This window comes from Puniceibacterium confluentis (assembly GCF_007923445.1).
Classification (GTDB): Bacteria; Pseudomonadota; Alphaproteobacteria; order Rhodobacterales; family Rhodobacteraceae; genus Puniceibacterium; species Puniceibacterium confluentis.
In genome coordinates, this window is sequence record NZ_VOJI01000016.1 from 1 (window position 1) to 57671 (window position 57671).

The window sequence follows — 57671 nt, forward strand, 5'->3', positions numbered from 1 at the left end:
GACGGCCGCCGCGCCGTCGCGGCCCGCACCGACCGCCCGGCCGGGGGACGATTTGCGCGACGCCCTGCTGCGCGGCATGGGGCTGGACCCGGCCAGCGTGCCCCGCGCCGAGGATCCGGCAGCCGAAATGGCGCATCTGGGCCGCTGCATGCACGATCTGGTCGAAGGCGTCATGCTGCTGCTGCGCACCCGGGCGCAGGAAAAACAGAAGGTGCGTGTGGCCCAGACCATCATCGCCAGCGCCGATGTGAACCCGCTGAAGTTTCTGGCCACCCCCGAGGATGCGCTGACGGCGCTGATCCATCCGCGCGGACGCGGGTATCTGGCCCCGGACGCGGCGGTTCCGGCCGCGTTCCGCGATCTTGCCGACCATCAGGTCCGCACCTGGAGCGCGCTGCAGATCGCGCTGCGCCGCATGGTGGACAAATTCGACCCCGCCGAAATCGAGAAGGAGATGGCCGACGTCGGAGTGCTCGAGGCGCTTGCGGCGGGGGGGCGCAAGGCCAAGCTGTGGCAGATCTACGAAGACCGCTACCGCGACATCGCCCGGTCGGCGGAACAGCAGTTTCTGGGCGATGTCGGGGGCGATTTCAGAGACGCCTATGAAAACAAGGGGAGTTGAAGCGATGTTCATACCACGCCGTACTTTTTTGCTGACCAGCGCCGCAGGTGCCGGGCTGATCCTGACGGGCTGTGTCGAAGAGACCCCGCCCTCGGTACTGAGCGTGCGCGCCCAGGCCGGGGCGCGCATGAACCCCGGCCCGGACGGCAGCGACCGGCCGGTCACGCTGAGCATCCTGCAGCTTTCGGGCTCGGGCGCGTTTGATTCCGCCGATTATTTTGCACTGCAGGATCCGGCCTCGGCGCTGGGTGGCGACCTGATCAAGGCAGACCAGCTGGTGCTGGCGCCCGGCGGGTCCGCCACGGTCGCGATTCCGGTCCAGGCCGGTACCAGCGTCATCGGCGTGGTCGGCGGGTTCATCAACCCGACCGGACGCACCGTGCGCAGCAAGATTCCCGCCCCCGGCGCCAGCCAGGGCCTCATCATCTCGGTCGGTGCGGGCGGTCTGTCGCTTGCCACCGCCTGAGCCATTGTCAGAAGGACAGGTATGACCGACAGGAACAAGGTGGTCTGGTCCGAGGGGCTTTTCCTTCGGACCCAGCATCTGCAACAGCAGGACCGGCACACCGACTGGCTGATGCGTCAATTGCTTGGCGCGCTGCCACGGCACAGCTTTGGCTTTACCGCGCTGAAGCTGGACACCACCGCGCTGGACGAGGGGCAGGTGGCGCTGGCGCTGGCCGAAGGGGTGCTGCCGGACGGGACGTTCTTTTCGGTGCCGGGGGACACGGCGGCGGTCGCTTCGGTGCCGGTAACGGCGAAATCCGGCGCCGGGCTGGTCCATCTGGCGCTGCCGACCGCCGCGGCCGGTGCGGCGCAGATCGACCCGGCCCATGCCAAGGCCTCGGGCACCCGCTATCGCGGCACGGTGATCGAGGTGCGCGACGCCATCCGTGGCGGCGCCGAGCCGACCGAGATCGAAGTCGCGGCCCTGGCGCCGAAACTGCTGCTGCCCGGGGATGAGCTGGCGGGTTACACCACCCTGCCGATCGCGCGGATCGAAGGTCTGAGCGCCGAAGGAGCCGTGGCGCTGGATCCGGGGTTCCTGGCCCCGGCGCTGAACATCGGTGCGGTCGACTGGTACGGGCAGCTGCTCAAGGAGCTGGTGACCGGAATCGACCGGATCGCGGACGCGCATGGCGCGATGGTGCTGGGCGGGACCGGGGCGTCGATGGAAAACCTGCTGATCCTGGAACTGGCCAACGCCGCGCGCCCGCGTCTGGCGCACATGGCGGCGCAGAGCAATGACCACCCCTCGGCCCTGTATCAGGAACTCGCCGGGCTGGCGGGACGGATGGCGACCTTTGGCGCTTCGGCGCGGCGGTTGGGGGATCTGCCCGACTATGACCATGCCGATCCGCAGCTGAGCTTTCAGACGCTGGCCGACACGCTGCGCTCGCTGGTGCTGTCGCTGCGCCATGTCGAACCCAAGAGCCGGGCGCTGCGGGTGTCGCGCCACGCGGAAAACATCTGGACCGTGCGCATCGACAACCCCGAGATCATCGCCAGCAGCCGCATTGTGCTGCGCATCGGCGGTGACATGTCGGAAAAGCTGTTGCGCAAGATCTTTGTCGATCAGGCCACCGTGGGGGCGGCAGATGCCTTTGACGCGCTGTGGAAGTCGCGGCTGACCGGCATTCCGTTGAAACCGCTGAACAGCCAGCCGCGCGAAATTCCCTATGACGGTGACCGCCTGTGCCTGGAGCTGGACCGCACCTCGGAACACTGGGCGGCGCTGGCGGATGCCCCCGGGTTTGTTCTGGGGGTGGCGGGTAAACTGGAACGGGAACCGCAGATCGACTGCTACGCAGTGAGCCGGTGAGAGCATGAACGGAGACGATCCCTTTGGCCTGGAAAACGACGCCGGACGCACCCGCATCCGGCCGGTGCGCCGCGCGGCGCAGGCCCCCCGGCAGCAGCCCGGCGCGGCCACAACGGCCCCTGTGCGCACCACCCGGGCCAGCGACAACCCGCTGCTCAACGCCTATGCGGCGCTGCTGGGCATGGCGCCGGAACTGGAACGCGCCACCGCGCCGGAAAATCCCGATGTGCTGCGCACCCGGCTGCTGGATTCCCTGACACACGCGCGGGATTCGGCGGTCTCGGCCGGCGTGCCGCTCAGCCGTGCCGATCAGGGGGCGTGGTTTGTCGCGGCCTTGCTGGACGACATTGCCCTGAACACCCCCTGGGGCGGACATTCGGGCTGGCCGCGGATGCCGCTTGTGGTGTCGATGTACGGCAATGTCGACGCGGGCGAGCGGTTCTTTGACCTGGCCGAGGATCTGATCCGCTTTCCCGAGCGCGACCCGCAACTGCTTCAACTGGTGTTCCTGTGCCTGTCACTGGGATTTCGCGGCAAATACCGGCTGGACCCCGGTGCCGGAGAAGCCGCGATCGCCCAGTTGCGGGTGCAGATGAACCGGCTGCTGCGGGACCGCGACGCTGCCGACGCCGCGCTGGCGCCAAACTGGAAGGGCGTCGAGGCGGCGGATGACAAACGCGGCTTTGTCGTGCCGCTGTGGTCGATCGGGCTGATGGCGCTGGCGCTGATCGGGGCGGTCTATGTGGCGCTGTCGATCCAGCTGTCGAACCGGGGGGAACAGTTGTTCACCCTAGCCGGGGTGCTGCCGCCGCCGGAACGCGCCGATATATTCCGCCCGGTCATCGATTCCGTGCAAAAGCCGCTTCTGAGTGCCGATCCGCTGGTGTTCGAACTGCTGCCGCTGTTCGGCGAGGCCGCCCCGAAGGCGACCGCCAAGGCGCTGACCGGGCGCGAAGATGTGTCGATTGCCGTTGTGGTGGTGCAGGCCACCGACCCCGAGGTGTTCCGCTCGTCCAAGGCGGATCTGAACGGCGGCTATGACACGCTGATCACCAGCATCGCCACGGTCATCCGCGACAATGCCGAATTCATCGGCTCGGTCCGGGTGGTCGGCCATACCGACAGCATCCCGGTGCAGACGTCGAACCCGTTCCGCTCGAACCAGGGGCTGAGCGAGGCGCGGGCCAAACGCATCGCCGAGGCCCTGGTCGCGGCCGGGGTGCCGCCCGGGCTCGTCACTTCGGAAGGCAAGGCCGCAAGCGAACCGATTGCCGACAACGGCACCAAATCCGGGCGCGCCCGCAACCGGCGGGTTGAAATCATCCTGCAGAAAAAGGTCTAGGCGATGTCGGTGCTGAAAAAGATCCTCGGGTTTCTGTTTTCCCGGTTCCTGTGGACCCTGATCGGCATCACCATCCTGTGCGTGCTGATCTGGTTCTATGGTCCGCTGATCAGCTTTGGTGATGCGCAGCCGCTGGCCGGCGATCTGACCCGGATCGTGGTGATCGGGGTGATCATCATCCTGTGGCTGCTGTCGATGCTGATCCGCGCCCTGCGCTCGGCCCGCGCCAACCGCGCCTTTGTCGCCGAACTGGCGGCTCCCGCGCCCGAGATGCTGGCCCAGCCGGGGGACGAGAACCTGGCCGAGGTACAGGGCAAGTTCCAGGGCGTGATGGAGCAGATGAAGCGCTCGAAACTCGGCGGGCGCAAGTTTCTGCGCGACATGCCGTGGTATGTGATCATCGGCCCGCCGGGCACCGGCAAGACCACGGCGCTGCGCCAGTCGGGGCTGCACTTTCCGATTGACCTGTCGGATGATCTCAAGGGGATTGGCGGCACCCGCAACTGCGACTGGTTCTTTACCGAAGACGCGGTGCTGATCGACACCGCCGGGCGCTATGTGCAGCAGCAAAGCGACCCCGAGGTGGATGCCGCCGAATGGAAAGGGTTCATCAACCTGCTGGTGCGCCATCGCGGGCGCCGTGCGCTGAACGGCGTGATCCTGACCTTGTCGGTGCAGGAACTGGCCGGCGACGACATTTCGATCCGCGAACATGGCCGCGAGATCCGCAAGCGGCTGGCCGAACTGCGCGAAGAGACCGGGCTGAAGCTGCCGGTCTACCTGATGATCACCAAGGCCGATCTGGTGCCGGGATTCGAAGCGTTCTTCGGCGACCTGAACGCGCGCGACCGCGAACAGGTCTGGGGGGCGACACTGGGCACCGCCGACCGGGTCGACGGGGTGACGGTGGAACGTGAAATGCGGGTGATGCAAGAGGCGCTCGAGGCGCGGATGACCGCCCGCATTGCCGAGGACGTGCCGCTGTCGCAGCGCGCCGAAATCTTTCGGTTCCCCGCTCAGCTGGACCAGCTGACCGCGCCGCTCAAGGTGCTGATCGAGGCGGTCTTCGGCGAAAGCCGTTACGAGGACAGTCCCTGGATGCGCGGTGTCTATTTCACCTCGGCGACGCAGGAGGGCTCGCCCATCGACCGGATGGTGAGCGGGATCGCCGCGTCGCTCGGGCTGCGCGCGCCGATGCCGGAACGCCGGGCGCACGGCAACACCCGCAGCTTTTTTCTGCGCAACCTGCTGAGCGAGCTGATCTTTCCCGAGGCCGGTCTCGGGCGTTTCGACCCCCGCGCCGAAGAGCGCCGCCGCTGGATCTGGCGCGGCACCCTGGCCGGGGCGACATTGGCCGTGGCGGTTCTGGCGACGCTGTTCCTGTTTTCCTACATGCGCTACAACGGCGCGCTCGGAGAGCAGGAGCGGCAGTTGACCAACCTGTCGGCGCGGCTGGCCAATGTCGCGGCACGCCAGGCACCGACCGACCCGCTGGACCTGAACCTGGCGCTGGATGCGGCGAACGAGACGGTGAACGCGGCGAGCTTTGTCGACGGCGGCGCGCTGACCCTGCTGGGCCCGACAGCCCAGCCCGAACTGGCGCAGGTGAACCGCATTGCCTATGACCACACCCTGCGCAACATCCTGGAACCGCGGATGGTGGCGCTGCTCGAGGCAACGATGTGGCGGCATTCGCGGGACCCGGAATTCCTGTTGGGCGCGCTCAAGGCTTATCAGATGCTGACCGGGCAGGCGCCTTACGATGCCGCCTTTCTGGGTGTCTGGTGGCAGACGGTGCTGCCGGAATTTGCACCCATCGACCCGTTTCCGACCGACGAATCCGTCGACCACCAGCTGGCGGCGCTGATCCGCATGGCGGGCGAAGAGGACAAGATCGGCCCCGACCCGGCGCTGGTGTCGACCGCTCTGGAAAGCATCTGCACCATTCCGCTTGCGGTGCGCGCCTACCGCACCCTGCGGTCCGATCCTGCGGTGACACGGCTGCCCGACTGGATTCCGGCGGAAAAAACCGGTCCGAACGGCGCGCGTGTGCTGACCCGGCTGTCGGAAAAGACCCTGCGCATCGGCTTGCCGGGGGCCTTTACCTATGACGGATTCCACGGCGCCGTATTGCCGCTGGTGCCCGAAGTGGCGGCGCAGGCGACGCTGGACCGCGCGGTGTTCGCCGGGGGCTGTTCGGAAAGCGCCGAGGCCTCGGTCGACACGCTCGAGACCGATATCCAGAAGCTCTATTACGACGATTTCATTGCCCAGTGGGACGGGTTCCTGCGCGACATCCGGCTGACGCCGATCGGGGATCTGGTGCAGGCGCGGCAGAACCTCAAGGATCTTGCCTCGGCGGACAGCGCGCTGAAACGGCTGCTGGAATCGGTGGTGTTCGAAACCCATTTGGCCCGCATCGACGAAGAGGGCGGCGGCAACCCGGCGGTGGAAAAGGGGGCGCTGAAGGCGGTGTCGAAACTGGGCAAGCTCGGCAAGCTGGTCAAGACCGGCGCCAAGATCGCCAAGGCATCGGATGGCGGACCGCCGCCGCTGCCGCCGGGCACGCCGGTGTCGGATCACTTCGCGCCGATCCGCGGCACGGTGCAGGAGGTGGACGGCACGCCACCGTCGCTGGACGACGCGGTTGCGGCGCTGACCGCGCTTTCCAACGAGTTGCAGACCGTCGCGGCCAGTCCCGACCCGCAGGCGGCGCTGCTGGCGCGCGGTGGCCTGCCTCAGCTGACCGGGGCGATTGCCAACGAGGCTGCCAGCCTGCCCGACCCGATCGACAAATGGATTGCCGGCATCGCCGGTGACACGATCAGCGTCACGCGCGAGGCGGTGATTGCCCAGCTGAACGCCCGCTGGCGCGCCGATGTGCTGCCGTTCTGCATCTCGGCCACCTCGGGCAGATATCCGTTTGACCAGTCCAGCGCCATCGACGTGAACACGCTGGACTTTGCCCGGCTGTTCGGGCGCGGCGGGTTGGTGGACAGCTATATCAACGATCACCTGCAACCCTACATCGACAATACCGTGCGGCCCTGGCGCTGGCGCGCCGATTTTGGTCTGGACGCCAAACTGCTGCAACCGTTCGAGAATGCCCGTGCCATGCGCGATGCCCTGTTCCCCGGCGGCGCGGGGCCGGTGCTGGCGTTTTCTCTCGAACCGACGGATCTGTCGGGCAATGCGTCGCGGGTGACCCTGAACGTCGACGGTCAGGTGCTGAGTTATTTCAACGCCGCGGCCCGGCCCGCGCCGATGACCTGGCCGGGACCGGACGGCACCAACATGATCACCCTCAGCTTTGCGCCGGTAAACGGCACGTCGGAACTGGTCACGTCGGAAACCGGCAGCTGGGCGATCCTGCGGCTGGTCCGCAAGGGGCGGCTGACCAAGACCGCACTGCCGGAAGTGTTTTCGCTCAGCCTGGCCGCCGGCAGCTTTTCCGCCAGCTTCAACCTGCGGGCCAATTCGGTGGAAAACCCGTTCGACCTGACGATGTTCTCGGGCTTCAACTGCCCGCGCGGGTTTTAGGGGCCGTGGGCACGGGGCTGTTTGGCAAGCTGCCCGGAGCCGGGGACTTTGTGGCCCGCGGGCTGGCGGCCGGGTTGCAGCCGGTGCTGGATCGCTGGCTGACGCTGCATTTTTCGGCACTGGTGCGGGACCCTGCGGCCTGGCCCGAGGGCGGCGTGCGCGCGCTGCTGGGCACCGCGCGGGGTGCATTCCTGCTGTTGATCGAACCCAGCGGCGATGCTGTCGGGCGGCCCTATCCGCTGGTCGCCAGCGTCGCCCACGGCGGCGCGGGCCAGGGCGCGGCGGATGCCTGGGCCGATGCCGTCTGGCCGCATCTGATCCGGGCGGTGGAACAGCCGGTCGCGCCGGATGCGCTGTTTGCCGCGGTGTCACAGATCGCCGACCCGGCCCCGGGGGCCGACGCGGTTCCCCTGCCGTCGCTGTGGTGGTCCGGCGTGGCACCCGCGGACCCGGAGGTGCAGCTGCCCCGGCTGGCGCGGATCAGTTCTGGTTGATCTTGCTGCCCTTCATGGTGATGTCGCTGCTGGCCTTGACGTTGATCTTGCCCTTGCCGGTGATCGAGATGTCCTTGCCGGAAATCACGATGGTGCCGTCCTTCTTCATCTGAATGTTGGAATCGCCGCAGGTAAAGGTGATGCTGTCCACGGCCTTGACCACGATATTCTTGCCGGATTCGACGTTCAGGTTTTCACCGATGGTGAACGACATGTTCTTGCCGACCTTGGTGACACTTTCCTCGCCAATCTCAAGACTGTAGTTCCTGGCAATCTTGCTGCCCTGGTCCTGGCCGACCTCGACCGCCTGGCTGGTGCCGATCTTCCAGCTGTCGGACAGGCCGATCTCGTGGCTCTGGGTCGCGCCGACATTGACCGAGCGCAGAGCGCCGATGGTGTTCATCTGCGCCGCCCCGACCGAGCGGGTCTCGGCGGCGCCGACGGTATCGACCCGTGCCACACCCACGGTGACCGTCTGGGTCAGTGCCACGGTCTGGCTGTGGTTCGCGCCGATGGTTTCGTCCGAATTCGCGCCGATGGCGATGGTTTCGTTGACCCCGACGGTGAGCGCGCGGTTGTTGCCGACGGTTTCGGTGTCGTTATTGCCGATTGACACGGTCCGGTTGACCCCAACATCGGTGGTCTTGTGGTTGCCGACGGTTTCGTCGCGGTTGTGCACCACGTCCTGCTTCGCGTCATGACCGACGGTTTCGGCGAAATCATTGTCGACGTTGCGGGTCTCGTTGTTCTTGATCCATTCGTTGTGGTCCTTTTCGGCCTGGAAATAGACCTCTTCCGACCCTTTCAGATCCTCGAACCGCAGCTCGTTCCAGCCACCGCCACCCATGGACGAGTTCGACTTCCAGCCCGACTGGGTCATGTTGGCGGGCAATTCGTAGGGCGGCATCTGTTCGGCGTTGTAGACCCGCCCGGTGATGATCGGACGGTCCGGGTCGCCGTCAAGGAAATCGACGATCACCTCTTGCCCGATCCGCGGGATCTGGATGAAACCCCAGCCCGATCCGGCCCAGACGGAACTGACCCGGATGAAGCAGGTCGAACGCTCGTTCTTCTTGCCCTCGCGGTCCCAGAAAAACTGTACCTTCACGCGGCCATAGGTGTCGGTGTAGATCTCTTCTCCGGCCGGGCCGACGACGATGGCCGTCTGCGGCCCTTTCATCACCGGCCGCGGGGTCAGTTCCGGCGGGCAATAGCCGGCATCCAGCGGCACCATGCGATAGACTGCGGCAAAGCCTTCGGGGCGGGTGGGGTCGGCGCGCGCGGAATACTGGCCATCCCAGATGTCGTATTCCACGGCAAGGATCATGTATGCGATGTTTTCCTGGTCGCGGGGGTAGTCGAACAGCTCGAACTTGTGCCCCGAAGCCGGCATCGGCGCCGTCGACTCGGCCCAGATCTGATGCGCATGGGCCTGATCCTGCTGATTGCGGATCGCGGCCAGGTAATTACCCACGCTCTGTTTCATGTAGCGCCCGGGATAGCTGTAACGCTCCATCCCGTCGTTTTCGTGGCCCTTCAGGTGTTCGTTCCGGGCGACAAGATCCGCCAAAGGTGTTTCAAAGTTGTAGTCGGTCAGGGTATGCAGGCCCGAGACGACACGGTCGGTGCGGCTCAGCTTGACCACGACTCCGGCGCCATCGCGCCCGGGCACCGCGTTCGGCTCGAAGCGCAGCTTTTCGACTCCGGCGGCAGCGTACAGGGTCGTCGGGTCATCCGACAGGATCAGCATGTGTTTTTGCTTTTCGAATTCGAAGAAGTAGTAGATGCCTTCATGCTCCATCAGGCGCTGCAGGAAATCCAGATCGGTTTCCCCGTATTGCACACAGTATTCCCGCTCTTCCGGGCTGCCGCGCAGGCGCAGTTCGTAATCGCTGATGCCGTGCTCATCCAGCAGCTGGGTGATGATGTCTGTGGCCGTCATCTCCTGAAAGATCCGGTTGTCGGTGGTCTTTGACAGCAGCCAGAGCGTCGGGCGCAGCACCAGCCGGTACATGAACCGGTCCTCGTCGTCATTGCCCTCAAAGCGGAACTGGTCGACCATGCCGCTGATGTAGCGGTAAACAGACGGGTTGTCGGGGTCGGCGGCGACGATAACTGTCACCGGCTGTCCCAGCAAATCCATTGCGTCGATGTTGGGATCGAAACTGCGCGCCAGCACCGAGTAGCGAAAACAGCGGCTGACCTGATCGTAACCCTGAAGATGCGCGAACAGCAGGGCATCGTCATCGTCAAACGCGGGAAGCGGTGTGATCAAATAGGCAATACGGTCAAAGTGCATTTCGGCTGCTCCTTCTTTCAGAGCGGTGCTGTAAAAATCAAAAGATTCAATCTTTGCGGAGTATACAGGGATTCCCCTTCGCTGCATGAATTTCCGTTACAAGGTCGGCGGACAGGCAAAGCCCTGCAGCGCCGGACGCACCGAGACCGGGTTCAACGCCGCCTGAAAGGCCATTTCCAGAAAGACCCGGCCCGATTCGGTGCGCAGGTCGAGCAGCACCCGGGCGCCGTCGTCGCGCAGCCGCAGCCGCAGCCCGTCCATCAGCCGCAACAGCCCCCAGGGACCGGGATGCAGGATGCGGGCGCTGTCTGCCGAGTCGCGGAACGACACTTCGACACCGGCGTCCGGCTGTGGCCCCGGCCAGCTGAGCGCGGCGGGGGCGCCGGTGGCGCGCACCGGTTCGGCCCGCCCGCCGATGGCGAACATGGTCTGGCCACGTTCCGCCAGAGCCGCCAGGGTCAGGTCATGGCGCAGGGTGCCGTCCGGGCCGTAGAGCCCCTCGGCCACCTGCACCGACCGTTCCAGAAACGCCGCGCTTTCCGGTGCCAGGCCGGCAAAGCGCGCCTCGGGCTTCCAGCGCCACGGGCTGGATTCGGTGTCCAGAAACGGCAACGCGCTCTGGGTCACGAACAGCCGCAGTGCCCCCTGCGGTCCCAGCAAGGCCGCAAGATCGTCCGGCGCGGCATCCGGACCGTTGGCAAAGGGATAGTGCCCGGCGGTGACATCCCGGCACAGCGGGAACACCTCCTGCTGCCAGCCCCGGGTCAGCGGATTCGACGCCGCGCCCTGCGTCTCGGGCTGGGCCGACTGGGCCAGCACATCCTCTGCGATCTGCACCACGATGCGCGGCGCGCTTTTCAGCGCCGCAATCGACCGCGCCCGGTCCTGCACCGACATAAGCCGCTGACTGCCGCGACTCTGGCTGATGTCCACGGCGCCAAGCGCCACGTTGAGGGTGGAAAACAGCCGTGCGATTTCCGCCATGCGGCCCTGTTCGACGTATTGGATCATCGCCCCGAATTCGCGCCCCAGCAGCAACTGCTGGGCGTGGCTGCGGCCCCGGTCCTCCCCGCCGGCCTGCAACCAGACCTGACGCAGCAGCCGGGTCAGCGGATTTTCCGGCTGCCCCAGCGCCCCCGACACCACAATGGCGGTTTCGCGCTGCGCAAAGGGGCGCACCCGAAGGTCGGCCAGCCAGGCCTTCCAGGCGGCGATGGTTTCCAGGTGCAGCCGGTCCATCAGCAGATCGGGCGAGCCATTCTGCGCGGGCAGCGCCTGCCCGGTGATGCGGGGCGCCAGATCGCGGGCCTGTTGCACCGCCCCGCCCACGGCAAAATCCCGCGCCTCGTTCCAGCCCTGAGCGGTGAACAGCCCCGGCAGGGGCGCGCCGATCGGCAACCCGGAGCGGCGCAGCAGCACCTCGCCGATGCCCGGCACCGCCTGATCCGGCTGCCAGGGCGGCAGGGCGCGCATCCGTGCCGAGCGCAACAGCTCCAACCAGGCGCGGGCCGGTTCCGCCACCTCGGCGGCAAAGGCGCGGGCCTGATCCATCACGGTGCTGTCCGCGGCGGTGATCCCCGGGGCGGGGGCGTCCAGCGGGAAAAGATGCGCCTCGAGCCCCTGCAACCCGACGCGCGGCCCGTTGTCCTCCAGCCAGCCGGTCAGATAGGCGCGGCTCCAGGGCTCGTCGCCGGTCAGCACCGACCAGGCGCGCAGCGCGTCATAAAGGATCAGCCCGTCACCTTCACGCGCCAGCACCTCTTCGATCCCGGCGGCGACGACTGCGGGCACGTGCCGCCGCACCGCACCGTCATAGGCGGCGCGGGCCCGGGTTTCGCCGTCCACCAGCGGCAGGCGGATCAGCCGGCGCAGGGGCGCGCGGCGGGCGGCCAGGGCCACGCGGTCCACCGCCGCACGCATGTCGTCCAGCCGCGGCACAAGACCGATGCCGGTCTGCGGGCGGTCAAGGCCGATGCTCAGCGCCTCTTGCGCGAACACCGCCGTCAGGCGCTGGTGAAACCGGTACTCCAGCCAGGCGGCATACCCGGCCAGCACCAGCGCCAGCACCAGAACATAGGCGCCGATCCGCAAGCCCCAATGGCCGCTCGCCACGGCACGGTGGGCGTGGCGGCCCGCCTCGGCACGGGTCACCAGCGCGTCGAGAAAGCTGTGCAGCTCTGCATAGTCCGCCCCCTGCCGACCCGCCGTGTCGCGAAAGTCGCGGATCCGCGCCAGAGACATGTCGCGCCCGTCGAACAGCTGGCGCTGCGCCAGCACCGACCATGTGCCCAGCGACACCCCGGCCAGCTGCCGGGCCCGCAGGTCCAGCAACACGGCAAGCGCATAGCGCGCCGGTTTGACCGTGTTCGCCGCCGCTCCGCCGCGCACCGCGTCCCGTTCGAACTGTGCCAGCGCGGTTTCGGCGTCGCGCAGCAGGGCCTTTTCTCCGGCGCGGCTGCGGCGCTCGAAATCGTCGAGCAGGTCCAGAACCGGAACGGCGGCGCGGTCCAGCGCGGTGGGATCCGGAGCTTTTGCCATGCGCTACAATTTGCCCTCGGCCTGCCATTTGCGCAGCGTCTCGACGCCGACCTCGAAATGCATCGAATCCTCGCGGCTGTAGGTGGCCCCCCAGTACCAGCCCTCCTCGTTGAACAGCTCCGCCAGCAGCAGCAGCCCGAACTGGGTGCCGCCATCACCAAAGCCGTCGAGCCGCCCCTGCAGCTTGACGTCGATTGCCGTGCCCCAGGAATGGTTGCTGACCGACGACCGCGATCCCCGGATCAGCCGGGCACACAGCGCCCCGGCGGTGCCAAGCGCGTCATGGATATCCGGCTCGCTGGTCCTGAGCCTGGCGACGATCCGCTCGAGCGAGTCGAGCGCCGGCTTGATCATCGTCACCCGGATCGGCCCGATCTGCCGGGTTTCCAGCATCGACTTCAGTTTCGGCTGCGTCACCGACTGGCAATCGGTGGAATAGCTCGATCGCGGATGGCCCAGCACCTCCAGCATCACCTGGTTGCGCGGCTGGCTGATGCCGGTGTTGAACCGGGCCTTGGCCAGCTTCATCACCTCGGTCATCGCCTCGGTGCCCTCGTGATCCTCGCTTTCGTCCTGACCGGTGATGTCGGGCGCCGTGACGGTGATATCCGATGGCTGCGGCAGCAACGGCGCAGGCACGGCCGAGGCACCCAGAGCCACATCCTCGGCCAGCGCCTTCAGTTCGGCCTGGACGTCGCGCAGTTCCGCGCGCAGGGAGTCGATCTGGGCGCGCAATTGCCCGGTTTCCGCCTCGGCACGTTCCAGCCGCAGTTCGGTGCTGCCGTCGGCGGTTTCCAGCAGGGCGCCGACCACGGCCAGGGACATTGCCGCGACCACCAGGCCGATGGCAACGATGATGGGGCCGATCACCGTGCCTTCGCGCATCGCCTAGTCCCCGGTCGCGAAAACGGACACGACCGAGACATTGTCGGGCGCGCCGACGTCCAGAGCCGCCACCACCAAGGCGTTGCACAGCGCCTGCGGGCTGTCGGACTGGCGCATGGTGCCGGCGATCTCCTGGTCGGACAGGCATGCGGTCAACCCGTCACTGCACAGCATCAGCCGGTCGCCCGGCACCAGCGGCACCACCACGGTTTCGATCTCGACATCCGGTTCAAAGCCGATGGCGCGGGTGACCACATGGCTTTCGGGGTGGCGTTCGCGGTCGCCGTCGCGCAGCAGACCCTGTTCGACCATTTCCTGCACCACGGTATGATCGCGCGTCAGCAGCCGCAGCGCCCCGCCGCGCATCAGGTAGGCGCGGCAGTCCCCGGCCCAGGCGATGGTGGCGACGGATTTCTGGATCAGCGCCGCCACCACGGTCGACCCCATCTGGTTCATGCCCGGCTCGCGCACCTTGTCCAGTATCGCGTGGTTCGCTTCGGTCAGCCGCGCGCGCAGGACCTGACCCGCCAGCCCGTCCTCGGCCACCAGCGACAGCCGGTCGATGACTATGTCCGAGGCGACATCGCCGTGTCCGTATCCGCCCATGCCGTCAGCCACCGCCCAGAGCGCGCCCGACGGATCGGTCAGGATCGAATCCTCGTTGCGTTCGCGCACCAGGCCCGCATGGGTCAGTCCCGCGCCATGGAACGACGGGGCGGCAGGCCGGATCGGCGGCACACGGGTTGTCGGGGCTGACATGCCGCGCGACTCAGCCTGTACCGGGCCGGAAGCGGCGGATTGTGAACGGATCGGACATGTATTCACTCTGAAAAGGGCTGTTTTGAAACTGGTTTGATGATAGCCTAGAGGGTGTTCGCAACAAACCCTTTTTTAAATTCAGGTGACCGCCATGCGCCCCACCCTGCCGATTGTCCTAGTGCTCAGCGGCCTCTGTGCCGCCGGTCCCGCCACCGCCCAGCAGGAGCTGTCGGTCGACGAACTCATCCGGCTGTTCGAACGGCAGAAGCAGGTGTTCAACGAGGTTGAAACCAACGGGCTTGGCGCCACCCGCGGGCTGAAGCTGGTCACTGTCGAGGATGTGTCCGCCGAACCTGCAACCGAGACCGTGTCGGTGCGCGCCAGCGGCGAAGCGGTCGCAACCGACCCGAACCAGCCGATCAAGGCGGCGGCGGAACCGGGCAAACCGCTGGTGTTTGGCCAACTCGATCCCGAGATCCAGGTCAATCTGCACATCACCTTCGGCTTCGATTCCGCGGCCCTCGCCGCCGAGGAAAAACCCAAGCTCGACACGATGTGCGCGGTCCTGAAACAAAGCGACATCAACCTGGTCCGCATTGTCGGCCACACCGACACCTCAGGCTCTGACGCCTATAACGAACGGCTGTCGGTGCTGCGTGCCCGTGAAGTCGCCCGCCATCTCACCGAGGAATGCGGCATTGACCCCGCCCGGCTTGAAACCGTCGGCATGGGCGAACGCTTTCCCTACAATACCGACAACCCGCGGGCGGATGAAAACCGCCGGGTCGAGTTTCAGGCCCTGAGCTGAGCGCCGCGATCACAGGCTGCCGTTGATCGCCCGCGCCGCCTCGGTTGCCACCGGCGCTGCCTGACGGACAAACTCTTCGGGGGTCCATTCCGACAGCGACCCGGCCACGTGGATCGCCCCGAGCGGGGCACCGTCGTGCTGGGTGATGGCCACGCCGATGGCCACCTCGCCCTGCACGAATTCATCAATGACGACGGCGTAGCCGTCGGTTCGGGCGGATTCGACAAGCTGCATGATGATGTCGGGGTCGGTTTCGGTCTTTGAGGTATAGCTGTGCAGCGTCGTGCGCAGCACGATGTCGCGCGCCGCCTCTGCGGGCAGGGCCGCCAGCACCGCGCGCCCCCCCGCGGTGCAGAACGTGGGCACGCTGTGCCCGACGAGGGTGGCGTAAAAGGTTTCGCGCTTGCTTTGCATCCGCAGGGCATAGACCAGCCGGGTTTCGTCATAGAGGCTGAAGTCGACGCGTTCGCGGATGGTCTTGCGCAGTTCGAGCAGCACCGGCGTCGCCTTTTGCACCACGGGATCAAGCCGCAGCAAATCCAGCGTATGATCAAGCAGCCGGATGCCGGGAAGGTAGCCGCGATCATCCGCGCTGCGGCGGATATAGCCCAGGGTCGCAAGGGTGTGGATCAGCCGTTGCGCCGCCGAGCGGTCAATCTCGGCCCGGGCCGCGATCTCTGACAGGCTGAGCGGTCCGCTGGCCTGATGAAAGGCGCTGAGCACCTGCATGGCCCGCCCGACGGCGCGCACGAACAGCCGGTCGTCGTCTGCCTGAAAATTACTCTGTCTGGGCGGGTCGGCTCGAAGAATGCTGGACATGTAAATCTCTGGGTTGACGAATCTGAAAATGCATCACTACGCTTGTACTGCACTATAGCTGTATTGCTGTGCGATATGCAACCCCGATCTTCCCCAAGGATCAAAGATCAAAACCCGAAGGATCCCATAGTGCGCGTAGCCCTGGCCGGCTTTCTCCATGAAACGAACACCTTTGCGCCGGTTCCGGCGGATCTGGCGGCGTTCCGCTTTGGCGGCGGGTATGTGCCCATGGTGCGGGGGGCCGCGATGGTGGCCGCCTTCGAGCGGGTGAACCTGGGGATGTCGGGGGCGCTGCGCGTGGCGCAAGAGCTGGGCTGGGACACGGTGCCGCTGCTTTGGGCCGGGGCGATCCCGTCGGCGCAGGTGACCCGCGACGCGTTCGAACAGATCGCCGGCGAAATCGTCCAGGGACTGCGGGCCGCCGGGCCTCTGGACGGCGTCTTTCTGGATCTGCACGGCGCGATGGTGGCCGAACATCTGGATGACGGCGAGGCCGAGCTTGCCCGCCGGGTGCGGGCGGTGGTCGGCCCGGATGTGCCGGTTGCGGCGGCGCTGGACCTGCACGGCAATATCTCGGCAGACTTCGTGTCGCTGGTCGATGTCCTGGTCGGCTTTCGCACCTATCCGCATGTGGACATGGCCGACACCGGCGCGGTTGCGGCGCGGCTGCTGCACAAGATGATGACCACGGGCCGTCGCCCGGCCAAGGCCTTTCGCCGCATGTCCTATCTGGTGCCGATTCCGTTCCAGACGACCGACATGGCTCCGGCGCGGGGGCTCTACGCCGGACTGGACGCGGCCGGTGCACAGTCCACATCGCTGTTCATGGGCTTTCCGGCGGCGGATATTCCCGACTGTGGTCCGTCGGCTGTGGCCTTTGCCGCGACACAGGCGGCGGCGGACCACGCGGCGGACACCATCGCCGCCAGCTACGAAGCGGCGCGGGCAGCTTTTGACAACGCCACCTATTCGGCCCCCGAGGCCGTGGCCAGGGCGGTCGCACTTGCAACCGGGCCGGGCCGGGGGCCGGTGGTCATTGCCGACACCCAGGACAATCCCGGCGCCGGCGGGGTGTCCGCCACCACCGGAATGTTGCGGGCGCTGATCGCCGCCGATGCCCGCAACGCCGCCATCGGACTGATCGTCGATCCGCAATCCGCCAGGCAGGCACATGCTGCGGGGCAGGGCGCCTCCGCCCGGTTCCGCATCGGCGGTCATCCCGGCCTGCCGGGCGACGCCCCGGTCGACGCGGAGGCGGTGGTCGAAACCCTGTCAGAGGGCCGACTGCACGCCACCGGACCCTACTATGGCGGCACCCGCCTTGATCTCGGCCCCTCGGCCTGTCTGCGGATCGGGGGGGTGCGGGTCGTGGTGACCAGCCGCATCGCGCAGATGGCCGACCGCGAGATGTTTCGCTTTGTCGGCGTCCGTCCCGAGGATCAGGCCATTCTCGTGGTCAAGAGCTCGACCCATTTCCGGGCCGATTTCGCGCCGGTGGCGCGCGCCATCCTTGTTGCCCGCGCGCCCGGCCCGATGCCGTTCGATCCGGCCGAACTGCCGTTCACCCGGTTGCGTCCGGGGCTGCGGCTGTCGCCCTGCGGCCCCGTCTTCGCGGCCTTGCGTGCCACCGTGGCGCGCCCCGATCCCGGCGGTCTCGCCGCCGAGGTCCAATATCATCACACCGACAACCAACATGGGAAATCCACATGCTGACTTTGAGATCCGCCTTGAAACAGACCCGTGGCCTGGCCGCGGCGCTGCTGACCGGCACGGCCCTGCTGGCGCCCGGTGCGCTGGCCGCCCAGGACGGCGAAACCACCATCACCGCGGTGATGCACTCGGGCCTGCGGGTTCTGGACCCGGTGATCACCACCGCCCACATCACCCGTGACCACGGCTACATGATCTATGACGTGCTGACGGCGGTGGACGAAAACTTTGCGCCGCAGCCGCAGATGGCCAGCTGGGAGATGTCCGAGGACGGGCTGACCTACACCTTTACCCTGCGCGACGGCCTCAGGTTCCATGATGGCGCACCGGTGACCGGCGCCGATGCCGTCGCTTCGCTGCAGCGCTGGGGCAAGCGCGACTCCGGCGGCCAGCTGATCTTTGACGTCACCACCAGCCTCGAGGCTCCGGACGACAAGACCGTGGTCTGGACCCTGAGCGAACCCTTTGCGCCGCTGCTGGATGTGATTTCCAAACAGTCGGCGGTGCCGCCGTTCATCATGCCTGCCCGGGTCGCCGCGACCTCGTCGGACGAGACGATCACCGAATACGTCGGCTCGGGTCCGTTTGTCTTCAACGAAGCCGAATACGAGCCCGGCGTGAACGTCACCTATGACAAGTTCGACGACTACGTGCCGCGCGACGAGCCGGCCTCGTGGATGGCGGGCGGCAAGGTGGTGAATGTCGACAAGGTGGTCTGGACCACGATGCCGGATGCCCTGACGGCGCTGAACGCGCTGTCGGCGGGCGAAATCGACTATCTGGAACAGGTGCAGATCGACCTGATGCCGATCATCACCGGCAACCCGGATGTCACTGTCGAAAAGCGCGATGCGCTGGGTTATGTGACCATCGGCCGACCGAACCACCTGCACCCTCCGTTTGACAACAAGCTGGTGCGCCAGTCGGCGATGGCGGCGCTGGATCAGGAATCCATGCTGGCCACGATGCAGGGCGATCCGGAATACTATTCGGTCTGCGGCGCGATCTTTGGCTGCGCGACCCCGCTGGGCGACGCCAGCGGATCCGAAGACCTGACCGGCGGTGCCAACATCGAAAAGGCCAAGGCGCTGCTGGCCGAAGCAGGCTACGACGGCACGCCCATCGTGCTCATGGCGCCCACGGATGTGATCAGCCTGATCAACCAGCCGGTTGTCGCGGCGCAGGCGCTGCGCGAAGCGGGCTTCGAGGTCGACATGCAATCCATGGACTGGCAGTCTGTCGTGCAACGCCGCGCCCAGCAAAGCCCGGTCGCCGAAGGCGGCTGGAACATGTTCTTCACCAACTGGATGGTGCCCGAGGTGTCCGACCCGCTGATCAACGTCATGGTCAACGGCCGCGGCGACGACGCCTGGTTCGGCTGGCCCACCGATCCCGAGATCGAAGAGCTGCGCGCGGCCTTTGTGTCGGCAGAAAACCCGGCGTCGCAGAAAGAGATCGCCGTGAAGATCCAGCAACACGTGATGGACAACGTCAATTACATCATGATGGGGGAATACATCATCCCGCAGGCGCGCCGGAACACCATCCAGAACATGATCCCGTCGCCGGTTCCGGTGTTCTGGAACATGACCAAAGCGGCGGAATGAACCGCTCCGGAGGGCGCGCCCGCCGCGCTCTCCACCCCGCGGCTGCGCGCTGATCCGCACCGTTTCAAGCCAAGGAAACCCGAGCATGTTCGTCTACATCCTGAAACGCGTGCTGGCCACGATCCCGGTGATGCTGATCGTCGCGATCTTTGTGTTCCTGCTGCTGCGTCTGACCCCGGGCGATCCGGCGGCGATCCTCGCCGGCGATGCCGCGACGCCGGCCCAGCTGGAACGGATCCGCGACCGGCTGGGTCTGAACGACCCCCTGCTCACGCAGTTCTTCACCTGGATGGGCCAGTTGCTGCGGGGCGATCTCGGCGTGTCGCTGCTGTCCAACACCTCGGTCGCGGGCATGCTGGCGGACCGGCTGGGGCCGACGATCAACATCGCGCTGATGACCATCACCATCTCGGTCGCGCTGGCGGTGCCGATGGGCGTGATCGCCGCCTGGCGTCACCGCACCTGGGTCGATTTCCTGGTGATGTCCTTCTCGGTGCTGGGCTTTTCGGTGCCGGTGTTCGTCATCGGCTATATCCTGATCCAGATCTTCGCGATCGAACTGCGCTGGGTGCCGGTGCAGGGCTACAAGTCGCCCGGCGACGGCTTCGGCGCCTTCTTCAGCCGCGCGATCCTGCCCTCGCTGACACTGGCGACAATCTATATCGCACTGATTGCCCGCATGACCCGCGCCTCGATGCTCGAGGTGCTGGGCGAGGATTACATCCGCACCGCCCGCGCCAAGGGCGTGCGCGAAAACGTCGTGCTGTTCCGCCATGCACTGCGCAATGCCGCGGTGCCGATCCTGACCATCATCGGCACCGGATTCGCCCTGCTGATTTCCGGGGTGGTGGTGACCGAGTCGGTGTTCAACATCCCCGGCATCGGACGGCTCACCGTCGATGCCATCCTGGCGCGCGACTATCCGGTGATCCAGGCGATGATCCTGCTGACCGCAGGCATCTACGTCTTTGTCAACCTGCTGGTCGACGTCTCATATTCCTTCTTCGATCCCAGGATCCGGTACTGACATGACAGAGATCCCCCAATCGCGCCACAGTGCCTTTCAGGTGCTCACCGGTCTGTTTTCACTGCCCGCGGGCGCGCGGATCGGCATCGGGCCGATGATTGCCGCCGTCATTCTCGTGGTCATCGTGCTCGCCTCGGTTCTGGCGCCGCTCTATGTGCCGTATGACCCGCTGTCGATGAACGCCATGGCCCGGCTGAAACCTCCCTCGCCAGAGCATCTGCTGGGCACCGACCCCTATGGCCGCGACACCTTCAGCCGGGTGATGACCGGCGGTCGGGTGTCCCTGCTGATCGGCGTGGGCGCCGCGGTGGTCAGCGTCGCCATCGGTCTGGCCATCGGCCTGGTGGCCGGGTTCTTCCGCCTGGCCGACAGCATCATCATGCGGATCATGGACAGCCTCATGGCGATTCCGGCGATCCTGCTGGCGATTGCGCTGGTGGCGCTGAACGGGCCGAGCCTGATGTCGGTGATCATCGCCATCACTGTCCCCGAGGTGCCACGGGTCGTGCGTCTGGTGCGCTCTGTCGTGCTCTCGGCGCGCGAGGAACCCTATGTCGAGGCCGCCATCGCGCTCGGCTCGTCCATGCCCAGGATCCTGATCCAGCACCTGATGCCCAACACCTTTGCGCCGCTGATCGTGCAGGGCACCTATATCTGCGCGTCGGCCATCCTGATCGAGGCGATCCTGTCCTTTCTCGGGGCCGGGGTATCGACCGAAATCCCGACCTGGGGCAATATCATGGCCGAGGGGCGGACATATTTCCAGATCAAGCCGGGGCTGATCTTCTGGCCGGGACTGTTGTTGTCGCTGTGCATCCTGGCGATCAACCTGCTGGGCGATACCGCGCGCGATCTGCTGGATCCGCGCATGAAAAAGCGCGAGGGCTAGGCCATGGAATTCACCTCAAAGGACCTGGGCAATGCCAGGACGGTGCTGAAAATCCGCGGGCTGAAGGTGGGTCTGGTGGGCCGTCCGGGCGCCGCACCGGTGCTGGACGGCATCGACCTCGATATCCGTGCCGGCGAAACCCATTGCCTTGTCGGTGAAAGCGGTTCGGGCAAATCCGTCACCTCGCTCTGCGCCATGGGGCTGCTGCCCCGGGGCGCCCTCGAGACAACCGGCGGCTCCATCGATCTCGAAGGGATCGAGATCACCACCGCCAGACCGGCGCGGATGCGCGAACTGCGCGCCCGCCGCATCGCGATGATCTTTCAGGAACCGATGACCGCGCTGAACCCGGTGCTGCGGGTCGGCGAACAGATCGAGGAGGTGCTGAACATGCACACCGATCTGTCGCAATCCGAGGCCAGGAGCCGCACCATCGACATGATGGAGCAGGTGCATCTGCCCGACGTGCAGCGGATCTATTCCGCCTTTCCGCACCAGCTTTCGGGGGGGCAGCGCCAGCGCATCATGATCGCCATGGCGCTGATCCTCGACCCGGACCTGCTGATCGCGGACGAGCCGACGACGGCGCTGGATGTCACCACCCAGTTGCAGATCCTGAAACTGATCGCCGAGATGCAGCACCGCCATGGCACGGCGGTGCTGTTCATCACCCACGACATGGGCGTGGTGGCCGAAATCGCCGACACGGTCAGCGTCATGCAGTCCGGCCGGATCGTCGAACGCGCGCCGATCCGCGATCTGCTGACCAACCCGCAGGAAACCTACACCCGCAAACTGCTGCAAGCGGTGCCGAACCTGGCCCCGCGCGCCGCGCGCGGTGCGGCGGCGGCACCGGACGTGATCACGGTCAAGGCGCTGGACATGACCTATGGCGGCGGCGGGTTCTTCCGCAAGGCCGCAGGTGTGAAGGCGGCGCAGGATGTCTCCTTTGCCATTGCCCCCGGGCGCACCCTCGGCATCGTCGGCGAAAGCGGCTCGGGCAAATCCACCGTGGCGCGCTGCATCCTGCGGCTGATCGACCCGACCGCCGGGCAGGTCACCGTCGCGGGCACCGAAATCGCCCATCTGTCCCGCCGCCAGCTGCAACCGCACCGCAAACACTTCCAGATCGTGTTCCAGGACCCGTACCGCTCGCTCAACCCGCGCTGGACCGTGGCGCGCAGCCTTTGCGAGGGTCCGGTCAACTTCGGCACCCCAAGAGAGGCGGCAATGTCCCATGCCGCCGAGCTGATGGCGCTTGTGGATCTGCCGCGGGACGCGCTCGACCGCTATCCGCACCAGTTTTCGGGCGGCCAGCGCCAGCGCATCGCCATCGCCCGCGCGGTGGCGATGAAACCCGACCTTCTGGTCGCGGACGAGGCGGTGTCGGCGCTGGACGTGAGCGTTCAGGCCCAGGTGCTGGACCTGCTGGACGACATCCAGGAAAAATTCGGCGTGGCGATGCTGTTCATTACCCACGACCTGCGGGTCGCGGCGCAGATCTGTGACGAGGTGCTGGTGATGCAGAAGGGCCGGGTCGTCGAACAGGGCCCCGCCGCCGCGGTCCTGTCCGATCCGGCCCACACATATACCCGAACTCTGATCGAGGCGGCCCCCGGCCGTCTCTGGGACTTTGCCAATTTCCGCGCGCTCGACCACGCGCCCGCCAGACAAGGAGCCACCGCATGAGCATTCTTCCGGAAATCGCGGCTTTTGCCACCGATCTCACCACCCTCCGGCAGGATTTCCACGCCCACCCGGAACTGGGCTTCGAAGAGGTCCGCACCGCGGGCATCGTCGCCCGGGAACTGCGCGCCTATGGTGTCGACGAGGTGCACGAAGGCATCGGCGGCACCGGCGTGGTCGGCCTGATCCGCGGGCAGGGCGGCGGCAACCGCCGCGTCGGTCTGCGGGCCGACATGGACGCGCTGCCGATCGTCGAAACCTCCGGCGTGGCCTACGCCTCGACCCATCCCGGGCGGATGCATGCCTGCGGCCACGACGGCCACACCACCATGCTGCTGGGGGCGGCGCGCTATCTGGCCGCAACCCGGGATTTCGACGGCACCGTGGTGCTGATCTTCCAGCCCGCCGAAGAGGGCCTGGGGGGCGCCCGCCGGATGATCGCCGAAGGGCTGTTCGACAGGTTCCCCTGCGACGAAATCTACGGCATGCACAACGATCCCAATTCCGACCCCGGCGTGGTCCGCGTCACCCCCGGCCCGGCGATGGCGGGGGCGTCGTTCTTTGACATCACCCTCAACGGCACCGGCAGCCACGCCGCCATGCCGCATCAGTCAAGGGACCCCATCGTGATCGGCACCGCGCTGGTCCAGCAACTGCAAAGCGTGGTGTCCCGCAACACCCCGCCGACCCGGCCGGTGGTGCTGTCGGTGACCAGGTTCCATGCCGGCTCCGCCTACAACGTGGTGCCCGACAGCGCCACGATCTCGGGCACCCTGCGCTATTTCCACGACGAGGTGTCGGAGATGGCCGAAACCCGTATCCGCGAACTCTGCGCCGGCATGGCACTGGCCTATGGTGTCGAAATCACCGTCGATCTGCGCAATGTCTTCGACGTGCTGATGAACGATCCCGAACTGAGCACGGCCTATGTGGCAGCGGCGGCAGAGGTGGTCGGCCCCGCGATGGCGTCACAATCGACCGAGCAGGCCACCGGCTCGGAAGACTTTGCCGACATGCTCAAGCTGGTGCCCGGGGCCTACTGCCGGGTCGGCCACGCCGGCGGCGTGCCGCTGCACAACCCCGGATTCGTTCTTGACGACGCCATCCTGCCGGTGGGCGCTTCGATCTACGCCCGCATCGTCGAAACCCGCCTGCCAAAGGCCCCCGCCTGAGGCAGCGCGCGCGCCGTCCCGCTTCTTCTCTTTCCAAATACTCAAAAGACCCCCGGCCGCCCCGCGCCGCCGCCGGGACAGGAGCCCGCAGATGACCACCCCGCCAGACCTGCCGTTTGACACCGAGGAAATGCTCGCCGGGCTGAAGCCCTGGATCGAAACCGAAAGCCCGACCTTCGACGCCGCCGCCGTCAACCGGATGATGGACCTGGTGCAGCACGAGATGGCGGCGCTCGGGGCGCGGGTCGAACGCATTCCGGGCCGCATGGGGCTGGGGGACAGCCTGCGCGCGACGATGCCGCACCCCAGGGCCGGGCAGGGCGGAATCCTGCTGCTGGGACATCTCGACACCGTGCACCCGGTGGGCACGCTGGCGAAACTGCCGTTCCGCCGCGAAGGGGACATCTGTTTCGGACCGGGGTTGATGGACATGAAGGGCGGCAACTATGTGTATCTCGACGCCCTGCGCAAGCTGCTGGCGGCGGGGATCGAAACCCCGCTGCCGGTCACCGTGCTCTTCACCCCGGACGAAGAGATCGGCACCCCCTCGACCCGGACGCTGATCGAAGCCGAGGCCAGGCGGCACAAATATATCCTGGTGCCGGAACCCGCCCGCCCGGACGGCGGCGCGGTGATCGGCCGTTACGCCATTGCCCGGTTCAACCTGCAGACCCGCGGCAAACCCAGCCATGCCGGCTGGGCGCTCAGGGACGGCCGCTCGGCCATCGCCGAGATGGCCAGATCCGTGGCTCTGATCGAGGACATGACCAGCGACGACTGCACCTTTTCGGTCGGAGTCTTCCACGCCGGGCAATGGGTCAACTGCGTCTCGTCGGTCTGCGATGCCGAGGTGCTGTCGATGGCCAAGACCCAGGAGCTGCTGGACGCGGGCGTGGCGCGGATGCTGGCGCTCAACAGCGACGAAGGTGAAGTGGTGATGGAGGTCCGGCGCGGCGTCACCCGCCCGGTCTGGGAGCCGGACCAGCCCGGCACCATGGCGATGCTGGCCCTGGCGCAGGACATTTCCGCTCAGATCGGTTTCGAGATGACCGGCGCCTCGGCGGGGGGCGGGTCCGACGGCAATTTCACCGGCTTCCTCGGCCTGCCGACGCTGGATTCCATCGGTGTGCGCGGCAAGGGCCTGCACACGCTGAACGAACATATCGAGGTTGACAGCCTGGTCGAACGCGCCCGCCTTGCCGCCGGCCTATATTGCCGTCTGGGGGCCTGATGTCCGACGCCCTGTCCCGCTCCATGGAGATCCGCAAGCACGTGGTCCGGACCGACCGCGGCGTTGTCGCCGCACAGCACCGTCAGGCCGCCGAAGCCGGGGCCGAGGTGCTGCGCGCCGGCGGTGATGCGGTTGATGCGGCGGTCGCCTGCGGCTTTGTCTGCGGTGTGCTGGAACCCTGGATGTCCGGGCCTGCGGGGGGCGGTGCGGCGATGCACTGGCGCGCCGACAGCGGCACGGCGCAGGCGCTGAACTTTGGCATGCGCGCCCCGGCCGCGCTGCGGATCGCGGATTTTCCGCTGTCCGGTGAGGGTCTCGCCGGAGACCTGTTTCCCTGGCAGCGGGTGGTCGGGGACCGCAATGTCACCGGCGCCAGGGCCGTGGCCACGCCGGGCATGGTCGACGGGCTGGCGACGGCGCACGCGCGCTGGGGCCGGCTGCCCTGGAACGAGCTGCTGGCGCCCGCGATCCGCCACGCCAGACGGGGCATGGCGGTGGACTGGTACGCGGCGCTGATCATCGCCAGCGTCACCCGGGACCTGGCCCGCGATCCACATGCCGCGGCGATGTTCCTGGTCGACGGGCAGTGGCCGCGCCCCTTTGCCTGGACCGCGCTGGCCGAAGACCGCATCGATCAGAGCCGCATGGCGGACAGCCTGGACATCCTGGCCCGCGATGGCGCCGACGCGCTGCACGGCGGAGATCTGGGGGCGGCCATGGCCCGGGACGTGCGCGACAAGGGCGGCTATCTGACCTCGGACGACCTGGCCGCAAACCGGGCACAGTTCCAGACCGCTCTGTCGGTGCCCTACCGCGACGCCCTGTTTCAGGTCATGCCGGGGCTGACCGCCGGGCCAACCTTTGCCCGCGCGCTGCAGCACCTGGCGACAGAGGATCTGCCCAGCCCGGAGGCCGCCTATCCCGCCTATGCCCGCGCCCTGCGCAGGGCGTACGGGGACCGGCTGGCGACCATGGGGCATGACGGCGAAACAGCCGCGGCCCCCGGCTGTACCACCCATTTTTCCGTCGTTGACCGCGATGGCAACATGGTGTCGCACACCCAGACGCTGCTGTCGGTCTTCGGGTCGCGCATCCTGTCGCCATCGACCGGATTCCTGATGAACAACGGCATCATGTGGTTTGACCCCGAACAGGGCCGCGCCAATTCGCTGGCCCCGGGCAAACCCTGCCTGATGAACGTCTGTCCGGTGCTGGGGCACGCCAACGGCAAGAGCTTTGCCCTCGGCGCCTCCGGTGGCCGCAAGATCGTCGGGGCGGTGGCACAGATCGCGTCGTTCCTGGCGGATTTCGACATGGATCTGAACACCGCGTTTCACCAGCCGCGCATCGACGTCTCGGGCGGGGCCCAGATCCTTGCCGATGCCGCGCTGTCGCCCGAAGTGATCACGGCGCTGGCAACCGTCGCACCGGTGACCGCGGCCCGCCGGTCGCTGCTGCCTTATCCTTTTGCCTGCCCGGCAGGGGTGTTGCAGCATGGCGCGGACCGGTACGGCGCCACCGAAGTGATGACCGCCTGGGGCGACGCCGTCGCCGAACCCGCATGACCCGACAGGAGCCGTTGATGTCCTACGCCACCGACCCCGCCGATCTGAGCGCCACCGAGGCGCGCCGCCTGATCGCCCGCCGCCAATTGTCCGCCGTCGAGCTGGCCGAGGCCTGCATCAGCCGGGTCGAGACGCTGGATCACGCGGTGAATGCCGTGGTGGCGCGCGATTTCGACGCGCTGCGCGCCGGGGCCAAAGCCGCCGACGCCCGGCAGGCCGCGGGCAAGCCGCTGGGCGCGCTGCACGGCCTGCCGGTTGCGATCAAGGACATGAACGACGTTGCCGGACTGCCCACCACCTTCGGATCAGAGATCTTCCGCGACAATGTGCCCGCACAGGACGATCCGCTTGTGGCCGGGCTGCGCGCGGCGGGGGCCTTGCCGCTGGGCAAGACCAACAACCCGGAATGGAGCGCCGGCGCCAACACCCGCAACCGGGTCTATGGCACAACGGCGAACCCCCATGACCCGCGCCGGAGCTGCGGCGGATCTTCGGGCGGCTCGGCGGTGGCGCTGGCCTGCGGATATGCGCCGCTGGCCTCTGGCTCGGACCTTGGCGGATCGCTGCGCACCCCGGCGGCCTATTGCGGCGTTGTCGGATTCCGGCCCAGCCCCGGTGTGGTTCCGGGCGCCGCGCGGGCGACCGGTTTGCTGCCGCAGTCGACATCCGGGCCGATGGCGCGCACCGTGGCGGATTGCGGGCTGATGCTGTCGGTCATGGCCAGCCCGGACCGGCGCGACCCGTTCACGACGGTGATCGACGGGCGCACGCCCTGGGATCCGTCCGGGTTCGCCCGGTTGCATCGCTGCGACCTTGGTGCCCTGCGCATCGGCGTGACCGAAGACTTCGGCTTTGCCCCGGTGGAATCGGCGACGCGCAGCCTGTTCCGGACCGCGCTTGCCGCGCTGCAACCCTTTCTTGGGCCGGTCACGGAACGCGCCCCGGATTGCAGCGGCGCCGACCGCATCTTTGCCGTGCTGCGGGCGGTGATGTTTCTGGCCACCCATGCGCGGTTTGTCGACGAAACCCCGGCACTTGTCGGCGCGAACGTCACCGGGAATGTTGCCGAAGGCCGCCGCTACAGCGCGGCCGACGTGGCCCAGGCGCTCGAGATGCAGGGCGCCTACCACCGCCGCTGGCAGACCTTTTTCGACAGTTGCGACATCGTGATGTCACCGGCGGTGACGGTCACGCCGCGCGATTGGCACGAGATGTTCCCGACCGCCATCGACGGCGCGCCGACGCACAGCTATTACCACTGGCTGGGTCTGGCCTATGCCGCGACCATCCCCGGGCATCCGGCGATCACGATTCCCTGCGGACGCGACAGCAACGGCCTGCCCTTCGGGCTGCAGATCGTCGGGCGGCGTCACGACGATGCCACCCTCCTAGCCGTCGCCGCCGAACTCGAAGCGGTGATTTCCGGCCTGCCGGATCTTGCACCGGGCAGACCGGACCTCGACCGGTTGCGCCGGGCTCCGAACCTGTCTGCCGCAAGCGGGTTTTTTCCCGACGCCTAGCGGCCCCGGATTTCGGGGGCGACGCTGCACCGATCTATATTACATAATGCGAATTATGCGATGTGCCACAAGCCCCGGGCGGTTTGCGTGCCTCCGGACGCTCAGGCGCCCGGAATGTCCTGCACATATTTGGGAACATGATAACCGCTCTGAACCGCCGGCCGCTCGAGGATCCGGCGGTACCAGGCCCGGATATTCGGAAACTCGGCCAGGTCGATGCCCTGCCAGTCGTGGCGTGAAATCCACGGCCAGATCGCCATGTCTGCAATGGTGTAGGTGCCCTTGCCTTCCCCGACCACGTAGTCGCGCCCCTCGAGACGGGTGTTCAGCACCCGGTACAGGCGCTGCGCTTCCTTGCTGTAGCGTTCCTCGGCGTAGGCGGATTTTCCGGCGTTGTATTTCACGAAATGATGCACCTGGCCCAGCATCGGCCCCAGACCACCCATCTGCCACATCAGCCATTCGACCATGTGCCAGTACTCATCGCCGGTGACCTGAAAGCGGTCGTATTTCCGCGCGAGGTATAACATGATCGCGCCGGACTCCATCAGATGCAGGCCGGTGTCATGATCGACGATGGCGGGAATCCGGTTGTTCGGGGCAATCTTCAGGAAGTCGGGCGCAAACTGCTCGTCCCTGGAAATGTCGATCGGCTTGACGGTATAGGGCACGCCCAGTTCTTCCAGCAGGATGGACACCTTGCGTCCGTTCGGCGTGGTCCAGGTATATAGATCAATCATGTGCAGTCCTGTGCGATGGGCCTGAAATCGGTGTAAGTGCTGCCCCGAACCTATGCCCCGCCCCCGACAAAGGAAAGCCTGCCCCGTGGCGGCGGGCGTCACCCCGGTTCGGTGCGGAACGGATCAAATACCTGCACGCCGGTTGGCGCGAAATCCGCGGCATTGCGCGTCACCACCGTGGCATCGCGGCTCAGCGCCTGGGCGGCTATCATGAGGTCGGCGCCGGAATGCCCCAACCGGGCCGACAGCTCGCCCCAGACCAGCGCGTCCCGGGCGGTGAAGTCGATCAGCCGGTCGCTGAACACCGCAATCGTGCGTTCCAGCCAGTGCCGCAGATCGCGGGCAAAGTCCGGGTTCTGCGGTTCCTGCAACCGGATGCCGCGCTCGATCTCGCCCAGGGTGATGGTGCTGAGGAACAGTTCGGCCTCGGACCGCTGGGCCAGCCAGCCTGCAACCTGCGGCGCCCGCCCGGCCCGCCGCACCGCCGAGACAACATTGGTGTCGAGGATGTAGATCAAAACTCGACGTCGCGCGGCCGGACCTGCGCGCGTGGCGAACCATCGTCCGGCGCGGCGCCGGGAAAGGCCAGCAGGTGATCGGCAAAGCTTTCCCGCCGCGCGGCGGCGATCCGCACCAGCCGGGCATATTCCTCCGCCGCAACCACCACCACGGCCGGCTTGCCGCGCCGCGACACCTCCTGCGGGCGTCCGCTCAGCGCTGCTTCGACAACCGCGCTGAACCGGTTCTTTGCGTCCTGCAATGTGAGCATCAAAACCTCCTGTCTAGCCAGATAGCTAGATAGTTGCTTTCGACGTTGAAATCAAGCCTTGCCCCACCCCGGCCACGCTCAGTTCACCAGCACTCTGGCCACGAATCCGCCGTTGCGCCACTGCGCCAGCGCCGCGGAAAAGTTCTGCCCCGGCAGCCCGTCGACCGTGCTGGTATAATATCCTGCGGCCTTCAGCCGTTCCTGCGTCGCCGCGATGGTGTCCCGCGACCACTGGTCGGCGGATTCGGTCAGCCTGCGCAGGATCTCTCCGCTGTCTTCGGCGGCGCCGCGCAACAGCATGTTCGCCGCCTGCCCGGGATCCCGCGCCACGCCACGCCCCTCGTCCAGCAGGATCGCCGCCGCCAGATAGGCCCCGGGCGCGCCGTCGTGGGCGGCATCGGTGAAATATTTCAACGCATCCGCCGGGCTGTCGACCTGGCCGTCCTGCGCCAGAACCCCAAGGTTGTACCTGGCAGTGGCCGACCCCTCAGCCGCCGCGCGTTTCATCAGGGCGATGGCATCGGTGCTGTCGCCGCCGCCTTCCAGCATCGTGACCGCAAGGTTGATCATCGCATCAAGACTGCCCCCTTCGGCCGCGGTGCGGTTCAGCTCCATCGCCCGCGCCGGATCCGGATCGACCCCGGTGCCGGTTTCGTACAGTTGCGCCAGGCTGACCATGGCGCGCAGGTCGCCGCGCGCTGCCGCGTCCTTGTACAGGCGCACCGCCTGCCGCGTGTCGCCCGCAGCCCAGGTCGCGCGCGCCAGCAATGCCGCGTAGTGCGGCAGATCCGGTGACTGCGACACCGCCGCACTGCAGGCGCGCACCGCGTTCAGCGCGTTGGCCTGCAACAGCTCGAACGGCACCCCGGAATTGTCCGCCGTCGCATCGCGCGGATGGGTGGCCAGCCGCTGGCAGATCGACCCGGGCAGCGCATCCTCGGGGCGCGGGATCGACTCGAGCAGTTGCTGCGCCTCGTCGACATGAGCGCCGTCCGGATACCGTTCCAGATACACCTCCATCAGTGGCCGCATCCGGCTGCGCCGCGCCAGTTCCCACAGCCGGTCGGCGTCGTCGGCAAGGTTCAGCGCCCGGGTCCGGGTGCCGGTCCGCAGATGCGCCACCGCCTCGTCCACATGCGCACCCCCCGGGTATCGGTCGACATACAGCGACAGCAGTTGCGGATCGCCGGCATTCACCGCCAGCTGGTACAACAGACTTTCCTCGGAAATCGACTGCGGCCCGTCGTCAAAGCGGAACTGCCGGGTGAGCGAGGAGTTTTCAAAGGGGATCTGCCTGCCACCGGTCGCCGCCCGCACATCCCGCCGCACACCGATCATCATCTGCTGGATGTCCTGCCCCGGGGTGTAGATGTGGTGCAGCAGCGCCTCGGTGAAAAAGCTGTTCCGCCCGGTGCCGTCATAGGCCACATTGTCCGGCTGCGTGGCATAGACGAACATGAAATCCGCCTCTGTCCCGACCCGCGCCAGCCCCTTGCCCACACGCGACTCCTGCTCCAGCGCGGCGCCGAACGGATTGTCCCGGCAAGCGTCCAGAAACACCAGCTTGACCCCTTTCGAACGCTGCATCGCATCCAGCACCCGTTCAAGCCCGTCGGTTTCTTTCGTCACATCCGAGGCCGAGCGGATGACCGCGTCGGCAGGCACCAGATAATTGCGCCCGTCGGCCTGAAAGCCATGCCCGGCGTAAAAGAACAGCACCGTGTCCGCCCCCTCGGCCGCGCTGGCGAAATCTGCCAGCACCCGCGCCATCCGGTCCTTGGTGACGTCGATCTCGAGCATCACCTGAAACCCCAGCCCGCGCAGCGCGACCGAAATGTCCAATGCGTCGTTGCGCGGGTTCTCCAGCGTGTTGAACTGGGTGTAGTCGGAATTGCCGATGACCAGCGCCACCCGGTTCTGTGCCGCCGCCGACCCGCCCGTCACAAGGACGGACAGGACAAGAAGCAGACCGCACAGTACCTGTCTCATGGCATCAGCGTCACAGCCCGACCGCCCGCGCCAGCTTGATCCCGACACTGTCGACCGCCGCCGCCACGGTGCTGACCGTGGCCGAGCGGATCGCCGCCAGTTCCGGGTCGTCCGCGCGGGCAAAGTTGATTGCCTTGCGGATCTCGGCCGAGGCCGCCCCCATCGCCGCCCGCGCCTCGTTCAGGGCCTCGCGGCGGATTTCGCTGCGCTGCGCCTCGTTGCTGGCCGCGGCCAGACGCGAGCTGGCCCGCGCCCGCGCCCGGTCGGTGCGGATCTTCGCATCGCGCACGATCCGCGCGACGTTTTCCATGCCCGGCGGCAGGTCGGTCGAAATCGCATCCAGTTCATTGGCGAAATCGTCCAGCGCGTCAGACAGACAGGCCAGGTAGCGATCGGCATCGGCCAGGTTCTCGGCGCAGGCATCCGCCGCGATTTCCAGCGTCCCGGCCAGCGACTGCACCAGCGCCAGGGTGTCGCGGGCGTCATCCACCGCCGCCTCGCCGGTCAGCGCCAGAACCAGCTGGATGTCGTCGGTTGCATTCGGCGGCAGCGCCTCGATCGACCGCGTCAGCGGCGCCTCGTTGACCTGCTGGCTGCGGCCCACGCTCAGCGCTCCGGTGCCGTAGCGGATGTCGTAATTCGCCAGCCCGCTGCCCTGCGCGTTGTCAGCGAAGATAAGATAGGGGCTGCCGGCCACCGCCGCGGTGGCCGCGGCGCCGTCGCTGGTCAGGGTCACCCCGGTCACCGCATCCGTCAAAACCAGCCCGTCGGCGGAAAATTCAGTCCCGCCAAAGGTGAACAGATCGCCGAACAGCTTGGACTGGTCGTCCGGCGTGATCGTCAGCGGCGCCGGCGTCACCGCCATCGTGCCGTCCAGCACCACAAGGTCGTAGTTCTCCAGCCCGCTGCCCGCCGCCACCGTGCCCGAGATCGCATAGGGGCCGTCCACCACCGTGGCGCTGTCCACCGCCCCGGCGCTGGAGAGGTCCAGCCGCGTCAGCACGTCCGAGAACAGCAGTCCGGGGTCGGCGAACTCGGTGCCCGCAAAGGCAAAGGCGGTGCCGTAGACCTTGCTCTGGTCGTCCACCTGCACCTCGCGCGGCAGCGGCGTCACCGCCAGGCTGCCGGTGCCGTAGGTGATGGCGTAGTTGCCCAGCCCGCTGCCCAGCGCCGCCGTGGCGGTGATGTCATAGGGTGACAGCCCCACCCCCGCCGTCGCGGCGGCGCCGTCGCTGGCCAGGGTCACGCTGCCGACGCTGTCGGCGAACAGCAGCCCGCTCGACGTGAACTCGGTGCCGGCAAAGGTGAACAGATCGCCGTAGGTCTTGGACTGGTCGTCCGGCGTGATCGTCAGCGGCGCCGGGGTGATCTCGGCGTCGGCGCTGCCGGTGACGGCGCGGTACGGCTGTCCCAGCGCGCTGGTCAGCGTGCCCAGCGACACCGTCACGCTTTGGGTGCCGACGGTGAAATCCGAAAACACCGGCGCGTCGAACGCCGTCGAGGTGTCCAGCGTATCGCCCGTCGGGCCAAAGACATAGGACCCCGGCCCGCCGAACACGGTTCCGGTCACACTTGCACTGCCGGTGGTGCCATAGGTCAGGGTGATCGGATCCGGCAGGGCAAAGACCACCGGGTCGATGCTGTAGAGCGCCGGATAGTTGCCCGGGGCGCCCGGCGCCCAGACGGTGGAAAAGCTCCAGCCACCGGCCATCGCCGTGGCGCGGAAACCTTCGGTGTCCTGAAATTCGGCGGTGCTCAGTCCCGTGCCATAGGCTGCCGCCCCGCCGTCGGCCTGCCCCGAGGTGTCCAGATCCCAGAAGCCGCCGGTCAGCGCGGTCTCGGGCAGCGGCGGCACCAGGCTGGCATCACCGTTCACACCGATCAGACCGCCGGTCAGCGCCGTTCCCGTCCCGGAGGCCGACACCAGCGCATTGCTGAAGACCTGCGAAATCGTTCCGCCCGAGGTGGCCCCGGCAAAGCCGCCCACCGCCTGCAGCCCATCGGTGGTGCCGCTGACCGAGGTGTCCAGCACATAGCTGTCGCTGATGGTGCCGTTCAGGTTCAGACCGGTGTGCCCGCCCACCGACAGGGTAATTCCGCCCGACGACGCGTCCACCGGACCATAGGCCGCCGTGCGCGCGATGTCGCCCTGGTTGGTGCCGGCAAAGCCGCCGACATAGGCGTCGCTGGTCGATGACGGAAAGCCCGCGACCGTCTCGGTGAACGCCACCGGGCCATCGGCATAGGAATCAGTGATGCTGTTACGGTTGTCCCCGACAAAGCCACCGATGCTCAGATCGTCGCCATCGGCGGCGTCGACGATCACCGCGGCGGTGGAAACCGACTCGCTGATGGTTCCGGCCCGGCCGCTGGAATCGCTGGCCAGCAGGTTCGCCCCGGCAAAGCCGCCGGTGTCGATCTGCGCCCCCGCGGTGCTGACAAAGACGTTGCCGTCCGCCCTGCCCTGACTTATCGGGCCGATGTTTTCACCCACCAGCCCGCCGACCCGGCCCGGTTCACCCGGCGCCGTGAACGCGGTCGAGGTCACATCGACATCGCCCAGCGCCTGCACGTTGAAGATCGGCTCGGTCAGCGCATAGTTCAGGGTATAGCCCAGCAAACCGCCCACCACCGGCGCCCCGCCCGTGGTGACGTCGATGTTGCCCGCCGCAAAGGAATCCAGAACCGCGCTCTGGTTGTGCCCGACAAGCCCGCCGACAAAGATCCGCTCGCTCCCCGTCATCGTGACGAAGATGTCCATGAAGCTGGCGGAATCGGAAATCGGGTCGGTGGTCAGTGCCCGGCCCGCGAGCCCGCCGACGCGGGTATCACCGGTGCCGGTCACCAGGATCGTACCGGTGGAGGTGCTGTCCGCGACCAGCCCGAGGTTGCTGCCGACGACGCCGCCCACGGCCCGGGTGCTGCTGCTGCCCGGCCCGCCGTTTGACGTGACGGTGCCGGCAAAGCTGCTGCCGGTGATCGCGCCGTCAAAGGTGCTGCCGACCAGCCCGCCGACATACTGAGAGATCGTACTCGGGTTTTCCGAGGTCACAGTGCCGGTAAAGCTCGAATCAATCAGGTCGCTCTGGAACAGGTCACCGACGAGTCCGCCAATCGAATTCACCTCGTTGAACCCGTCCCCGACGGTGCCCGTGACGCTGATGGTATCAAAGGTCGAATTCGAGGCACTGCCAACCAGCGCGCCGGTTTCAAAGCCGCCCTGAATGTTCACGTTGCTCAGGTTCAGGTTGGAAACAGTGGCACCGTTGGTGGAATCGAACAGCCCGGCATTGGCCAGTGACGACGATGAACGCTGGCCCCGGTCGATGAACAACCCGTCGATTGTGTTGCCCTGCCCGTCCAATGTGCCGGAAAAGGGGGTCGCCAGACCAATGATCGGATCAAACCCGGTCGGGCCTTCGCTGTTGGCATTCCACAGTGCCGTACCGGTGGCGTCGATGGGGTTTGCCAGCACAAAGTTCTGATCCAGCAGGCTCTGTGAATCAATCCCCTGCACCCCGTAGATGTCGGTCAGCTGGTAGGGATTGGCCAGCGTGCCATCGCCCCCCGCCGCGCGCAGAAAGGTCGACTGGTCCGACAGGGTGAAATTCGCCGCCGAAAACGCCGACAGCACCGGGGCATTTTGCTGCCAGCTGCCGTCACGGCTGCCGAACACCGCATCCATCGAGAAGTTCTGCACGTCGACCGTGCCGCCGCCGCCGGTCTCGGTCACGGCGGCGCCGTTGACGAACAGGTTGGTGGCCGTGGCCGAGAAACTGGCCACCGTGACATCGCCGCCACTGTTCAGCGACACGCTGCCCGGCGCGGTCAGCACAAAGCTGCCGCTGGCGCCGTTGACCGGGGCGTTGACAGCAATGTCGCGGTTGGATTCGAATGTCAGCATGTTCGCCGTCAGCCAGTCGATCTGCGCCGCGACGGTGATGTCGCCGTTGCCGCCCAGACCATCCCCCGGCGCGCCGGTGCGCACCGTGACATTGCCCATCGCGAGGTTGGCCTCGAGATCGTTGACGTTGATCACCGCTGTGGGGAAACAGCAGCTCAGCGATCCGTCGGGTTCAAAATCATTGCCGTTCTCGAACCGCGGGGTGGTCGGCAACGGCTCCTGGATGGTGACATCGACAGGGTCAAGCAGCAGGGTGCCCGCCGCGCCTTCGGGCGCGCGGGTGTCGACCCGGCCGGTAAAGTCCAGCATCTGGCGGCCCGACACTTCGACAAAACCGCCATCGCCGCCGGTCTCGCCGCCGCGCGCCGCGATCTCGCCGTCAAATTCTGTATACAGGTCTGACCACAGGATGATCCGCCCGCCGTCGCCCTCGCCGGTGGCATTGGCGCTGATCCGGCTGGACAGGTCCACGCTCAGCCGCTGCGCCGTCTGCAGGGAACCGGCGCCCTGATAGTCGCCACCGATGCGGATCTGCCCGCCGGACGCGCCGCTGGCGTCGATATCCGCCCCGTCGAGCAGGATCTGCGCGCCGGTGATGGTGATGTCGCCGCCGTTCGGCCGCAGTTGCGGGCGCAGCGAGGTCTCCACCTGAATGCGGGCGCGCTGCGGCTGTGGACGTGGCGCCCGGGCCTGGGTGGTGACGCGGCCGGTGACCTGCACCGTGCCCCCTGCCCCGCCGCCCAGAATGATGGCGCCGTTGCGCACCGACACCGACCGTGCCTCGGCGACACCGCTCAGATTGATCGCCCGCCGGGCGGCATCCCGGGCCGTGGCGGCCCGCATCTCGATCAGCCCGCCCTCGGCCGACACCCGGCCCGAATTCTCGATCAGCGCCCGCATCTCTGCATCGTCGGAGGCTGAGGGAATGGCCACCTGCAGGAACTGGTCGCCCGACAGGTCAAGCGTCACCAGCTCGCCCGCGGCGAACCCGATCCGCCCCAGCGGCACCGTCACCCGCCCGGAATTGCTGACCCGCCCCCCCATCAGCGCCGCATAGCCGCCGCGCCCGATCCGCACCGTGCCGGCATTCTCGACCGGCGCGGCGGCGCCATTGCCCTCGAAGCGCAGCTTGCCGGCCATGAAGTCGGAATCCCGGGTGTCGAGGGTCGAGGCGACAAACCCGCCCCCGGCCGAGACCGTGCCATTGCGTCCGATGAAGATGCCGTTCGGGTTGACCACGAACACCTGTCCGTTGGCCGTCAGGCTGCCGTGAATGCGACTGTCTTCGGCCCCCGTCACCCGGTTCAGGATGGCGGAACCGGTGCCCGGCTGCTGAAACCCGACATGCCCGCCCTGCCCGATCGAAAAGCTGTCCCAGTTCACCACGGCGCGGTCGCTGTGCTGCTGGATGATCAGGCTGCCCGCCACCGGCGCGCCGACATCCACCGTGCCCTGCGCCACGCTGGCGCCTGTGGGCAGGGTCACGTCTGAAAAGGCTGCCATCGGCAGCAGCAGGATCCAGGCCCCTAATATCAGGCCGTCATACCGGAGTCGGGTCGCTGTTCTCTCAGAAACGGAAATTTCCTGAAATGCTGAATCGTGTCTCATCCGAGCCATGATCCCTCTCTCCCCTGGCAAGTTCGGCCCGCACGGAACTGGACCGAAATCTGGAATTTGTTTGTGAAATAATATCCATGCCGATGCCGTATGACGTTGCCGCTTCGTAGCTGTGTTCGACCGCGGTAGGCCGTTCAATCTTCACCCCGCCGGCACCGGCAAAAACATAGGGGCTCAGCACAAGCGGCACACCGGAAAAATCCACCGGCTGCTGCATCGTTAGTTCTCCGCGCACCCGCCAGCCGCTGTCGCCGCGCAGGTCTCCGGAATCAAAGGCCGAGAGGTCGCGCGCCCCGGCAATGGTGATCTGTTCCGAGGTGAGCAGAGCGTCACCAAACGACGTCTGCACCCGCCCCGACAGTGACAGGATCACCCGTTCGGACAGCGACCGCTGGTGAAAGCCGGACAGCGACAGCTTGGTAAAATCGCTGTCCGCCCCCTGGCGCGACAGTGGCGTGGACCCGGCCGCATCCGCGGCGCTGCGGGAATCAAAGGCGTCGATGCCCTGCGACAGCACCGCCGTGCCTTCGGACAGGGCGTTGTCCTCGTGCACATAGCTGGCGCTGGCGCTGGCACGCAGCACCGAAATCCGGTCTTCGTAGATCGGCGTGCGGGTGCCGCCAAAGATCAGGTCCTGTTCATCCTGCTGCAGGTCCAGCGCGAACTGCGTGGTCAGGTTGAACTGCCGCGACCGCACCCAGGGATAGATCAGCCGCACCGACTGCCGGTCAAAATTCGACCGGGTCGGCGCGGTCTTGTCATCGGGTGTGGTGTCGCTGGTGGTCAGCTCGACATTGAGGCTCAGACCCGAGGCGCCCAGCGGCACCACCGCACCGACGGCAAAGATCCGGTAGCGGGGATCCTCGTCAAACAGCAGTTCCGGCGAGGCCGAGAGCCGACCGTAGAACGACTCGCCCAGCCCCAGCGGGCTGTTCAGTTCGACCCCGGCGTTGAGCACATATGTTCCCAGTTCTTCCGAGGCCAGGTTGTCGACGCCGACAAAGCCGGTGACGGTGCGGAATTCTCCGTCCAGCATCACCACGGTGCCGCCGGGCTGCTGGCCTGCGGTGAGCGCCGATCCCAGCGCCACACCCGCCGTGTCCCCCGCCAGCAAAAGCTGCCGTTCGAGGTCCGACAGGGTCACCCCCTGGTCGTTGACCAGTGGCCGTGTCAGCTCCTGCACCCGGGCGCGGACATTGGCCGGCAGGGCAGAGGCATCGACGGTTTCGACAAAGCCGTTTACAACCGTGACGCGCAGCACCCCACCGTCGCGCAGGCTCTGCTGCGGCAGCACCACCCGCGCCAGCACAAAGCCGGCATCGGCATAGGCTGACTCGAGATCGGCAACGGCGTCGAACAGTTCCGACACCGGAATCCGCCCGCGGGTCAGACGGGTTTCCAGCGCGGCATTCGCCGTCGCCATCTGCGGCAATCCATCTTCGAGCCGCACCCCGGACAGGGTGATGCCGATCTGCTCGGCCCCGGCTGGCGCCTTGGCTCCGGTTGCCCCGGAAAACACCACGGCACCGTCAAGGCGCTGCAACTGCGGCTGAAAGCTCGGCGGGGTGACGGAACTGGCGGTTTGGGCCATGACGCCGCCGCTGAAGGCCAGGCTGGTCACAAACAGGGCTGTCACCATGAGGCGAAGTCGCGGGAAAGCGCGTTCTGGCTGACTTGTTCCGATCACCATGCGGTCGGCTCCATCCCGTAAAGATTTTAAATCGCGCACCTGAAAAACCCGAAAAGACACCGGTATTCTCCGGCCTCCCTTACGTCAGGCTAGGCGCGTCAATCCCTTCAATGCAAGGATTTTCTCGGGGCGGGTTCGTATCCTGACGGTTGTGTGTCCCGGACCCGCACGGCCGGTGGTCTTTGCCGTGGGTTTCGCCGCGAAACCGGGTTCAGGGTTCCAGCAGACGCTGGATCTCCGCCATGATGGCATCGACCATATCGGCATCGACGCGGCGGCCCTCGAGGCGAATCAAATAGCCCTGGCTGTCCGAGATCCGCCGCAGCACCACGCCCGAGCTTGTCTCGATCCGGGCAGGCCCCTTGGGTTCGGCCCGGGGCCGTCCCCCCCGGGCGCGGTCGCGCGGTTGCTCTTCGGTGGTGGCGATGATCCGCTCCAGCACCGCCCATTCGCCGACCGGATCACTGCCCTGACCTTCGGCCAGGGCGGCCCGCAGCGCCTGCCCTGCATCCGCCCGCAGCGCATTGGCCAGGCGCAGGCCCTGGCGTTCGGTCAGCGCCTCGGGAAAGCTGAGAAGATCGCCGATTTCCTCGAAGATCTGGGCAAAGCTGCGCACCTTTGAGCGTTTTGACTTGGAGGCGGCAAAGAACAGCGCGTCAACCGCCTCGCTGACCGAGGCAAAGGCGCCGTTGTGGGCGGCGATCGCCGCGATGCGGCCGCGTTCGAAATGGCTGAGGTTGGCGCGGATCTCGTTTTCCTCGACCATGGCGATGAACCCGTCCGAGATGTCGCGCGGCGCCCGCAGCACGGCGCGGATCGTGGCATATCCCGGGTCGCCAGTCCGGGCGTGCAGACCCCGCACCGCCAGCAGGCGGCGATAGCCCGAGAGCAGGGCATAGCGCAGCTCGCCCTCGGAATCGGCAAGCTCGTAGACTTCGATCGGCAGACGCAGCCCGTTGGCGGCGATGGACAGGCGCAGTTCTTCCATCTCGGCCTCGCCGATCACCGCGCGGTCGCGGATCAGCGAGTCGGTGGCGATCGCGGCCAGCGGCAGTTCCAGCATCACCAGCCCCTTGTCGCGGGCAGCGCGCAGGGTCTCGGCATCCGCCGTATCGCGGGCCTGACGCGCCCGGGTTGCAGGATCCGCCACCGGCGCCGACTGGGCCGCATCGGCGGCCACCTGGGCAATCGGCGCCATCGCCGAGCGGGTGGGGGTTTCGCGGCGAAACTCGGATTCGAGCTGCTCGAGCGCCTCGGCGCTGGGGGTCTCTAGCTTGCGGCGGCGGGCCATGTCATGCCTCCTTCTGCGCGTCGGTTTCGGCCATCTGGGCATCGCGCCACCAGATGCCCAGCAGGATCTCCTTGACCTCGGCCCAGGTGCGGTCGAACGTCTCGCGGCCCCGCACATAGGTGTCGCGGTTGAAGCCGCGGTAATCGGCCTCGTAGATGCCGCTCACCTGTTCGCCGGCCTGTCCGACCATGGCGGTGAAATCCTGTCGGTAAGTGGTCATGAAGTCCCCGAAATAGGCCTGGATCACATTGGCCAGATCGGTTTGCTGCGCCGCGTCAAAGCGGGTGATCAGCGCCCGCACCGCATCCCATTCAAAGCGCATTTCCGGCAGGCCATCGCGGCGGCGCGAGGCATTTTCGCCATCTTCGATGCTGGCGAAGGTGGAATAGAGCATGTCAAAGAACCGCCCCGTGCTGTCGAACTCGAGGAACGACGCCCCCAGCGGCACCAGCAGGATGTCGGCCGCCGCCAAGGCGTTGATGGTGAGATAGCCGAGGGCAGGCGGGGTATCGAGGATGATGATGTCATATTCGTCCAGCAGGCGTTCGCTGTCGAGAAACCCGGTCAACGCATCCCAGAGCGGCCAGTTGCCCGACTGCATCCGCCAGACCGGCACCTGGAACTCGGCCCAGTAGAGGTTGAGCTGGGCGCCGATCAGGTCGATGTTGGGCCAGTGCGTCGGCTGGATCACCTGCCGCGCCTCGAAGGTCAGCGCCTCGGTGAGGGTCTCGTCCAGCGGCAGCGGCGGCTGACCGGCGGCGGCACGGACGGCGTTTTCCGATTGCAGATGCAGCGCATAGTGTTTGGCCAGCAGCGGAAAGGCGGTCATCCATTCATCCGCAACCTGCCCGCCCATGATCGAGGTCATCGACCCCTGGCTGTCCAGGTCGATCACCAGCACGCGATAGCCGTCCAGCGCGGCGGACATCGCCAGATGCGCGGCGGTCGAGGTCTTGCCGACGCCGCCCTTGAAATTGGCCACCGCCAGCACCTTGGCCGGCACCCCCTTGGGCCGGTAGGGCCGGTATTCGCGGGTGGCGACGCCTTCGGTGGCGAAATGCGCGCGCAGGCGCATCACCTCGTCCAGCGTGAACCACTTGGTGCCGCCATCGCCGGTGCCCTGCGGCAGATCCTCGTGGGTCTTGAGCACCCGGCGGAAATGCGCGGTGGCGACGGGAATCAGGTAGCGGCACACCTCCCATGTCGAGAACTTGCGCAGGTGTTTGCGCCCGTCCGGGGCATAGCCGCGCCGGGCGAGATCGTCGCGGCCCTTGGCGGCGAAAGTCGCGGCTTTTGCGAATCGTGCGGTGTTGATACCGTCCGAGAGCTTTTTTGCGGCTTCGGCCGGATCGATGTTGAGATAGGGGGGCGGAGGGGTTTTGCCTGTCTGGACCATGTACCTGACCTGATGTGCGTATTTTTCTATGCTCTGGCCGCGAATATCGCACATGGCGGACCATAAGGGAATCACCGAAGCGGATTTCAGGCAGTATTCGTCTCTGATTGGGTCAGAATGCAGCGGACAAAGGTTAAGATTCTTATCAGACTTTAGAATCTTTGTGGCTGAGAATATATTTGATTGCAGTGGCTTGACGGTCTTTGGGGACCCGGATACAGGAGCAAGGGCACCAGTCTCCGGGACAAAGGGGATCCGTTTGCAGGAGATCGGGCACCGATTCGCGGGAATTGCGGCACCCATGCACGGGTTGCGCCTGATAGAGCCTGTTTTTCCACCCAGACGCCAGCCGCGCCCAAAGCTCTGTCCCGTATCCGGGTGCCTTTGCACCGCTGAGGTACCCGGATACGGGAGGGCGAAGCGGCGCAGACAGGCACCTGCATCAGGCTTGATCCCGGGTGCCTTTCTGTGGGATATTCGCCGCAAAGCAGAGGCAGAGCAGGCCCATGGACGACACACTGAAAGACACGCTGACGGGGGCGCTGCGCCGGGACAGCGTGAAAAAGAACGTGGCGGCGATTCACGTGTCGGGCAAGCTGTCGCTGTTGCAGCGCAAATTGTCGAACGTGCTGCTGCTGAACGCCTATGACACCCTGACCAGTCAGCAGAGCCACCGCATCGACGCGCGCACGCTGTGTGTGATGATCGGCTACAACTCGAACGACATGGATACCCTGAAGGCCAGCTTGCGCGGTCTGGCCGAGACGGTCGCCGAGTGGGACATGCTGGACGACAGGGGGCGGCAGGAATGGGGAGTGTCGGCGCTGCTGAGCTATGCGCGGCTGCGCGGCGGGGTCTGCGAATATGCCTATTCGCCGGCGCTGGCCGAAAAGCTGCACGACCCCAAGGTGTTCGCGCTGATCAACCTCAACATCCAGCGCAAGTTCACCGGCGGTCACGCGCTGGCGCTGTATGAAAACTGTTTCCGCTTTGTCGGCGTCGGCAGCACCGGCTGGCTGCCGCTGGACCTGTTCCGCCGCCTGATGGGGGTCGAGGACAGCGCCTATTACCAGACCTTCAAGCATCTCAATGCCAAGATCATCAAGCCCGCGGTCACCGAGGTCAACAAGGTGAGCGATATCCTGGTGACCCCCGAGACCCGCAAGCAGGGCCGGGCGGTGACCGACATCCGGTTCCTGATCAAGCGCAACCCGCAGCTGGCGATTCTGGACATCGACGACGGCACGGCGGTGCGGCACGGCGTGACCTACAAGGCGCTGCTGGCGCTGGGGGTCAGTGATCGTCTGGCGCGGCAGTGGATCACCGAACATGGCGAGACCTACGTTCAGGAAAAGCTGGCGCTGCTGCGCGGGCGCGACGGGGTGCGCAGCCCGGTGAAATATCTCAGCGCCGCGCTGCGCGAGGATTACGCCGCTCCGGATGCCGCCCCGGCCGCTGTGGCCCCTGTGGCCAGCCCGGCGCAGCAGGCGCGGGCCGAGCGGCTGCGCCGGGTGCAGGCGCTGGTGGCGGCGCGCAGTCCGACGCAGCGCGATGCGGACCGGCGGATGTTCAGCTCGACCCTGGGGGATGCCGGGGCGCGGTCGGATTTCGAGCGGCACGGCTGGATGTCGGCGCTGAATGCCCAGGCGATCCTGGCGTTCTGGCAGGAGCTCGAGCCGGAGGCGTTCGAGTCGGTGTAGGCCCGCTCAGGGCCGCGCGTCGATGATGCGCGACGCGACGCCGATGATCTGGTCCGAGCGCCCGGCAAGGGTCTCGGCCAGCGCCTCGGCCAGCGAGCTCACGCTTTCGTCGCGCGGGCGGCGCATGTCGAACAGCGGGCTGCGCGACAGGATGGCAATGACCTCGGACTTGCCGTAATCGCCTTCGGTCACCTGCATGGCCAGCCGCTTCGGGTCGGCGGCGAATTCCGCAAGCGACCAGAGCACGCGCACCCGGCGCAGCCCGTTCTGCACGCTTCCAAGGTCGTCCACGCGGTGCACGGTGTGGTTGACGTTGGGCAGGACGTGAAACACCTTGCCGGTGTTGTCCACCACCATGACCCAGAGCGAGGCATCGGTGATGTCAGCGGGCAGTTCGATGTCGACCACCGGATTGTCATTGGTGCTGAAGACGCCGGTGAGCGCCTGTTCGCCGGTGTCGCCGCGGCTGAGCCGGATCGAGACGGCGCCGGGCGGCGCGTGCGGCAGGACGGCGCGGATGGCGCAGAGATCGTCGTTCAGGGTGCTGGTTTCGACCCGCAGGCTGCGGTCGCCGATCAACGGTGTCAGGGTGTCGCGGATGGTTGCGGCATCGTCGGCAGCGGCAACATCGCCGATCAGCGTGAGGGTGTCGCCCAATGCGTAGGGCGGGCCACCGGCGTCGAGCTGCAGCAACGGGCCGCAGGTGGCGAGCCGGGCCAGAACCGGCTCCAGGCTGGCCCGATCCAGTGACTCCGGCCCGGCGGCAATGGCTGTGGTCAGGGTGATGTCGGCACTGTTCTGCCAGCCGGAAAGCGCGCCGGTCAGCCCGTCGCGCGCCGGGGCATCCGGGGCAAGTCCGTCGAGCCGGGCGCTGGTGCCGGTGACGGTCAGTTCCCAGCGGTCAAGCGGCGCGAGCAGCGCCAGCAACGCGGCGGTGTCGCGCGGCCAGCCGGGGTAGGGCAGGCCGGTGGCGAGGGTCAGCGCGTCCGCCGACAGGCTGCTGCCGGTGGCGTCGTTCATTGCTTGGGCCAGGGCCTCGGCCGCGGCGGTGTCAGGTGCGTGACCGTCCAGCCGGGCGGTGCCGTCGCGCAGGCCCGCGGCCAGGGTGTAGGGGCTGACGACCGGCAACGGCGGCGGAAACAGACCCTGCACCAGCCCCGATGCCCAGATGCCGACGCCCGCGACGGCCAGTGCGGCGATCAGCGCGGCCGCCTTGAGCGCGGCGCCGCCGCGCCGTGTCGCGGGTGCCTGGGTGGTGGCGTGGGCGTCGGGTTTGAGCCATTGGTCCAGCCGTTCCAGCGCCGCTTCGGCGGTGGCAGGCCGCTGGTCCGGATCCGGTGCGGTGAGCCAGTCGACCAGATCGCGCAGGGGCTGGCCCAGACCGGAGGTGTCCAGCGCGTCGCGCTTGAACCGCACCACGGCGCCGGGATTGGTGCCGACATCGGGCACCTCCTGCCGGGCCACCGCCAGCAACGAGGCGCCAAGGGCATAGAGGTCGGTGCGGAAATCGGCATGGCCTTCGAGCTGCTCGGGCGCGGCATATTCGTATTTGCCGGCAAAGTTGGTGCCGACAATGGTGCGCGCTCCGGTGGCGGTGTCCTTGGCGATGCCGAAGTCGATGATGGTGGCACGCTCGGCGGCGCCGCCGCGCAGGATGATGTTGTCGGGCGACAGGTCGCGGTGCACGATGCCCTGCGCATGGGTCGCCACCAGCCCGCCCAGCACCCGGTGCGCGACGATCAGCAGTTCCCGCTCCGTCACCCTGCGCGTGTACATCAGATCGCTGAGCGAGACCCCTTCGACATAGTCCATGACGAGGAACACATGGCCTTCGTCGGTGCGCGAGCATTCCGAGTAGCGCACAACCGAATCGTGCAGGATGCTGCGCATCTGCTCTTCGCGCTTCATCAGTTCGACATAGTCGGAATTGCCCGAGAACCGGGCGTTCAGCGCCTTGATCGCCAGGGTGCGTTCCGAGATCTGGTTGAACGCGAGATAGACCTCGCCGGTGCCGCCGCGGCCGAGAATGCCGCGTATCTCGTAGGTATTGTTCAGCACCTGGCCGGGCCTGAAAATATCCGAGGGCAGGGGGTCCTTCATCAAAAACCTCTTCTGGCACAGGGCTGTCAAAACGGTCGATTCAAATACGAAACCGGGCTATCATGCCGGAATAATAAGATTTCGATTATTCCACCGGTGCCCGGTGACAACAACATATTTTGGAGGACGTCTGATTATGGCGGCACGTGGATCCAATGAAACCATCAAGCGCAAGGAGCTGGTTGGCAAGCTGAATCCGGTCTGCCTCAAGGCATTCTCGGGGGCGGCGCAGGCCGCCAAGCGGCGCGGCAACCCCTATGTCGAGCTGGTGCATTTCATCACCGCGCTGGCCGATACCGAGGGTTCCGACCTTGCCTTGCTGCTGGCCGCGGCGGGGGTCGACCGGCACAAGTTCGACGGCGATGTGCTGCGCGCCACCGATGCGCTGCCGCATGGGGCCGGGTCGGTCGAGGAATTTTCCGACCACATCTTTCGCGCGATCCAGGAAGGCTGGAACTTCGGGTCGTTCGATTACGGCGACGATACGGTGCGCTCGGCCTATGTGATCCTGGCGGCGCTGAAGGTGCCGGTGCTGGAGGGGCTGCTGTTCAAGATCAGCCTCGAGTTCGACAAGCTGGACCCCGATGCGATGATCGCGCAGCTTGACGAGCTGCTGGCGGCGTCGATCGAGCGCAGCGGCGATGCGGTGGCGGATGCGGCGCCCAAGGGTGCGAAAAAGGCGCCGGGCGGCAAGTCGGCGCTGTCGCAATACGCCACCAACCTGACCGCGCGGGCCCGGGACGGCAAGATGGACCCGGTGGTGGGGCGTGACCCCGAGATCCGCCAGATCGTCGACATCCTGATGCGGCGCAAGCAGAACAACCCGATCCTCACCGGCGAGGCCGGGGTGGGCAAGACGGCGGTGGTCGAAGGCTTTGCCCAGCGGCTGGCCAGGGGCGACGTGCCGCCGCAACTGCGCAACGTCGATCTGCAGATGCTGGACATCGGGCTGATGCAGGCCGGGGCCAGCGTCAAGGGCGAGTTCGAAAAGCGGCTGAAGGCGGTGATCGACGAGGTGCAGTCGTCGGACACCCCGATCATCCTGTTCATCGACGAGGCGCATACCCTGATCGGGGCAGGGGGGGCGGCAGGCACCGGCGATGCGGCGAACCTGCTGAAACCGGCGCTGGCACGCGGCGAGCTGCGTACCATCGCGGCGACCACATGGGCCGAGTACAAACAGCATATCGAGCCTGATCCGGCCCTGACGCGGCGGTTTCAGGTGGTCAAGGTCGAGGAGCCGGACGAGGCCAAGGCGATCCTGATGTGCCGCGGCGTGGCGGGTGTGCTGGAGAAACACCACCAGGTCGAACTGCTGGATGAGGCGATCGAAGCGGCGGTGAAGCTGTCGCACCGGTATATCCCGAGCCGCCAGCTGCCGGACAAGGCGATCAGCCTGCTGGACACCGCCTGCGCCCGGGTGGCGGTGTCGCAGCACGCCACCCCGGCCGAGGTCGAGGATATCCAGCGGCGGCTGGATGCGCTGGAGATCGAGCAGGGCATCATCAGCCGCGAAGAGGCCATCGGCATCGAGGTCACCGACCGCAAGGCGGCGGTCGAGGCGGGGCTGGCCGAGGCGATGGCGACGATGGACGCGGCCAAGCTGCGCTGGGAGGCGGAAAAGGCGCTGGTGGCGGGAATTCTCGACCTGCGCAGCCAGCTGCGCGGCCTGGGGGCTGCGGTGGATGAGACCGGCGAACTGGGGGATGCCGCCCCCGAGCCGGTCGCGGAACAGGCCGAGGCGGAAGGCGCGCCCGAGATCGAGGTCAGCGCGGCGCCGTTTGACCGCGAGGCCGCTCTGGTCGCGCTCAAGGCGCAGATGGCGGAGCTGGCCAGCGCGCAGGGCGAGACGCCGCTGATCCTGCCCTCGGTCGACCGGCTGGCGGTGGGGTCGGTCGTGCAGGACTGGACCGGCATTCCCATGGGCCGGATGCTGGCGAGCCAGACCGAACGCGCGCTGTCGCTGGCGCAGGTGCTGGCGGAACGGGTGGTCGGGCAGGATCACGCGATGGCGATGATCGCCAACCGGATCCAGACCGCGGCGGCGGGTCTCAAGCCGCCGGAAAAGCCGGTGGGGGTGTTCCTGCTCTGCGGCCCCTCGGGGGTGGGCAAGACCGAAACCGCGCTGGCGCTGGCCGAGATGATGTACGGCGGCGAGGACAACCTGATTTCGATCAACATGAGCGAGTTCCAGGAGGCGCATACCGTCAGCACTCTCAAGGGTGCGCCGCCGGGCTACGTCGGTTACGGCAAGGGCGGCATCCTGACCGAAGCGGTGCGGCGGCGGCCCTATTCCGTGGTGCTGCTGGACGAGGTGGAAAAGGCGCACCCGGATGTGCACGAGATCTTTTTCCAGGTCTTTGACAAGGGCATGATGGATGACAGCGAAGGGCGGCGGATCGATTTCAAGAACACCCTGATCCTGCTGACCTCGAATGTCGGGTCCGAAGAGATCATGGCGATGACCCAGGACGGCAAGGCAGAGGCCGACGCCGCCGAATTGACGGCGGCGCTGCGCAAGCCGTTGCTGGATGTGTTCCCGGCGGCGCTGCTGGGGCGGGTGGTGACGATCCCCTATTACCCGCTGTCCGACAAGATGATCGAGGCGATCGCCGGGCACAAGCTGCGCAGCCTGGCCAAACGCCTGGGCGAAGGCTACGGCGCCGAACTGGTGATCGGCACCGGCGCGATGCAGGTGATCAAGGACCGCTGCACCGAGATCGAGAGCGGCGGGCGGATGATCGACGCCATCCTCACCAATACCCTGATGCCCGAACTCAGCCGCCGCATTCTGAGCTGGCGGCTGGAAGGCAAGGAACTGGACCGGGTCACGGTGACCGGCGGGCCGGATGGCTTTGACTACGACTTTGAGTGAGGCGAGATGAAGGTCTTCAACCGCCCGGGTTTTGTGCATCAGCACACCATCGGCCTGGATGTCGCCGGGCGGGAATACTTTGCCTTTGTGATCAAGGGCACCTTTGCCTTTCCCGAGCGCAGCGGTGCGGTGGCGGCGCGGGCGCCCGAGCAGCGGCCGCTGGTGCATGCCGATGTGCTGACCGGCACGCCGGGGTATTCGGCGACGCAGTGGGAGACGGACTTTGCCTTTCGCAAGCCGCGGTGCGATATCGTGCTTCAGGGGGCAGCCTATTCGCCGGGCGGGCGGCGGGTGCCGCGCATTCAGGTGGGGCTGCGGGTCGGGCCGTGGCAAAAGGTCTTTCACGTGGTCGGGCACCGGGAATGGCGGGTGGTCGGGCCGCAGATTCTGGCCACCGAGCCCTATCCCTTTACCCGCCAGCCGTTCGGCTATGACACGGCGTTCGGCGGCATCGACCGGCTGAATCCCGAGGATCCGAAACCGCCGGCCTATCTGCCCAACCCGCATGGCCGCGGCTTTGCCTCGTTCCGCAACCAGTCCAAGCTGTCGGGCCAGCCGCTGCCCAACACCGAAGAGGTCGGCGTTCCGGTTGTCTCGCCTTACGAGGACTATGTGCCGATGGGCCTGGGCCCAGTGTGGCGCGGGCGCCCCGACCGGATCCGCCACGGCGGCACGTATGACCAGGACTGGCAGGACAACGTGTTCCCGTTTCTGCCCAGGGATTTCGACGAACGCTATTACCAGCAGGTCGGCGAGGATCAGCAGATCGACAAGCCGCGCAGATCGCTGGAAGTGGTGATCCTGAACCTCACCCCTGCGGGGCGCGAGGCGTTTCGCCTGCCGGATCCCGCCCTGCCGCTGCGGCTGTTCCGCGGTTGGGAGACGGCGTTCGACGGGGTGCTCTACCCTGACACGCTGCTGTTTGACACCGAGGCGCGCAGCTTGTCGATGGTCTGGCGGGCGCAGGTGCCGATGCGGCGGCTGATCACCGAATTCACCGAGGCCTGGATCGGGCGGCCGCGAGCGGGGCAGCTGCGCGCCAAGGCGGCCGGCAAGCCCTACCGCGATCTGGCGCCGCGCAGCGCGCCCGCAACGGCGGGAGAGCCTGCATGACCACCGGCGTCAACATCCTGTCCACGGGCATGGTCACACCGGTCGGCCTGAACGCGGCGGCAAGCTGCGCGGCGATGCGTGGATCGCTGGACGGGATCACCGAAACCCAGTTTGTGGTGCCGGGAGGGGACTGGCTGCTTGGGGCGCCGGTGCCGCTGCCGCGTGACTGGCTGGGCGAAAAACGGCTGGCGCATCTGGCGGCGGGCGCGGTGGTGGATGCGCTGAACGGGCAGACGCTGGCGCAGAGCGATTTGCAGATCGTGCTGTGTCTGGCCGAGACCAAGCGCCCCGGCCGCCCGGTGCGCAACGCCCAGCGGTTCGGTGCCCGGGTGCTGGAGTTTGCGGGACTGGCGGCGCAGACCAAGCTGCACGTGGTGACCCATGGCCGCCCGTCGGGCATCGTCGCGCTGGAGCGGGTGCGGCGGATGTTTGCGCGCGGCGAGTCGGAACATGCGCTGATCCTGGGGGTCGACAGCCTGCTGACCGGGCCGGCGGTGGCGCAGTATCTGCTGGACCAGCGGTTGCTGACCCTGGCCAACGCCAACGGCTTCATCCCCGGCGAAGCGGCGGCGGCGATCCTCTGCTCGGCCGGCCCGCCGACGCATTTTGCGCTGACCGGGATGGGGCTGGCTCGGGAAGAGGCCTATCTTTACAATCCCGAGGAAAAGCCCCTGCGCGGCGACGGCATGACGCAGGCCTATCGCGACGCTCTGGAGATGGCGGGTATCGAGGGGCGGGACGTGGAATACCGTGTCTCGGACATCTGTGGCGAGGCGTATTATTTCAAGCAGACCGCACTGGCGCAGCAGCGCACCACCCGGCTGCGCCCCGAGATCCAGGAAATCTGGAGCCCCGGCGAATCCGTCGGCAATGTCGGGGCGGCCTTTGTGCCGCTGATGGTGGGCTGGGCGCTGACCGCGTTCGAGCGCGGCTATGGTCCGGGCACGCCGGTGCTGATCGAAACCTCCGGCGATGACGGGGCCTGCGGCGCGGCGGTGTTCCGTTCGGCCCGCGAGCTGCGGGCACGGGTGGCGGCATGACCGTATTCGCCAACATGCTGGAAATATCCTGCAAGGCGCAGAGCAATCAGGTCATCGCCGCCATGCCGGATGTGTGTTTCACCCCGCCCGAGGCACCGCCGACGCCGCCGGGGGTGCCGATTCCCTATCCCAGCTTCGGTCTGGACGGCGATGACGACAAGGGCACCGGCACGGTCAAGATCGGTGGCAAGACCATCAGCCACAAGAACAAGTCCTATTTCACCAAGACCATGGGCACCGAGGCCGGGGTCGCGGCCAAGAAAGGCATCATCACCTCGAAGAACACCGGCAAGAGCTACAATCAGGCCTGGTCCGGCAACGTCAAGGCCGAGGGCCAGCCGGTCAGCCGGTTTTCCGACATCAGCACCAACAATCACGGCTCGATCCCCGGCAATACTCCGCCCTGGCCGAAGATCGCCAAACCCGGCGGTCCGGATTCGCCCGACCCCTGCGAAGGCGAAAAGGAAAAGATCAAGGAGGCCTGCGGCGACAAGACCCGCGAGGAATGCTGCGAAGAGGCGGGGCTGGACACCGGGCCGCTGACCAAGAAGTCCGGCGCGCCGTCCTCGGGCAAAAAGCAGAAGACCTCGGCCGGCTCGGACGCGGCGAGCGCCAAGGAATCCGCCGGCAGCGATGTCTGGCTCAGCTCGGATTTTGCCACGGCGGCGGTCGCGATCGGCGGCGCGTCAGGGGCACCCGCGGGCAAGTTCCGGGACAAGCAGCGTTATATCGACGAGTGGGAGGCGGCAGAGGCCAACAAGTGCCTGGCCGCCAGCCGCTGCAAGCTCGAGCCCTACAACGGCGGCAACTCCTGCTGCCCGGGCCAGACCGGGCATCATCTGGTGGATGCCGCCTGTTTCAACGAGACCGGGCGCGGCGACACCCCGGCTGCCGGTGCGGCCAAGCCGCCGCAGCTGAGCGCGATCAAGAAGGGCAAGTCCTACGACCCCGACAAGGCGCCGGTGATCTGTGCCGAGGGGCCGTCGGCCACCAAGGGATCACACGGCGCGCTGCACACCGAGATGAAGGCCAAGGTGATCGCCAAGTCCGGCCCGGTGGGCAAGGGCAAGACCACCGCCGTGGCCTTTGGCAGCCCGCCCAAGACCAAGGACGTGCGCTCCATGGGCTACGGCGAATTCCGCGACGGCGCGATTGAAGCGGTTGCGGTGGTGTTTCCGAAATCGAACTGCGATCCGGCCTGTCTCAAAGCGCAGCTGGACGGCTATCACAAGGACGAGCTTGGGGTCGAGGACGACACCCAGGTGCGCACCCATCTGACCGGCCGGGGCGAAGATCAGCTTGACCCGGCACTGGCCTACAACCGCGCCCGCGAAACGGCGGTCCGCAAATCCATGACGGGCTGAATGCAACCTATCCCCGGAGGTGAGAGATGACCCCGCTGCTGGACGAAATGTCGATCAACACCAGTGCCGTGCGCGACGCGACGCTGTCGGCGATGGTGGTGGTTGTCGATGAACTGGCGCGCAACCCCGACGCGCCGCATGCGGCGGTCTATACCCTGGAAGGCGCGACAGCGACCGAGCTGGGGTTCTTCCGCTTTGCCATCGTCGGTCTGGATTTCTGCGACCCGGGGCTGATCGCGCTGGGAGAATGGGGCGAGGTCCGGATCTTTGCCGACGGCGGCATCACCGAAGAACAGATCGACGTGGCGCGGGGGCCGCTGCGCAACCTGACCTGCATCGACGGTATGGCGGTGGCCTGCGGTGCCGACCTGCAGGTTTTCCGCCATGCCGGACCGGACAACTGGATCGCATTCGGTCCCGGCGACGCGCTGCTTGCGGAATTTCCGGCCAATCACCTCGAAGCCATCGACGGCTTTTCCCGCACCGAGATCTATGCCGCCGGGCGGGCAGGGGTGATCTGGTATTATGACGGCAGCGACTGGACGCCGGTGCAGACGCCGACCAACCTGTCGTATTACGCGGTGCACTGCGGCAAGGATGGCACGGTGTATCTGTCCGGCCAGGCCGGGGTTCTGGCCACCGGGCGCGAGGACAGTTTCGAGCTGGTGCCGGCACCGGTGCCGCTGGAGGATGTCTGGGGCATCGCGCTGTATGGCGAGATCATCCACATGGCGGGGTTCCGGACCATGGTGCTGTGCGACGGCGAGGATTTCCTGCCCGACAGCGGTGCCCAGGCCCTGGGCGGCAGCTTTTACGACCTGCATGTCACCGGCGACTACATGTTTTCCTTCGGGATGAAGGACGTGATGCGGCGCGACATGCAGCAGTGGCGGCGGCTGGACCGCTGCGTCGTCGTCTGAGCCCCGGAATGTCCGGCGGAGGGATCGCCCCGGGGCGAGGGCGGGTCCGGGCAACCGGGCCCCGGCGCCGCGAGGGAGGCGAACCCTGCGCACCGGTGTGTTTCCGTTCGCGCAGGGGGAGGGCGCCGGTCAGCCCAGCAGTCTGGCCGCCTGTCGGGCTGCGGTCATGTCGGCCACCGCGGCGGCGGGATGCCGCTGCTTCAGGCTGCCGAGCCCGACGAACATGTCCTGCAGGTAGGCGATATCGTCCTCGGCGATCGAAAGGTCCCCGGAGTAGGGCCGCTGGCTCTGGTTGAAGTCCCAGATCGCCTGCGCCGAGGGCGCGTCAAACTGTTTCTGGGCGGCCTTGCGGGCGTCGAAAAATCCATCCCGCGACTCTGGTGTCATCAGGTATTCGTAGAGGGCGCCAAAGGCCGCCATCACCGCCACCAGACCTTCGTGTTTGTCGCGGATCGCCGCGTCCGAGGCATAGGCGGTCTGGAAGGTGTAGCGCGGCAGCGCCTCCCACATGTTGCCCTGCGGCACGACCACCAGTCCGTCGCCGTCATTCAGATGCGAGACGCTGGAGCAGCAGGCGTCGGCCGCACCCTCGACCACCGCCTTGTAGCAATTGTTGTTGCTGCCCTTGTCGACGAAAGTCACCTCGGCCGGGTTGATGCCGTTCTCGGTCAGCAACTGCAACATCAGCGCGTGCAACAGGCCCAGATCGCCGCCCACGGCAACGGTCTTGCCCCTGAGGTCGGCCAGGGTCGCAATGCCGTCGGGTCTGGCGAACACGGTGAGCGCGGTCTTCTTCATGCCGGCGCCGACGATCTTGAGCCGGGCGCCCTGTTCGATGCGCGGCAGCACCCTGTTGTAGCCCGACACCATGCACACGTCCGCCGCCCCGGCGACGATGGTGTCGAACGGTCCGGTGGCCCCGGGGGCGTCGACGATCACGGTGTCGGCGCCAAAGGTTTGCAGAAACCCCTGTTGCGCCATCAGCGCGTTCAGGGTGCGGTTCTCCAGACCGGGATTGGTGGCAATGGCGATCCGGGTGGCGGCGGCCCGGGCGACATACGGCGCGGTCAGCCCGCCAATGGCGAGGCCGAGACCGCCGAGGCCGGCGCTGCGCAACAGTCGGCGTCGGGTCAAGATCTGGGGCATGGGTGTCTCCTTCTTGCAGACATGAACGCCATGCCCGGACCTCGTGCCGGACAACGGCGCGCTCAGGATCGGCGCGGGCGAAGCGGCGCGCCAATTCGAAAGCCTGCACGCGGTATCGGATGGTTTACCGGGGCGCAGGGTCGCGGAGGGTGCGACCGTTCCGGGTGTATTGCGAAACTCTCCGAGGTCATTGGAAATCAACCCCCGCCTATTCTCAGACCCGGGGCCGGTGGCTAACCTTTGCCAGATCGGCGCATGGCTTTCAGGTCTGGACGGGATGGAGGAGATCGCGTTTCAGGCGCACCGGCCGCCGGGCGGCGCGAGACACGACGGGGCACCGACAGGCCGTCCCGAAGAAACCCAGGAGGAGGACGAAACATGGCACTGACACGCAGAAAAACGTTATGTGGACTGGCGCTTGCGGCGGCAACCGCATTTGCCGGTCCGGGCTTTGGCCAGACAGTCGAGGAGTTCTACAGCGACAAGGATGTGACGATGATGGTCAGTGCCCCGGCGGGCACGCTGACGGATACCATCGTGCGCCAGTTCGCGCAGCACTACGTCAAGCACATTCCGGGGCAGCCCGATGCCATCGTGCTGAACGTCGCCGGGGCTGGCGGGATGGTGGCCGCCGCGTCGCTGCAATCCAAGCAGGACAACGACGGGTCGGTCATCGGCTTCCTGCAGCGCAACAATCTGTATGTGCCGCTGCTGGATCCCGGCCAGAGCGCCTTTGATCCGCGCGAGGTCACCTGGCTTGGCAGTCTCGACAAGGTCTATTACGCCCTGGTCGGCATGACCCGGTCCGGGGTGACCACCGCCGAGGACCTGTTCGAAACGCCGCTGGTCATCGGCGCCACCGGGTTTGCCAACGAGAACCGGACGATGCCCGCGCTGGTCAACGACTACCTTGGCACCAGGATGAAGATCATCCCCGGGTATTCCGGGCGCGGCGAAGTCTATCTGGCGATGGAGCGGGGCGAGGTCGACGGCTGGGCCTCGACTGTGGACGGGCTGTTTCAGGGCGAGCCGGTGAACATGCTGGCGGATGGCTCGATGAACGTGCTGCTGCATCTGGGCTGGACCAGCCACCCGGCCTTTCCGGATGTGCCGAACCTGACACCCTATGTCACCGATCCCGAGGTCCGGGCATTGCTGGATTTCTTCCTGCTGCCGTTGCAGGCGGGCCGTCCGTTCGCCGTACCGGCCGGCGTGCCGCAGGACCGGGTCGATGCCCTGCGCGCGGCGTTTGACGCGACGATGGCCGATCCGGATTTCCTGGCCGCGATGAAGGCGCAGAACTACGGTGTCGACCCGATCAGCGGCGGCGAGGTCGAACAGATCATCGAAACGCTCTGGGCCACACCCGCAGCGCAGCTGGATACCGTGCGTCAGGTCGTGACCCCCCAGGGCTGATCGCCACGACTGCTAGACCCCCTGGCGCAATCCTGCGGCAGGGGGCACCGCCGCCAACCCGGCGCACAGGCGTTCATCCGCAAGAGGTCCCGTTCCGCATGACACCCCGGATCATCGACATCCACCCGCACATCATTTCCGCCGACACCGGGCGCTATCCTATCGCGCCGCAGGCCGGTCAGCGGTCGAACTGGTCGCAGAAGCGGCCTTCGAGCTTTGAGGAACTGATCGCCGGGATGGACGAGGCGGGGATCGCCAGGGCGGCCATCGTGCATTCCTCGACCACCTACGGACACAACAACGACTATGTGCTCGACAGTGTGGCGACGCAGCCGGACCGGTTCACCGCCGTCTGCTCCTTTGATCTTCTGGCGCCGGAGGCGGTGCAGGTGTTCGACCGGCTGCTGGCCCGGGGCATGGGTGGTGTGCGCCTGTTCACCGGCGGCGCCACGGCGCAGACCGACGGCCGCTGGCTGGTCAACCCGGCGACCTTTCCGGTCTGGGAACGCTGTGCCGATCTGGGCATGGCGATGGTGATCCAGACGACGCCCGCCGGGCTGCCGATGGTGGCCGAACTGGCCGAACGGTTCCCGAAGGTGAGGATCGCGCTGGATCATTGCGGGCGTCCGGTGCTGGAGGAGGGGCCACCCTATCCCGCCTGCGCCGGCCTGTTCGGTCTGGCGCGGTACGACAACGTCTATCTCAAGATCACCCCCAAGACCTTTGACCTGGCGCAGGCGGCGCCGGGCGGAGCGGAGGCGTTCTTTGCGCATCTGGTGCAGCGGTTCGGCGCGGATCACCTGGCTTTCGGATCGAACCATCCCGCCTCTGCCGGATCGATGAAAGCGCTGATCACGCAGGGGCAGGACTGTCTGCGGGCGCTGTCCGACGACGACCGGGCCTGGATCTGGGGCCGGACGGCGCAGCGACTGTATCCGATGCTCGCAGATTAGGGGTGGGCATCGACCCGACACCCCGCCTTGACGACCGGCGGCCCGGTTCCGCGGGCAGGCGCGATCGTCCGCACAAGAGGTAGTACCACGTGGAATTCCTGAGCGACTCCGTCATGCTGTCCGCCGCCGGTGAGGCGCTTGGCATCATCCTGCAGCCCGAACGGCTGATGTTCCTGTGGCTGGGCGTGCTGGTCGGGCTGGCGCTGGGGCTGATGCCCGGTATCGGCGGGCTGACCGGGTTCGCGCTGCTGGTGCCCTTCACCTACACGATGGACCCCTATGCGGCCTTTGCGATGCTGCTGGGCATGCATGCGGTCACCACCACCTCCGACACCATCCCGGCGGTGCTGTTCGGCGTGCCGGGGTCGGCCGCCAGTCAGGCAACGGTGCTGGACGGGTTGCCGATGACTAAACGCGGCGAGGCCGGGCGGGCGCTGAGTGCCAGTTACATGGCCTCGCTTCTGGGCGGGCTGATCGGGGCGCTGCTGCTGGCGCTGGCGCTGCCGGTGGTGCGGCCGCTGGTGCTGTCCATCGCCACGCCGGAACTGCTGGGGCTGACGATATTCGGCATCGCCATGGTGTCCACGCTGTCGGGCAATGCGCCGATGCGGGGCATGGTCGCCGCCTGTCTGGGCATCCTGATCGGCATGATCGGCACCAACGTGCAGACCGGGCAGATGCGCTGGACCGGCGGGTTGCTGTACCTGCAGGACGGGCTGCCGCTGTTGCCGGTGTTGCTGGGCATGTTCGCGCTGCCCGAGCTGTGCGATCTGGCCATCGGGCGCAAGGCGGTGGCGCAAAGCGTCAGGTTCAACGCCCGCGACGGCATGCGGCAGGGCGTCAGCGATGTGTTGCGCAACTGGTTTCTGGTGCTGCGGTGCAGTGGCATCGGCGCGGTCATCGGCGCGATCCCCGGCATCACCGGCTCGGTGGTGGACTGGATCGCCTACGGTCATGCGCTGCAATCGGAAAAGGGCGCCAAGGAGAGTTTTACCAAGGGGGACGTGCGCGGTGTGATCGCGCCGGAATCCGCCAACAACGCGCTGAACGGCGGCGCGCTGGTGCCGCTGCTGGCCTTTGGCGTGCCCGGAGGCGCAGCCACGGCGATCCTGTTGGGCGCGATGATGGTGCACGGCTTCATTCCCGGTCCGGACATGCTGACCAAGGATCTGAACGTCACCTATTCGATGATCTGGTCGATTGCGCTGGCCAACGTCTTTGGCGCCGGGTTGTGCTTCTTGCTGTCGGGACAGTTCGCCAGGATTTCCACCCTGCGCTACACCCTGATCCTGCCGGTGATCATGGCCATCGTC

At 66.9% G+C, this 57671-nt stretch carries 40 protein-coding genes (1 of these 40 running past the window's edge); 25 read left to right on the forward strand and 15 right to left on the reverse strand.

Annotation, left to right across the window (positions count from 1 at the left end):
• The 6 genes from tagH to tagF form a co-directional block, all read left to right on the forward strand.
• Window positions 1-622 (forward strand): type VI secretion system-associated FHA domain protein TagH (gene tagH, locus FOY53_RS16640; RefSeq protein ID WP_146590937.1); only part of this gene is annotated, 622 nt, incomplete at its 5' end.
• A 4-nt stretch (window positions 623-626) separates the two neighbouring features.
• Window positions 627-1088: a type VI secretion system lipoprotein TssJ gene (gene tssJ / locus FOY53_RS16645; RefSeq protein ID WP_146590939.1), complete on the forward strand. Its 462-nt coding sequence runs from the start codon at window positions 627-629 to the stop codon at window positions 1086-1088.
• Between the two features lie 21 nt (window positions 1089-1109).
• Window positions 1110-2444: a type VI secretion system baseplate subunit TssK gene (tssK, locus tag FOY53_RS16650; protein WP_146590941.1), complete on the forward strand. Its 1335-nt coding sequence runs from the start codon at window positions 1110-1112 to the stop codon at window positions 2442-2444.
• Window positions 2445-2448: 4 nt separating this feature from the next.
• Window positions 2449-3786: a type IVB secretion system protein IcmH/DotU gene (gene icmH / locus FOY53_RS16655; protein WP_146590943.1), complete on the forward strand. Its 1338-nt coding sequence runs from the start codon at window positions 2449-2451 to the stop codon at window positions 3784-3786.
• 3 nt (window positions 3787-3789) lie between these two features.
• A complete protein-coding gene (gene tssM, locus FOY53_RS16660; protein WP_146590945.1) occupies window positions 3790-7326 on the forward strand; it encodes a type VI secretion system membrane subunit TssM in 3537 nt (1178 codons plus the stop codon).
• Window positions 7327-7331: 5 nt separating this feature from the next.
• A complete protein-coding gene (tagF, locus tag FOY53_RS16665; RefSeq protein WP_186766643.1) occupies window positions 7332-7820 on the forward strand; it encodes a type VI secretion system-associated protein TagF in 489 nt (162 codons plus the stop codon).
• Here tagF and FOY53_RS16670 read toward each other — a convergent pair.
• The 4 genes from FOY53_RS16670 to FOY53_RS16685 all read right to left on the reverse strand — a co-directional run bounded on the left by FOY53_RS16670 (window position 7807) and on the right by FOY53_RS16685 (window position 14301).
• Window positions 7807-10119: a type VI secretion system Vgr family protein gene (locus FOY53_RS16670; protein WP_146590950.1), complete on the reverse strand. Its 2313-nt coding sequence runs from the start codon at window positions 10117-10119 to the stop codon at window positions 7807-7809. The genes tagF and FOY53_RS16670 overlap by 14 nt on opposite strands.
• 96 nt (window positions 10120-10215) lie before the next feature.
• A complete protein-coding gene (locus tag FOY53_RS16675; RefSeq protein ID WP_146590952.1) occupies window positions 10216-12657 on the reverse strand; it encodes an ImcF-related family protein in 2442 nt (813 codons plus the stop codon).
• Window positions 12658-12660: 3 nt separating this feature from the next.
• Window positions 12661-13542 (reverse strand): M15 family metallopeptidase, encoded by an 882-nt coding sequence (locus tag FOY53_RS16680; RefSeq protein ID WP_146590954.1) that lies wholly within the window; start codon window positions 13540-13542, stop codon window positions 12661-12663.
• 3 nt (window positions 13543-13545) lie between these two features.
• Window positions 13546-14301, reverse strand: a complete 756-nt coding sequence (locus tag FOY53_RS16685) for a PP2C family protein-serine/threonine phosphatase (RefSeq protein WP_146590956.1) — start codon at window positions 14299-14301, stop codon at window positions 13546-13548.
• A 151-nt stretch (window positions 14302-14452) separates the two neighbouring features.
• Between FOY53_RS16685 and FOY53_RS16690 the strand changes: the two genes are divergently transcribed.
• Window positions 14453-15109, forward strand: a complete 657-nt coding sequence (locus FOY53_RS16690) for an OmpA family protein (protein WP_146590958.1) — start codon at window positions 14453-14455, stop codon at window positions 15107-15109.
• Between the two features lie 9 nt (window positions 15110-15118).
• Here the strand turns inward: FOY53_RS16690 and FOY53_RS16695 are convergent, their stop codons facing one another.
• A complete protein-coding gene (locus tag FOY53_RS16695; RefSeq protein ID WP_146590960.1) occupies window positions 15119-15928 on the reverse strand; it encodes an IclR family transcriptional regulator in 810 nt (269 codons plus the stop codon).
• Window positions 15929-16057: 129 nt separating this feature from the next.
• Here FOY53_RS16695 and FOY53_RS16700 point away from each other — a divergent pair, with 129 nt between their 5' ends.
• The 9 genes from FOY53_RS16700 to FOY53_RS16740 all read left to right on the forward strand — a co-directional run bounded on the left by FOY53_RS16700 (window position 16058) and on the right by FOY53_RS16740 (window position 28335).
• Window positions 16058-17641, forward strand: coding sequence for a M81 family metallopeptidase (locus tag FOY53_RS16700; RefSeq protein WP_146590962.1), 1584 nt, complete (start codon window positions 16058-16060; stop codon window positions 17639-17641).
• On the forward strand, window positions 17635-19245 hold the full coding sequence (locus FOY53_RS16705) for an ABC transporter substrate-binding protein (protein WP_146590964.1): 1611 nt from the start codon (window positions 17635-17637) through the stop codon (window positions 19243-19245). The genes FOY53_RS16700 and FOY53_RS16705 overlap by 7 nt, the downstream gene beginning before the upstream one ends.
• An 85-nt stretch (window positions 19246-19330) precedes the next feature.
• On the forward strand, window positions 19331-20272 hold the full coding sequence (locus tag FOY53_RS16710; protein ID WP_146590966.1) for an ABC transporter permease: 942 nt from the start codon (window positions 19331-19333) through the stop codon (window positions 20270-20272).
• 1 nt (window position 20273) lies between these two features.
• On the forward strand, window positions 20274-21161 hold the full coding sequence (locus FOY53_RS16715; protein ID WP_146590968.1) for an ABC transporter permease: 888 nt from the start codon (window positions 20274-20276) through the stop codon (window positions 21159-21161).
• Between the two features lie 3 nt (window positions 21162-21164).
• Window positions 21165-22850, forward strand: a complete 1686-nt coding sequence (locus tag FOY53_RS16720) for an ABC transporter ATP-binding protein (protein ID WP_146590971.1) — start codon at window positions 21165-21167, stop codon at window positions 22848-22850.
• Window positions 22847-24019, forward strand: a complete 1173-nt coding sequence (locus FOY53_RS16725) for a M20 aminoacylase family protein (protein WP_146590973.1) — start codon at window positions 22847-22849, stop codon at window positions 24017-24019. Before FOY53_RS16720 ends, FOY53_RS16725 begins: the two co-directional genes overlap by 4 nt.
• A 91-nt stretch (window positions 24020-24110) precedes the next feature.
• Window positions 24111-25250, forward strand: a complete 1140-nt coding sequence (locus FOY53_RS16730) for a M20/M25/M40 family metallo-hydrolase (protein ID WP_146590975.1) — start codon at window positions 24111-24113, stop codon at window positions 25248-25250.
• The gene (locus tag FOY53_RS16735; RefSeq protein WP_146590977.1) at window positions 25250-26815 is read left to right on the forward strand and encodes a gamma-glutamyltransferase; all 1566 of its coding nucleotides are present in this window, start codon (window positions 25250-25252) and stop codon (window positions 26813-26815) included. The genes FOY53_RS16730 and FOY53_RS16735 overlap by 1 nt, the downstream gene beginning before the upstream one ends.
• A 17-nt stretch (window positions 26816-26832) precedes the next feature.
• Window positions 26833-28335: an amidase gene (locus FOY53_RS16740; RefSeq protein WP_146590979.1), complete on the forward strand. Its 1503-nt coding sequence runs from the start codon at window positions 26833-26835 to the stop codon at window positions 28333-28335.
• A gap of 101 nt (window positions 28336-28436) precedes the next feature.
• On the opposite strand, the gene FOY53_RS16745 is transcribed toward FOY53_RS16740, so the two are convergent.
• The 8 genes from FOY53_RS16745 to FOY53_RS16780 all read right to left on the reverse strand — a co-directional run bounded on the left by FOY53_RS16745 (window position 28437) and on the right by FOY53_RS16780 (window position 41731).
• On the reverse strand, window positions 28437-29075 hold the full coding sequence (locus FOY53_RS16745; RefSeq protein ID WP_146590981.1) for a glutathione S-transferase family protein: 639 nt from the start codon (window positions 29073-29075) through the stop codon (window positions 28437-28439).
• 98 nt (window positions 29076-29173) lie between these two features.
• Entirely contained in the window at window positions 29174-29593 is a 420-nt protein-coding gene (locus FOY53_RS16750) for a type II toxin-antitoxin system VapC family toxin (protein WP_146590983.1), read from the reverse strand.
• Window positions 29590-29844, reverse strand: coding sequence for a type II toxin-antitoxin system Phd/YefM family antitoxin (locus tag FOY53_RS16755; protein WP_146590985.1), 255 nt, complete (start codon window positions 29842-29844; stop codon window positions 29590-29592). Before FOY53_RS16755 ends, FOY53_RS16750 begins: the two co-directional genes overlap by 4 nt.
• A 78-nt stretch (window positions 29845-29922) precedes the next feature.
• Window positions 29923-31833: a caspase family protein gene (locus FOY53_RS16760; protein ID WP_146590987.1), complete on the reverse strand. Its 1911-nt coding sequence runs from the start codon at window positions 31831-31833 to the stop codon at window positions 29923-29925.
• Between the two features lie 10 nt (window positions 31834-31843).
• Entirely contained in the window at window positions 31844-37240 is a 5397-nt protein-coding gene (locus FOY53_RS16765) for a beta strand repeat-containing protein (protein ID WP_186766644.1), read from the reverse strand.
• 64 nt (window positions 37241-37304) lie between these two features.
• Window positions 37305-38993, reverse strand: a complete 1689-nt coding sequence (locus tag FOY53_RS16770; RefSeq protein ID WP_186766647.1) for a ShlB/FhaC/HecB family hemolysin secretion/activation protein — start codon at window positions 38991-38993, stop codon at window positions 37305-37307.
• Window positions 38994-39255: 262 nt separating this feature from the next.
• Entirely contained in the window at window positions 39256-40335 is a 1080-nt protein-coding gene (locus FOY53_RS16775) for a ParB/RepB/Spo0J family partition protein (protein ID WP_146590994.1), read from the reverse strand.
• Between the two features lies 1 nt (window position 40336).
• Window positions 40337-41731, reverse strand: coding sequence for an AAA family ATPase (locus tag FOY53_RS16780; protein WP_146590996.1), 1395 nt, complete (start codon window positions 41729-41731; stop codon window positions 40337-40339).
• 506 nt (window positions 41732-42237) lie between these two features.
• Here FOY53_RS16780 and FOY53_RS16785 point away from each other — a divergent pair.
• On the forward strand, window positions 42238-43431 hold the full coding sequence (locus FOY53_RS16785; RefSeq protein ID WP_146590998.1) for a replication initiation protein: 1194 nt from the start codon (window positions 42238-42240) through the stop codon (window positions 43429-43431).
• 6 nt (window positions 43432-43437) lie between these two features.
• Here the strand turns inward: FOY53_RS16785 and FOY53_RS16790 are convergent, their stop codons facing one another.
• A complete protein-coding gene (locus FOY53_RS16790) occupies window positions 43438-45531 on the reverse strand; it encodes a serine/threonine-protein kinase (protein WP_146591000.1) in 2094 nt (697 codons plus the stop codon).
• 136 nt (window positions 45532-45667) lie between these two features.
• Here FOY53_RS16790 and tssH point away from each other — a divergent pair, with 136 nt between their 5' ends.
• Genes tssH through FOY53_RS16815 form a run of 5 tightly spaced genes read left to right on the forward strand, consistent with a single transcriptional unit; the run spans window position 45668 to window position 52843 of the window.
• Window positions 45668-48406 carry a type VI secretion system ATPase TssH gene (tssH, locus tag FOY53_RS16795; RefSeq protein ID WP_146591002.1) on the forward strand — a complete coding sequence of 913 codons (2739 nt, stop codon included), beginning with the start codon at window positions 45668-45670 and terminating at the stop codon, window positions 48404-48406.
• A gap of 6 nt (window positions 48407-48412) precedes the next feature.
• On the forward strand, window positions 48413-49519 hold the full coding sequence (locus FOY53_RS16800) for a DUF2169 family type VI secretion system accessory protein (RefSeq protein ID WP_146591004.1): 1107 nt from the start codon (window positions 48413-48415) through the stop codon (window positions 49517-49519).
• The gene (locus tag FOY53_RS16805; RefSeq protein WP_146591006.1) at window positions 49516-50559 is read left to right on the forward strand and encodes a 3-oxoacyl-ACP synthase; all 1044 of its coding nucleotides are present in this window, start codon (window positions 49516-49518) and stop codon (window positions 50557-50559) included. Before FOY53_RS16800 ends, FOY53_RS16805 begins: the two co-directional genes overlap by 4 nt.
• Complete coding sequence (locus tag FOY53_RS23175; RefSeq protein ID WP_186766645.1) at window positions 50556-51923, forward strand: PAAR-like domain-containing protein; 1368 nt, start codon at window positions 50556-50558, stop codon at window positions 51921-51923. The genes FOY53_RS16805 and FOY53_RS23175 overlap by 4 nt, the downstream gene beginning before the upstream one ends.
• Window positions 51924-51949: 26 nt before the next feature.
• The gene (locus FOY53_RS16815; protein WP_146591008.1) at window positions 51950-52843 is read left to right on the forward strand and encodes a beta propeller repeat protein; all 894 of its coding nucleotides are present in this window, start codon (window positions 51950-51952) and stop codon (window positions 52841-52843) included.
• Window positions 52844-52972: 129 nt separating this feature from the next.
• Here FOY53_RS16815 and FOY53_RS16820 read toward each other — a convergent pair whose 3' ends face one another.
• Window positions 52973-53989: an ABC transporter substrate-binding protein gene (locus FOY53_RS16820; protein ID WP_146591011.1), complete on the reverse strand. Its 1017-nt coding sequence runs from the start codon at window positions 53987-53989 to the stop codon at window positions 52973-52975.
• A gap of 378 nt (window positions 53990-54367) precedes the next feature.
• Here FOY53_RS16820 and FOY53_RS16825 point away from each other — a divergent pair, with 378 nt between their 5' ends.
• From FOY53_RS16825 to FOY53_RS16835, 3 genes are all read left to right on the forward strand, one after another.
• A complete protein-coding gene (locus FOY53_RS16825) occupies window positions 54368-55405 on the forward strand; it encodes a Bug family tripartite tricarboxylate transporter substrate binding protein (RefSeq protein ID WP_146591013.1) in 1038 nt (345 codons plus the stop codon).
• Between the two features lie 98 nt (window positions 55406-55503).
• Window positions 55504-56358, forward strand: a complete 855-nt coding sequence (locus FOY53_RS16830; protein ID WP_146591015.1) for an amidohydrolase family protein — start codon at window positions 55504-55506, stop codon at window positions 56356-56358.
• 89 nt (window positions 56359-56447) lie between these two features.
• Window positions 56448-57671 carry the 5' portion of a tripartite tricarboxylate transporter permease gene (locus FOY53_RS16835; RefSeq protein ID WP_146591017.1) on the forward strand. The gene runs 825 nt beyond the window's last position, so 1224 of the gene's 2049 nt are visible here — the first part of the coding sequence; the start codon lies at window positions 56448-56450; the stop codon falls past the right edge of the window.

Bases quoted from the DNA above. Each gene is read 5' to 3' on its own strand.
- tssJ (WP_146590939.1), top strand. From the start codon at position 627: ATGTTCATACCACGCCGTACTTTTTTGCTGACCAGCGCCGCAGGTGCC.
- tssK (WP_146590941.1), top strand. From the start codon at position 1,110: ATGACCGACAGGAACAAGGTGGTCTGGTCCGAGGGGCTTTTCCTTCGG.
- icmH (WP_146590943.1), top strand. From the start codon at position 2,449: ATGAACGGAGACGATCCCTTTGGCCTGGAAAACGACGCCGGACGCACC.
- tssM (WP_146590945.1), top strand. From the start codon at position 3,790: ATGTCGGTGCTGAAAAAGATCCTCGGGTTTCTGTTTTCCCGGTTCCTG.
- FOY53_RS16670 (WP_146590950.1), bottom strand. From the start codon at position 10,119: ATGCACTTTGACCGTATTGCCTATTTGATCACACCGCTTCCCGCGTTT.
- FOY53_RS16675 (WP_146590952.1), bottom strand. From the start codon at position 12,657: ATGGCAAAAGCTCCGGATCCCACCGCGCTGGACCGCGCCGCCGTTCCG.
- FOY53_RS16680 (WP_146590954.1), bottom strand. From the start codon at position 13,542: ATGCGCGAAGGCACGGTGATCGGCCCCATCATCGTTGCCATCGGCCTG.
- FOY53_RS16685 (WP_146590956.1), bottom strand. From the start codon at position 14,301: ATGTCAGCCCCGACAACCCGTGTGCCGCCGATCCGGCCTGCCGCCCCG.
- FOY53_RS16690 (WP_146590958.1), top strand. From the start codon at position 14,453: ATGCGCCCCACCCTGCCGATTGTCCTAGTGCTCAGCGGCCTCTGTGCC.
- FOY53_RS16695 (WP_146590960.1), bottom strand. From the start codon at position 15,928: ATGTCCAGCATTCTTCGAGCCGACCCGCCCAGACAGAGTAATTTTCAG.
- FOY53_RS16705 (WP_146590964.1), top strand. From the start codon at position 17,635: ATGCTGACTTTGAGATCCGCCTTGAAACAGACCCGTGGCCTGGCCGCG.
- FOY53_RS16710 (WP_146590966.1), top strand. From the start codon at position 19,331: ATGTTCGTCTACATCCTGAAACGCGTGCTGGCCACGATCCCGGTGATG.
- FOY53_RS16715 (WP_146590968.1), top strand. From the start codon at position 20,274: ATGACAGAGATCCCCCAATCGCGCCACAGTGCCTTTCAGGTGCTCACC.
- FOY53_RS16720 (WP_146590971.1), top strand. From the start codon at position 21,165: ATGGAATTCACCTCAAAGGACCTGGGCAATGCCAGGACGGTGCTGAAA.
- FOY53_RS16725 (WP_146590973.1), top strand. From the start codon at position 22,847: ATGAGCATTCTTCCGGAAATCGCGGCTTTTGCCACCGATCTCACCACC.
- FOY53_RS16730 (WP_146590975.1), top strand. From the start codon at position 24,111: ATGACCACCCCGCCAGACCTGCCGTTTGACACCGAGGAAATGCTCGCC.
- FOY53_RS16735 (WP_146590977.1), top strand. From the start codon at position 25,250: ATGTCCGACGCCCTGTCCCGCTCCATGGAGATCCGCAAGCACGTGGTC.
- FOY53_RS16740 (WP_146590979.1), top strand. From the start codon at position 26,833: ATGTCCTACGCCACCGACCCCGCCGATCTGAGCGCCACCGAGGCGCGC.
- FOY53_RS16745 (WP_146590981.1), bottom strand. From the start codon at position 29,075: ATGATTGATCTATATACCTGGACCACGCCGAACGGACGCAAGGTGTCC.
- FOY53_RS16755 (WP_146590985.1), bottom strand. From the start codon at position 29,844: ATGCTCACATTGCAGGACGCAAAGAACCGGTTCAGCGCGGTTGTCGAA.
- FOY53_RS16760 (WP_146590987.1), bottom strand. From the start codon at position 31,833: ATGAGACAGGTACTGTGCGGTCTGCTTCTTGTCCTGTCCGTCCTTGTG.
- FOY53_RS16765 (WP_186766644.1), bottom strand. From the start codon at position 37,240: ATGGCAGCCTTTTCAGACGTGACCCTGCCCACAGGCGCCAGCGTGGCG.
- FOY53_RS16770 (WP_186766647.1), bottom strand. From the start codon at position 38,993: ATGGTGACAGCCCTGTTTGTGACCAGCCTGGCCTTCAGCGGCGGCGTC.
- FOY53_RS16775 (WP_146590994.1), bottom strand. From the start codon at position 40,335: ATGGCCCGCCGCCGCAAGCTAGAGACCCCCAGCGCCGAGGCGCTCGAG.
- FOY53_RS16780 (WP_146590996.1), bottom strand. From the start codon at position 41,731: ATGGTCCAGACAGGCAAAACCCCTCCGCCCCCCTATCTCAACATCGAT.
- FOY53_RS16785 (WP_146590998.1), top strand. From the start codon at position 42,238: ATGGACGACACACTGAAAGACACGCTGACGGGGGCGCTGCGCCGGGAC.
- FOY53_RS16790 (WP_146591000.1), bottom strand. From the start codon at position 45,531: ATGAAGGACCCCCTGCCCTCGGATATTTTCAGGCCCGGCCAGGTGCTG.
- tssH (WP_146591002.1), top strand. From the start codon at position 45,668: ATGGCGGCACGTGGATCCAATGAAACCATCAAGCGCAAGGAGCTGGTT.
- FOY53_RS16800 (WP_146591004.1), top strand. From the start codon at position 48,413: ATGAAGGTCTTCAACCGCCCGGGTTTTGTGCATCAGCACACCATCGGC.
- FOY53_RS16805 (WP_146591006.1), top strand. From the start codon at position 49,516: ATGACCACCGGCGTCAACATCCTGTCCACGGGCATGGTCACACCGGTC.
- FOY53_RS23175 (WP_186766645.1), top strand. From the start codon at position 50,556: ATGACCGTATTCGCCAACATGCTGGAAATATCCTGCAAGGCGCAGAGC.
- FOY53_RS16815 (WP_146591008.1), top strand. From the start codon at position 51,950: ATGACCCCGCTGCTGGACGAAATGTCGATCAACACCAGTGCCGTGCGC.
- FOY53_RS16820 (WP_146591011.1), bottom strand. From the start codon at position 53,989: ATGCCCCAGATCTTGACCCGACGCCGACTGTTGCGCAGCGCCGGCCTC.
- FOY53_RS16825 (WP_146591013.1), top strand. From the start codon at position 54,368: ATGGCACTGACACGCAGAAAAACGTTATGTGGACTGGCGCTTGCGGCG.
- FOY53_RS16830 (WP_146591015.1), top strand. From the start codon at position 55,504: ATGACACCCCGGATCATCGACATCCACCCGCACATCATTTCCGCCGAC.